This window comes from Thermodesulfobium narugense DSM 14796 (assembly GCF_000212395.1).
GTDB lineage: Bacteria > Thermodesulfobiota > Thermodesulfobiia > Thermodesulfobiales > Thermodesulfobiaceae > Thermodesulfobium > Thermodesulfobium narugense.
In genome coordinates this window covers 288357-332500 of the sequence record NC_015499.1, presented here as the reverse complement: position 1 = coordinate 332500, position 44144 = coordinate 288357, and the positions used below count along the sequence as shown (strand labels likewise).

At 35.5% G+C, this 44144-nt stretch carries 47 protein-coding genes and 1 tRNA gene; 15 read left to right on the top strand and 33 right to left on the bottom strand.

Translation table 11 applies throughout. From position 1 onward, the window contains the following. Positions 1-130: 130 nt before the first annotated feature. From THENA_RS01605 to THENA_RS01595, 3 genes are read right to left on the bottom strand one after another with little or no spacing between them, the layout of a single operon-like run. A complete protein-coding gene (locus THENA_RS01605) occupies positions 131-898 on the bottom strand; it encodes a nitrilase-related carbon-nitrogen hydrolase (RefSeq protein WP_013755694.1) in 768 nt (255 codons plus the stop codon). Continuing rightward, entirely contained in the window at positions 895-1521 is a 627-nt protein-coding gene (locus THENA_RS01600) for an N-glycosylase/DNA lyase (protein ID WP_013755693.1), read from the bottom strand. Before THENA_RS01600 ends, THENA_RS01605 begins: the two co-directional genes overlap by 4 nt. Continuing rightward, positions 1522-1935 (bottom strand): hypothetical protein, encoded by a 414-nt coding sequence (locus tag THENA_RS01595; RefSeq protein WP_013755692.1) that lies wholly within the window; start codon positions 1933-1935, stop codon positions 1522-1524. Positions 1936-2060: 125 nt separating this feature from the next. Here THENA_RS01595 and THENA_RS01590 point away from each other — a divergent pair, with 125 nt between their 5' ends. Together THENA_RS01590 and THENA_RS01585 are read left to right on the top strand one after the other, a co-directional pair. Then, on the top strand, positions 2061-2636 hold the full coding sequence (locus tag THENA_RS01590; RefSeq protein ID WP_013755691.1) for a macro domain-containing protein: 576 nt from the start codon (positions 2061-2063) through the stop codon (positions 2634-2636). A gap of 4 nt (positions 2637-2640) precedes the next feature. After that, positions 2641-4128: an aldehyde dehydrogenase family protein gene (locus THENA_RS01585; protein ID WP_013755690.1), complete on the top strand. Its 1488-nt coding sequence runs from the start codon at positions 2641-2643 to the stop codon at positions 4126-4128. Here THENA_RS01585 and THENA_RS01580 read toward each other — a convergent pair. Both THENA_RS01580 and gltX read right to left on the bottom strand, forming a co-directional pair. Beyond that, a complete protein-coding gene (locus tag THENA_RS01580) occupies positions 4125-5210 on the bottom strand; it encodes an AI-2E family transporter (protein ID WP_013755689.1) in 1086 nt (361 codons plus the stop codon). The two genes, THENA_RS01585 and THENA_RS01580, sit on opposite strands and share 4 nt — an antisense overlap. Before the next feature lie 9 nt (positions 5211-5219). Further along, on the bottom strand, positions 5220-6626 hold the full coding sequence (gene gltX / locus THENA_RS01575; RefSeq protein ID WP_013755688.1) for a glutamate--tRNA ligase: 1407 nt from the start codon (positions 6624-6626) through the stop codon (positions 5220-5222). Positions 6627-6786: 160 nt separating this feature from the next. Here gltX and THENA_RS01570 point away from each other — a divergent pair, with 160 nt between their 5' ends. The 3 genes from THENA_RS01570 (at position 6787) to THENA_RS01560 (ending at position 8518) form a co-directional block, all read left to right on the top strand. Beyond that, on the top strand, positions 6787-7392 hold the full coding sequence (locus tag THENA_RS01570; RefSeq protein WP_013755687.1) for a hypothetical protein: 606 nt from the start codon (positions 6787-6789) through the stop codon (positions 7390-7392). A 43-nt stretch (positions 7393-7435) separates the two neighbouring features. After that, on the top strand, positions 7436-7813 hold the full coding sequence (locus THENA_RS01565) for a hypothetical protein (RefSeq protein WP_013755686.1): 378 nt from the start codon (positions 7436-7438) through the stop codon (positions 7811-7813). A gap of 105 nt (positions 7814-7918) precedes the next feature. Next, entirely contained in the window at positions 7919-8518 is a 600-nt protein-coding gene (locus THENA_RS01560) for a hypothetical protein (protein ID WP_041437893.1), read from the top strand. Here THENA_RS01560 and THENA_RS01555 read toward each other — a convergent pair. The 5 genes from THENA_RS01555 to THENA_RS01535 form a co-directional block, all read right to left on the bottom strand. Further along, positions 8515-8916: a secondary thiamine-phosphate synthase enzyme YjbQ gene (locus tag THENA_RS01555; protein ID WP_013755684.1), complete on the bottom strand. Its 402-nt coding sequence runs from the start codon at positions 8914-8916 to the stop codon at positions 8515-8517. The two genes, THENA_RS01560 and THENA_RS01555, sit on opposite strands and share 4 nt — an antisense overlap. Before the next feature lie 69 nt (positions 8917-8985). Next, positions 8986-9384: a type IV pilin protein gene (locus THENA_RS10175; RefSeq protein WP_013755683.1), complete on the bottom strand. Its 399-nt coding sequence runs from the start codon at positions 9382-9384 to the stop codon at positions 8986-8988. A 148-nt stretch (positions 9385-9532) separates the two neighbouring features. After that, positions 9533-10777, bottom strand: coding sequence for a type II secretion system F family protein (locus THENA_RS01545; RefSeq protein ID WP_013755682.1), 1245 nt, complete (start codon positions 10775-10777; stop codon positions 9533-9535). Continuing rightward, positions 10777-11835, bottom strand: coding sequence for a type IV pilus twitching motility protein PilT (locus tag THENA_RS01540; protein ID WP_013755681.1), 1059 nt, complete (start codon positions 11833-11835; stop codon positions 10777-10779). The genes THENA_RS01545 and THENA_RS01540 overlap by 1 nt, the downstream gene beginning before the upstream one ends. A gap of 8 nt (positions 11836-11843) precedes the next feature. Continuing rightward, a complete protein-coding gene (locus THENA_RS01535; protein ID WP_013755680.1) occupies positions 11844-13568 on the bottom strand; it encodes a GspE/PulE family protein in 1725 nt (574 codons plus the stop codon). Between the two features lie 131 nt (positions 13569-13699). Between THENA_RS01535 and THENA_RS01530 the strand changes: the two genes are divergently transcribed. Next, complete coding sequence (locus tag THENA_RS01530; protein ID WP_013755679.1) at positions 13700-14980, top strand: amidohydrolase; 1281 nt, start codon at positions 13700-13702, stop codon at positions 14978-14980. Here the strand turns inward: THENA_RS01530 and THENA_RS09545 are convergent. The 5 genes from THENA_RS09545 to THENA_RS01510 all read right to left on the bottom strand — a co-directional run bounded on the left by THENA_RS09545 (position 14946) and on the right by THENA_RS01510 (position 20182). Continuing rightward, complete coding sequence (locus tag THENA_RS09545; protein ID WP_052296040.1) at positions 14946-16841, bottom strand: O-antigen ligase family protein; 1896 nt, start codon at positions 16839-16841, stop codon at positions 14946-14948. The two genes, THENA_RS01530 and THENA_RS09545, sit on opposite strands and share 35 nt — an antisense overlap. 46 nt (positions 16842-16887) lie before the next feature. Continuing rightward, on the bottom strand, positions 16888-18264 hold the full coding sequence (locus THENA_RS01525) for a mannose-1-phosphate guanylyltransferase/mannose-6-phosphate isomerase (RefSeq protein WP_013755677.1): 1377 nt from the start codon (positions 18262-18264) through the stop codon (positions 16888-16890). Then, a complete protein-coding gene (locus tag THENA_RS01520; protein WP_052296039.1) occupies positions 18261-18833 on the bottom strand; it encodes a flavodoxin family protein in 573 nt (190 codons plus the stop codon). Before THENA_RS01520 ends, THENA_RS01525 begins: the two co-directional genes overlap by 4 nt. Further along, the gene (locus THENA_RS01515) at positions 18826-19284 is read right to left on the bottom strand and encodes a C40 family peptidase (RefSeq protein WP_041437892.1); all 459 of its coding nucleotides are present in this window, start codon (positions 19282-19284) and stop codon (positions 18826-18828) included. Before THENA_RS01515 ends, THENA_RS01520 begins: the two co-directional genes overlap by 8 nt. Before the next feature lie 103 nt (positions 19285-19387). Next, positions 19388-20182, bottom strand: coding sequence for a hypothetical protein (locus THENA_RS01510; RefSeq protein WP_013755675.1), 795 nt, complete (start codon positions 20180-20182; stop codon positions 19388-19390). Positions 20183-20298: 116 nt separating this feature from the next. Here THENA_RS01510 and THENA_RS09540 point away from each other — a divergent pair, with 116 nt between their 5' ends. Beyond that, on the top strand, positions 20299-20763 hold the full coding sequence (locus tag THENA_RS09540; protein ID WP_013755674.1) for a nucleoside deaminase: 465 nt from the start codon (positions 20299-20301) through the stop codon (positions 20761-20763). A gap of 21 nt (positions 20764-20784) precedes the next feature. Here THENA_RS09540 and THENA_RS01500 read toward each other — a convergent pair whose 3' ends face one another. Further along, entirely contained in the window at positions 20785-22170 is a 1386-nt protein-coding gene (locus THENA_RS01500) for an ISNCY family transposase (RefSeq protein WP_154645285.1), read from the bottom strand. Positions 22171-22279: 109 nt separating this feature from the next. Between THENA_RS01500 and THENA_RS01495 the strand changes: the two genes are divergently transcribed. Beyond that, positions 22280-22356: transfer RNA gene (locus THENA_RS01495), tRNA-Lys, on the top strand. Positions 22357-22381: 25 nt separating this feature from the next. Here the strand turns inward: THENA_RS01495 and THENA_RS01490 are convergent. From THENA_RS01490 to THENA_RS01465, 6 genes are read right to left on the bottom strand one after another with little or no spacing between them, the layout of a single operon-like run. Continuing rightward, a complete protein-coding gene (locus THENA_RS01490) occupies positions 22382-23107 on the bottom strand; it encodes a dihydroorotate dehydrogenase electron transfer subunit (protein ID WP_013755673.1) in 726 nt (241 codons plus the stop codon). Positions 23108-23111: 4 nt separating this feature from the next. Next, positions 23112-23849 (bottom strand): WecB/TagA/CpsF family glycosyltransferase, encoded by a 738-nt coding sequence (locus THENA_RS01485; protein ID WP_052296037.1) that lies wholly within the window; start codon positions 23847-23849, stop codon positions 23112-23114. Further along, positions 23836-24795, bottom strand: coding sequence for a polysaccharide pyruvyl transferase family protein (locus THENA_RS01480; protein ID WP_013755671.1), 960 nt, complete (start codon positions 24793-24795; stop codon positions 23836-23838). Before THENA_RS01480 ends, THENA_RS01485 begins: the two co-directional genes overlap by 14 nt. Further along, complete coding sequence (gene panC, locus THENA_RS01475) at positions 24796-25635, bottom strand: pantoate--beta-alanine ligase (protein WP_013755670.1); 840 nt, start codon at positions 25633-25635, stop codon at positions 24796-24798. Then, positions 25635-26885, bottom strand: a complete 1251-nt coding sequence (locus tag THENA_RS01470; protein WP_013755669.1) for a SufB/SufD family protein — start codon at positions 26883-26885, stop codon at positions 25635-25637. The genes panC and THENA_RS01470 overlap by 1 nt, the downstream gene beginning before the upstream one ends. After that, positions 26876-27607 (bottom strand): ABC transporter ATP-binding protein, encoded by a 732-nt coding sequence (locus THENA_RS01465; RefSeq protein ID WP_041438207.1) that lies wholly within the window; start codon positions 27605-27607, stop codon positions 26876-26878. The genes THENA_RS01470 and THENA_RS01465 overlap by 10 nt, the downstream gene beginning before the upstream one ends. Before the next feature lie 183 nt (positions 27608-27790). Between THENA_RS01465 and nifV the strand changes: the two genes are divergently transcribed. Next, a complete protein-coding gene (nifV, locus tag THENA_RS01460; RefSeq protein WP_013755667.1) occupies positions 27791-28963 on the top strand; it encodes a homocitrate synthase in 1173 nt (390 codons plus the stop codon). 14 nt (positions 28964-28977) lie between these two features. Here nifV and THENA_RS01455 read toward each other — a convergent pair whose 3' ends face one another. The 7 genes from THENA_RS01455 to infC all read right to left on the bottom strand — a co-directional run bounded on the left by THENA_RS01455 (position 28978) and on the right by infC (position 34515). Beyond that, on the bottom strand, positions 28978-29946 hold the full coding sequence (locus THENA_RS01455; RefSeq protein WP_013755666.1) for a GDP-mannose 4,6-dehydratase: 969 nt from the start codon (positions 29944-29946) through the stop codon (positions 28978-28980). Positions 29947-30043: 97 nt separating this feature from the next. Next, positions 30044-31921 carry a carbon starvation CstA family protein gene (locus THENA_RS01450; RefSeq protein WP_013755665.1) on the bottom strand — a complete coding sequence of 626 codons (1878 nt, stop codon included), beginning with the start codon at positions 31919-31921 and terminating at the stop codon, positions 30044-30046. Positions 31922-32021: 100 nt separating this feature from the next. Next, positions 32022-32534 (bottom strand): hypothetical protein, encoded by a 513-nt coding sequence (locus THENA_RS01445; protein WP_013755664.1) that lies wholly within the window; start codon positions 32532-32534, stop codon positions 32022-32024. An 83-nt stretch (positions 32535-32617) separates the two neighbouring features. Continuing rightward, positions 32618-33379, bottom strand: a complete 762-nt coding sequence (locus THENA_RS01440) for a TrmH family RNA methyltransferase (protein WP_013755663.1) — start codon at positions 33377-33379, stop codon at positions 32618-32620. Positions 33380-33383: 4 nt separating this feature from the next. Beyond that, positions 33384-33731 (bottom strand): 50S ribosomal protein L20, encoded by a 348-nt coding sequence (gene rplT, locus THENA_RS01435; RefSeq protein ID WP_013755662.1) that lies wholly within the window; start codon positions 33729-33731, stop codon positions 33384-33386. A gap of 21 nt (positions 33732-33752) precedes the next feature. After that, the gene (gene rpmI, locus THENA_RS01430; RefSeq protein ID WP_013755661.1) at positions 33753-33959 is read right to left on the bottom strand and encodes a 50S ribosomal protein L35; all 207 of its coding nucleotides are present in this window, start codon (positions 33957-33959) and stop codon (positions 33753-33755) included. Then, a complete protein-coding gene (gene infC, locus THENA_RS01425; protein ID WP_013755660.1) occupies positions 33952-34515 on the bottom strand; it encodes a translation initiation factor IF-3 in 564 nt (187 codons plus the stop codon). The genes rpmI and infC overlap by 8 nt, the downstream gene beginning before the upstream one ends. Positions 34516-34652: 137 nt before the next feature. Here infC and THENA_RS01420 point away from each other — a divergent pair, with 137 nt between their 5' ends. The 6 genes from THENA_RS01420 to mfd are packed head-to-tail and all read left to right on the top strand — an operon-like array spanning position 34653 to position 40855. Further along, positions 34653-35072 carry a hypothetical protein gene (locus tag THENA_RS01420; protein ID WP_154645295.1) on the top strand — a complete coding sequence of 140 codons (420 nt, stop codon included), beginning with the start codon at positions 34653-34655 and terminating at the stop codon, positions 35070-35072. Then, a complete protein-coding gene (acpS, locus tag THENA_RS01415; RefSeq protein ID WP_013755658.1) occupies positions 35069-35422 on the top strand; it encodes a holo-ACP synthase in 354 nt (117 codons plus the stop codon). The genes THENA_RS01420 and acpS overlap by 4 nt, the downstream gene beginning before the upstream one ends. After that, positions 35419-35901 carry an N-acetyltransferase gene (locus THENA_RS01410; RefSeq protein WP_407635129.1) on the top strand — a complete coding sequence of 161 codons (483 nt, stop codon included), beginning with the start codon at positions 35419-35421 and terminating at the stop codon, positions 35899-35901. Before acpS ends, THENA_RS01410 begins: the two co-directional genes overlap by 4 nt. An 18-nt stretch (positions 35902-35919) precedes the next feature. Then, positions 35920-36906: a sodium:calcium antiporter gene (locus tag THENA_RS01405; protein WP_041437890.1), complete on the top strand. Its 987-nt coding sequence runs from the start codon at positions 35920-35922 to the stop codon at positions 36904-36906. Then, positions 36903-37481 carry an aminoacyl-tRNA hydrolase gene (gene pth, locus THENA_RS01400; protein WP_013755655.1) on the top strand — a complete coding sequence of 193 codons (579 nt, stop codon included), beginning with the start codon at positions 36903-36905 and terminating at the stop codon, positions 37479-37481. Before THENA_RS01405 ends, pth begins: the two co-directional genes overlap by 4 nt. A 38-nt stretch (positions 37482-37519) precedes the next feature. Next, positions 37520-40855, top strand: coding sequence for a transcription-repair coupling factor (gene mfd, locus THENA_RS01395; protein ID WP_013755654.1), 3336 nt, complete (start codon positions 37520-37522; stop codon positions 40853-40855). Positions 40856-40858: 3 nt separating this feature from the next. On the opposite strand, the gene THENA_RS01390 is transcribed toward mfd, so the two are convergent. Genes THENA_RS01390 through dnaG form a run of 4 tightly spaced genes read right to left on the bottom strand, consistent with a single transcriptional unit; the run spans position 40859 to position 44112 of the window. After that, on the bottom strand, positions 40859-41332 hold the full coding sequence (locus tag THENA_RS01390; protein WP_013755653.1) for a GNAT family N-acetyltransferase: 474 nt from the start codon (positions 41330-41332) through the stop codon (positions 40859-40861). A 13-nt stretch (positions 41333-41345) separates the two neighbouring features. Further along, complete coding sequence (locus tag THENA_RS01385; protein WP_013755652.1) at positions 41346-41939, bottom strand: peptidase M22 glycoprotease; 594 nt, start codon at positions 41937-41939, stop codon at positions 41346-41348. Positions 41940-41953: 14 nt separating this feature from the next. Continuing rightward, entirely contained in the window at positions 41954-42400 is a 447-nt protein-coding gene (tsaE, locus tag THENA_RS01380; protein WP_013755651.1) for a tRNA (adenosine(37)-N6)-threonylcarbamoyltransferase complex ATPase subunit type 1 TsaE, read from the bottom strand. Between the two features lie 29 nt (positions 42401-42429). Then, positions 42430-44112, bottom strand: coding sequence for a DNA primase (gene dnaG / locus THENA_RS01375; protein ID WP_013755650.1), 1683 nt, complete (start codon positions 44110-44112; stop codon positions 42430-42432). Positions 44113-44144 lie beyond the last annotated feature (32 nt).

Genomic DNA, 44144 nt, shown 5'->3' with positions numbered 1-44144 from the left:
TTATATAATAATACAAAATGCTAAAAAATCAAGAAAAAATTGATTATTTTTGATAATTAAGTAGATTTGTTGGAGTTGTTAAGATCCCTTTTATAAATCTGGAAAGATTTTTAAAAGCTTAATAATTACATTACTGCAAACTAAATATCCTTCTGTCACCTAAAACGTTGAAATCGTTTCTGTACTTTTCTACCGATGAAAGATCTATATCGGAAAAATAAAGGCCTTCTTTATCTTTGCACTCCAAGATAGTTGAACCATAAGGGTCAAAAACAAGAGAATTGCCAGGATACACGTTATTTTTATCAGAACCCACCCTATTTACACCAATAACAAAACACTGATTTTCAATTGATCTGGCTTTCAAAAGGGTTTTCCAGTGTTCTATCCTTGTTTTTGGCCACATAGCACTAACTATTGTAATCTTTGAGTTTGTGGAAATCTTTCTGAAAAGCTCTGGAAATCTTAAATCGTAGCATATTGCAAGTCCTACTCTTCCAATAAGGTTAGACTCTGCCACAACTACCTCTTTTCCTTCTGAAAAAATATCTCTTTCTCCCATAATTCCAATTAGGTGAATCTTCTTGTATCTGGCTATACAAGACCCTTCACTAAAATAAAAGCCACAATTATACAAATTGGCGTTTTCTTTTACTGGAAAAGTTCCGTATATGTCTATTTGATATTCTCTTGACATAAAGCATAGCTGATCAAAGTAATATGAAAGCCTATCACTCACCCTTTTAATAGAACTCTTATAATATCCAGAAAGGAAAGTTTCAGGAAAAACCAAAAGCTTTAATTCGTTCTTACTTGCTTCTAAGATAGCACGCTTTGTCTTTTCAAAATTTTGGTCAAAATCTTTTAATATGTCCATCTGGAAAAGTCCCACTTTCATTTTTCCACACATCCTTTTTCAATATACCATATATATAGATCCAAAACCCCAGGAGGCTTTCCAAACTCAGTAGCTATTTGTGAAAAGATTTTTTCGAAATTAATATAAGTCTTCTCAGTGAGTGCTCTTGGTATCTCATCAACGTAGCCATACTCTTTCATAACCTTTAATATGTGCCTGTCAAGAATTGCCAAATCAAATATCCCTACGTTTCTGAGAAAGTGGCTAGCTTCTTTCATACCAAAGCCCTTTACTTCTTTTACTAAAAATTTTCTTTTCTCAAAAGAACTAATTTTTGATTCCAAAAGACCTTTCAATCTCCCCAAAAGCCTTCTGTTTTCAACAATAAATCTATAACGCGGATTCCAGAATCTGTAACCTAATTCTTTTAGAGAAAGTCTTAATTCATCTTCATTCATATACAAAAAGCCTTCACCAATCTTGTCTTGAATGAACATGCCACCCTTAGCAGAATAGTTGGCAGTAAGAACACAAAAGCAAAGCTCTTGAAAGATTCTTTCCTCACTTCCCGAACTTATTTCTTTAAATTGAGAAATCCTTTGTTCCACCTGATCTTCACAAGAAGTTCCCTTTAGAAGATTTAATCTCTCTAAGAGTTTCAATTATCTATGATGATGTCTTGAAATCTCTCCTAATTCCAACAAAAAGCCCTCTTCTTTCATTTGTTCTATAGAACACTCGCCTTCCATCCCTTGTTCGCTGTATTCACATATTCTGTTCTCTATGTCTACGGTAAGCTTCCCATCACTAATAGCATCTGCATGATACCACCACATAAATATTGGTTTATTACTATACTTTGAAAAATATTCCTTTCCAACAAATGACACGATATATGGGGCCAAGATCAAAAATTTCTTATCAACTGACTTAATGCTGGCAGCCAGATCCCCTTCTATATCAATCTTATTTCTCCAGAGATACTCTCTTGCCTCAAGGCCTTTGTCAAGTTTAAGAACCATATCCTCTTCATCTTGTTTTATTACATTTTGCCATAAAGCAAAGAAATCGTTCATTATTTGCACCTCCAAAATATTTGAAATCCAGCAAGAACTAGTTATCATATTATACTATAATGTTTATATTGCTTTTTTTGATAACAAAAAGTTAATTTCACTTAAGATCTTCCTGGGAGGAAAGAATGCTTGACATCAATTTCGAAATAAAGGATAAAATTTTAGAAATCGTAAAAGGCGACATTACTTTGCGAAATACTGATGCAATAGTAAATGCAGCAAATAGATATCTGCAACATGGAGGAGGCGTAGCACTTGCAATTGTCAGAAGAGGAGGAGACATAATTCAGACAGAAAGTAATATGATAATTAGAAATCAAGGTCCTATCCCTACAGGAAAGGCAGTCTATACCAGTGCAGGAAACCTTAAATCAAAATACGTAATTCACGTTGTGGGACCCGACTATAACGAATACGCTCCTGACGCTGCAACAGAATTTTTGAAAATGTCCATAAACTCGTGCTTCGATCTTGCACTTAAACTAAGACTAAAGAGCATATCTCTTCCTGCAATATCTTCTGGCATATATGGTTTTCCAAAGGACAAGTGCGCTGATATCTTAATTCAGGAAACTTTTAGACATCTTGAGAAAAGGGATTCCTTAAAAAAAGTCGAGTTTGTACTGTTTGATGAAATTACTGCAGACATATTTGCAAACACTGCAAAAAAGTATTTTGAAATATATAAGAGCAAAAAATAAAATTATGGAAAACATTTTAAACCTATTAAAAAATAGTCCATTCTCTGATTTAATTAGCAAAAACTCAAACAGCGAGATAAACTTTTTAGTTAAAAGCTGGAAAACTCTTAATTCAAAACCTGAGAACAAGATCTCTATGATAAATAATAAAATCCTATACCGATTTAGGGGTCCCACACACTCTGAAGTCGAAGAGATTATAAATGCTGCCAGAGAGGGCTTTTTTGAAATATCAAACATAGAGTGTTACAAGAGATTTGAGATGTTAGCAAGATGCAAAAAGATAATCGAAGAAAACTTTGAACTTATTGCAAAAGTTATAGTAATGGATAGCTCAAAGCCTATAAATTTAGCAAAAGGAGAAATAAAATCTACCCTTGAAAGGTTTAGTTTCCTTGAGCTTGACCTAAATGCTTTAAAAGGAGAATACATACCCTCTGGCATATTTGCTGAGCTTAGAGACAGAAGCGTTATTACCTTGAGAGAACCATATGGCATAGCAGTTCTTATAAGTCCTTTCAATTTTCCATTTTTCCTTCATGCGTCCAAACTTATTGCAGCCTTAATCGCAGGAAACTCAACGATATCCATACCCAGCGAACATACTCCATTATCAGTGCTACTTCTCACAAAGATCTTCGAAATGGCAGGCTTTCCGAAGAATGTCCTTACCACAATAACCACCTCACAAACCCAAATAAAGGAAACAATAGTTAACAATCAGAACGTAGACCTCGTTTCTCTTACAGGATCGACCAAAACCGGTGAAAGCGTGATTAGAAATGCAGGAATAAAGAAGCTTCATCTTGAATTGGGGGGCAAAGCCTTCGGATTGGTTTTAAAGGATGCGATTCCCGAAAAGGCGGCAAAATGCTGGTTAAACGGAACTTTAAAAAATGCCGGGCAAAGGTGTGATGCGCTTAATGTAATGTTAATACCAAAAGAGTTAGAAGAATCTCTTCTGTCATCTATCTTAGATAAATTGAAAACAATAAAAAGAATTGACCCATTTAGGGAAGATTGTAGTCTTGGCCCTTTAATTTCTTTATCTAACGTGAACAGACTAAAGAAGATGATAAAGGAGGCAACTGATCTAGGCTCTGAAATAATCTTTTCCGATAGAGTGAAGGATTCTTATTTTCCTCCTCATGTAATTAAAGTTTATAACAAAGAAATAAAACTCATGACTGAAGAGATATTCGGACCACTTTTTGTTTATTATGTTTACAAAGATTTAGATGAAGCCATAAATATAATAAATTCTTGCAAATATGGCCTGGATCTTGCAATATTTGGAGAAGACGTAAACTCTATAATCAAGCTATCAAGAAAACTTAATGCCGGACAGATACACATAAATGACTATCCCAGACACGGAACAGGATACTATCCAGTTGGAGGCATAAAATCATCAGGCACTGGTAGCAAAGAAGGCATATTTTATACCGTTCAAGAAATGAGCTACACAAAGGCAATTATACTAAAAGATTAAGAATTCTTCTCTTGCTCAAGATGACCTGCCTTTTTAAGATAGTGCATAACTACAGCTTTTAAGACTCCGGTAGCAGGTATTGCAAGAATTAAGCCCTCAACGCCAAAAAGCTGTTCGCCTGAAACTAGTGCCAGAATTATAAGAATGGGGTGTACCTGAGCTTGCTTGCCCATTATCTTTGGACTCAAAACATAACTTTCAAACCAGTGTATACAAAGTATCACTATTACAACTTCAAGCGAGACAATCCATGACTGAGTAAGTCCAAGTAGTACTGCCGGTAAAGTAGTTGAAAGAGTGCCAAAAACGGGTATTACCGAAAGACATCCTGCAAGCACGCCTATTAATATAGCATATTGAATTTTCAGAACGACAAGTGCCAAAGTAGTTAGAGCACCATTGATTAAACAAATCAAAAATTGCCCTCTTACAATTCTTTTTAAGACAAAATCTATATCAGTAGAAAGCTCTATGATCTCTTGCCTTTTATCGGGAGGAAATAGTGTTAAAAGGCCATTTTTAATATTTTCAAAATCGATTATCCAGAAAGCCGCAACCATAAACACAATAAACACGTTTACACCAATTCTTACAGACTCCATAAAAAAGGTTTTCAGAACCTTAGCGCTTTCGCTAAAGGATAAAGAATATGGGTGAGTTTGAATATACTCCTGGGATAAAAAAATCCCGTTAAAACTAGACCTTATATCAATTGGAATAGAAAACGAATTTAAAAATTTCTGCAAGCTATCAAGATAGTTCTTAATGTTTTCAAAGTAGATAGGCAAGTGCCTTGCTATACTCCTTAGCTCATTGGAAAGACCGAAAATAAGAACTATTCCTATACTTCCCAAAAAAACAAATATTATAATATATGACAAAATAAGAGAAATTACTCTGTTTTTCTGAAAGCGCAGTATTGTTTTGAAAAGGGGCTCTATTAGATAGGCAAGTAAAAGGGAGATAAAAAAGAGTATCAATATACCCTTAAAAATCCACAGCACAAGCAAAAACAATATTATAAAGAGCGCTATTACAAAAACCTTTACCCTGGGGTATATCAGATATTCTTCAAGTTTCAATATAATCCTCTAAGACTCACTTAGAAATTTTGAAACCCTTTTTATAACTTTATCCCTACCAAGCGCATCTACTACTTCAAATAGTCCTGGGCCTACCTTCATTCCTGTTAATATAAGCCTAAGTGGATGAACGAGGTCTTTAAAAGAAAGATTCATAGAAACTGCCATCTCTCTTGATTTGTTTTCTAAATCTGTATGAGATTCATAGTTACTATTTACTAGCTCAAGAAATCTATTCAAAAGTAAAAGGGTTGACTTATTTGATTTTATATTTTCCACTTCTGGAGAGGTCAGTTCTGGATCTATAAAGAAATACTTAGTTGTATTCACCAGATCCTCTAAAGTCTTTGCTCTAACCTTGCCTAAATTTATGGCACGCAGAGTATAGTCGTCCTTTATTACATTTATCTTTGCCTTTTCATAAAATGGTTTAGCAAGGTCAAACAGCTTTGAGTCGTCCATGTTCTTTATATACTGAGAATTCATCCACTCCAACCTCTTTATGTCAAATACCGCAGGATTAGAATTAAGTTTCGCAAGACAAAACATAGAGATCAGTTCATCTCTGGAAAATATCTCCTGCCCCTCTTTCGGCGTCCACCCAAGGAGAGAGAGAAAGTTGAAAAGGGCGTCAGAGAGATATCCCATTTCTTTATACTCCAGCACACTTGCTGCACCGTGTCTTTTGGAAAGCTTCGTCTTATCCGGTCCCAAAAGAAGCGGTATATGAGCAAATTTTGGCAAATCTTTGCCAAAGGCCTTATAAATTATCATTTGTTTAAACGTATTTGTAAGGTGATCGTCTCCTCTTATTACGTGAGTAATGTTCATGTCTATGTCATCTACAACCACAGCAAAATTATAGGTAGGATAATTGTCTGATTTCATTATCACCATATCCCCACCTAGGCTATCGTTGGAACATGAAACTTCGCCCTTTACCGCATCACGCAAAAAAGACTTTCCCTCAGGGATTCTGATTCTGAGAGCAGGTTTAAGGCCCTTTGCCCTTAGTTCTCTTTTTTGTTCTTCGCTAAGATCCCTACATCTTCCGTCATATTTTGGGGGCCTGCCCATCTTCACCATCATTTCTCGTCTTTCCTTAAGCTCTTCTGGGGTACAAAAACACTCGTAAGCTACGCCCTTTTTAAGGAGTTCATTTGCCTTTTCTCTGTACAGATCTAATCTTTTTGACTGATAATATGGTCCCTCATCCCACTCTATCCCCAACCACTTTAAGCTTTCTAAGATGATTGCCTCGTATTCTTTAGATGACCTTTCTGTATCTGTGTCCTCAATCCTTAAGATAAATTTGCCGTCAAGGCGTCTTGCAAAAAGATAGTTAAAGAGCGCGGTGTGAGCTCCTCCAATGTGGAGCGCACCTGTAGGAGATGGAGCAAAACGAACTCTTACCATTAAGTTCTCCTTTCATAAACGCTGTGTATTGAAAGTGAAAAAATATATAAGTTTATTATAAGCGATATTTTAGTTTATTAGCAATTTTAAAAATTAAATGACAATTAATAGTTTTTTGTATAATGTTTAAGTTTAATAGAAATAATTTTAGGAGGGCGTGTTGAAAAAAGAAATATTACCATCTGTTGACAGCCAAAAAATACTAAGCTCTTTGAGATCAAAGTTTAGCGCTTTTTCCCTGAAAGACAATCTCAAGCTCAGCGAAGGGGCATTTGCATTTGTAATTCTTTTTTTCTTTACTTTCTATATTATTATTGTGCCCTTTGGATCAGGACTTGACCCATCCTGGCAGTTTGCAATGAACTATGCCTTCGAACACAGATTAATATTTGGGAAAGACATCATTTTTACATATGGTCCTTTAGGATTTCTGGCTACACCCGGTCCTATGTATCTGCCGCTAATCTTTGCTAACCCTATACTCCTACTTATAAACTCTTATATGATATTGTCATTTATATTTCTTGTTAAGCTATGCAGCCAGGAGCGCACGATAAAAAGATATTTAGGTTATCTTCTTACATATATCTTGATTTTGATCTTAAACGACCATAATTACGTAAGATCGCTTGACTTAGTTTTCATATTTACCAGCTTAAACCTTTCATTCCTTTTTTACCGCACTAAAAAGCCTGCTTACCTTCTGATGAGCGCTCCCATCCTAGTATTTAGCTTTCTTTACAAGTTTGGAGCCTTTGCAATGTAAGGAGTTTAAAGTATTTTTAGTTTCACTAATTCCTTTTTTCTGGTTGGTTGCTAAGTATTCGTTTTGCATTGAAGGACCTTGGTTTTCAGGTTTTTTTACAACTATCTTTTTAGGATTTGCAATCTTTACAATTATCGTTTCAGAAAATAAAGAAATTGTGCCATTTCTAAAAAGATTCACAATATCCTGGTTTACAATGCTTATTTTTTTGATATCATCCAATTCAATAATGCCAAATTACTACTCAAACCTTCTAGGGAATATAGCAAACAGCCTGGACTTCAAGTACTTCAACGTAGCAGATCTTACAGCGATGACACAAAACACAAAAGTTCAGACTGCAAAAAATCTTGAAATAGATACCCTGCCGGAAAAGATCGAGGGAATAATAAAAAGATCAACAGTAGATATATATCCATGAGAATCATCTCTGGTATTTGCTAACTATTTAAACTGGGATCCAAGACCTGTCTTCCAATCCTATACGGATTACACGCCCTGGCTTGACAGCAAAAATGATGACTTTTTGCGATCAAATAGAGCGCCAGAATATTACATCTGGTATAGAGCTGACAATAACCCTTTTTTTCAAAGCTTCAGGGGTGGAATGCTCTTAAATGATGACCCAAAAACTGTATTAGATATCCTTAGAAATTACTCTATGATAAAAAGAGAAAAGAAATTTACCCTTCTTAAAAGAAGCGCATCCCCATCAATCTCTGAACCCACAAGAATAGGGCAATCTGAGATAAGTTGGAACAGCTGGACAAGTGTTCCCATAAGCGGATCGAATAAAAGCATAGTGCTTGCAAAAATCTATATAAAGAAAAATATCTTTGGCACAATTAAGCGCATATTATATAAAGAAGAGCCAATCGAGATTGAGTATAAGGATAGAAAGGGTAATATTCACAAATTTCGCCTCCTTCCTGACAACGCTGTAGAAGGCGTCTGGATAAGTCCCCTGCCACTAAATGTTAATGAAAAAGATTACTTTATGAGCGCTGTGCCCATAGAGTCATTTAGGTTAACTAGCCAGGATCAGTTGCTGTACAGCAATAAAATTAAATTAGTTTGGGAAAAGATAGACGTATATAACGACAGGTTAATAAAATTAGCCGACTAAGAAGTTAGTTTTACTATATTTATATTTCTAACTCTGGGGCCATCTGCTTCCACAAAGAATATTCCCTGCCACCTACCTAGTTTAAGACTTCCATTTTCTACAGGAACTATTACAGATGAACCAATAAGAGTAGAGATGACGTGTGCGTCAGAATTTCCTTCAAGATGCCTAAACTTTATGCCCTCAGGAAGATGAAGTTTGAGAAAGCTTTCAATGTCAAGGGCCACATCAGGATCTGCTGCCTCGTTTATAGTAATTGCCGCAGTCGTGTGAGGCACGTAGCAAAGAAGCACCCCATTATATGCGCCATATGAATTTCTAAGCGCGCTTTCTACCAAAGAGGTAACGTCTATTAATTGAAGCTTCTTTGAGGTATTTATGCTTATTCTTTCGATCAACTTAACACACCCTATAGTCAGAAGAAAAATTTGTTTTAAAAAAGGCCGCCGAAGCGGCCTTTTGGAGTTTTACCAGTTTGAGCAGGATGTCCCCATAGCTCCATTACCAGTACAAGAAACAAGACCACTCGTAGAATCAGCAGTAATAGTGTAATTATAAGTAGCTCCACCTGCAGTAACAGAAATTCCATTTGCACCAACAGTAATTCCGCCTTGAGTCTGCACCATACCCGCAAGAGTACCTATATCTTTAGTATATGTTCCATATTGTGCATAGTAAAGCGCCTCTGCACTCCTTAATGAAGCCAGCGCACCCTTCGCATCAGCGTCAGCCGCGTTTTTCATAAAGTTTTGGTAAATTGGAAATGCCACTGCCGCAAGGATACCGATGATGACGATGACTACCAGAAGTTCTATCAACGTGAAACCCCTTTTATTTCTTAGGCTCTTTCTTGGAAAACTTTGCATATTACCCCTCCTTAGATTAGTTTCAAAGCCTATTTGATTATAGAACAAAGAAAAAACTTTATCAACTAAAAAGTTCTTTCACCTCCTTAAGATTTATTATATTAACCAAATTATCGACAAGAGTAAAGTAAATTCTTAAACCCCGAAATTACTTTGCAATTGCCTGATACAGGCTAAATATAGGCAGATACATTGCAATTACTATAAATCCCACAATGCCACCTATTATCACTATCATAGCAGGCTCGAGCATGCTTGAGAGAGCCTTCACTGTAGTTTCCACCTCGTCGTCGTAGTAATCGGCAGACTTGTCCAACATCTCATCCAGGTGCCCAGTTTCCTCGCCTATTGCTATCATCTCTACCAGTACCATAGGAAACTTATCGGTCTTCCTCATGGAGTCAGCAATTGTTTGACCCCTTTTAACCGCATCGTGCACAAATCTTATGCCCTTCTTTAATACAACGCTCATTAATACGTCTTCTATTATCTCAAGAGAAGTAAGTATTGGCACACCGCTTCTCGTCATAGAACCAAACGTCCTGGCAAATCTTGAGCACTCTATCTTCATGTAAAGTGGACCAAAAATAGGAAGCCTGAATACTACAAGATCAAACATCTCTCTACCTACAGGATTGCTAAGGAATCTGGCAAACAAAAAAACGCCAGCGATGATTATCAAAACTATCCAGATAAAGTTGTGTATCAAAAATTGGCTCGCATTTACCACTATTGTAGTCATAAGGGGTAATTTTGCACCCATTCCCGTAAGGAATCCTGCAAACATAGGAACAATAAACATTAGCAAAAATGCGCTGAGAGCCAAGGCAATGGTTAAGACAAATATAGGATAGCTCACAGCCTGCTTTACTTGGTTTCTAAGGGCCATCTCTTTTTCCAGATATGTTGCAACCCTTGCAAGTATTACGTCAAGAGAGCCAGACGTCTCGCCTGCTCTTACCAGACTGGTATAAAGTTTGTTAAAAACGTTGTTGTGTCTTTCAAGAGCCCTCGCAAGGCTCTCTCCTCCTTCTACTCTCTTCAGAACATCGTCAATAACTTCTTTGAAAACCTTTTTCCTTGTTTGCGACTTAAGGGTGTTTAGAGTTCTTGCAATAGGAACTCCTGCTGCCACCAGAGTAGCAAATTGTCTTGAAAATATAGCAAGATCCTTCTGGGTAACTCTGTTAAAAATTGGCAGAGTAAAGGATGAGCCTTTCTCAACTTTGTCCACCTTAACATCTTTAGACACATCCTTAATCTCTTTTATCTCAACTACAAGAAAGCCCTTATTTCTAAGATCGTTTTTTAAAACCAGTAGGGAAACAGCATCTGTTGTGCCTGTAACCAGCTTGCCTTTAGCGTCTCTCACTCTATAAAAGAAGTTAGGCATTATAACCTACCTACCAGACGCATGAACTCTTCCTTGTTCACAGCTACGGTAAAAGCATCCTCAAAGGATACCTTGCCTCGAAGAACTAGATCTTTAAGAGATGAGTCTAACTGCTGCATGCCGTATCTTCCGGAGGTCTGTATTACAGAATAAAGCTGGGACGTCTTGCCCTCTCTAATAAGGTTTCTTACAGCAGGAGTTGCAATCATTACCTCCGTTGCTACCACTCTACCACCGCCAATCTTTGGCAAAAGTGCCTGAGATACCACTCCTTGAAGGGCAGTGGAAAGCTGAGTCCTTATTTGCTGCTGCTGATTGGTTGGGAAGACATCTATAATTCTGTCTATAGTTTGTGGTGCATCGTTAGTGTGAAGGGTTGAGAACACCAAATGCCCTGTTTCAGCAGCTGTGATAGCTGCAGCAATAGTTTCGAGGTCCCTCATCTCGCCTACTAGTATTACGTCAGGGTCCTCTCTTAAGGATGCCCTAACAGCTCTAGCAAAAGACTTAGTGTCATTTCCAACCTCTCTTTGATCTACAATAGATTTCTTGTGAGAGTGAAGGTATTCAATAGGGTCTTCAATAGTAATAATATGACACTCCCTTGTTCTGTTTATTATGTTTACAAGAGAGGCAAGCGTGGTAGATTTCCCTGAGCCAGTAGGACCTGTTACAAGGACAAGCCCTCTTACCAGTTTTGCAAATTCAGCTATTATAGGTGGTAGTCCCAGAGTTTCTAGGCTTGGAATATCCCATGGAATAAGCCTTAGCGCTGCTCCCCATACTCCTCTTTGTTTAAACACGTTTACCCTGAATCTTCCAACTCCAGATATACCGTAGGAAAAGTCAATATCTAACTCTTCCTCTATTTTCTTTTTCTGGTAATCTGAAAGCATAGAGAAAATAAGCTCAAATGCGATCTTTGGAGTAATATTTCCATATTCTTCCAATCTTATTAGTTTTCCCTCTCTTCTTATTACAGGGGGTATTCCCACAGAGATGTGAATGTCACTCGCATTCATTTGAGTAGCCTTTTCAAGAAGTTCAGTTATCTCCATATTCCCTCCTACTCTTCCGTAAATATCTTCTTCACAATTTCCTGAGGTGTGGTAATCCCCTTAAATATAAGATCTACGCCATTCTCTCTCATTGTTCTCATGCCACCTTTAATAGCTGCGCTCTTTATCTCTTTAGAAGGTGCTCTAGACATAACAAGGGATCTTATTTCATCGTTTACCACTAAAAGCTCAGGCACCACAGTCCTTCCCTTATACCCCGTGCCAAAGCACGCGCTGCAACCTGTACCTTCAAAATATGTTACCTCTCCAACGGGACCAAAGCCAAAACCTCCAGGAGATATCCCTAAGGCTATTTTCATATCCTCTGGCATTGGGACCTCCCTTACGCATTCAGGACAGACCTTCCTTACAAGTCTTTGTGCCAAAATACAAAGAGTGCTGGATGCAAGCAAAAACGGCTCTACATCCATGTCCATAAGCCTTGGAAAAGCGCTAGCAGCGTCATTTGTGTGAAGGGTACTTAGAACTAAATGCCCTGTCATTGCAGCCCTTACAGCTATCTCAGCAGTCTCAGAATCCCTGATCTCGCCAACCATAATAATATCAGGATCCTGTCTTAAAAAGGATCTTAATAAAGTTGCAAATGTAAGGTTTATCTGAGGATTTACCTGAGACTGAGTTATACCAGGAATATAAAACTCCACCGGATCCTCAGCAGTCAATATGTTAACATCTTCTCTGTTAAGAAGGTTAAGAGCAGAATAAAGAGTAGTAGATTTCCCTGAGCCAGTAGGACCTGTTACGAATATCATGCCGTATGGTTTTTGCAATATAGACTTAAAGGTTCTAAGCTCTCTTTCAGGAAATCCCAATGCCTCCAGTTCCATTGCAACGGCTTTTTTGTCAAATATTCTGAGAACAACCTTTTCACCCTGTGTGCAGGGCATAATTGATACTCTCATATCGATATCTTTATTAGCAACTTCAAGATGCATCCTGCCGTCTTGAGGCCTTCTTCTTTCTGATATGTCTAGGGTCGAGAGTATCTTTATTCTTGAGACTATTGCAGGCCCAATTGACTTTGGAAATTCAGATATCTTTAGTAGAGATCCATCAATTCTATATCTTAAAACGATCTTGTCTTCGTAAGGCTCAATGTGAACGTCGGAAGCCCTCTTAAGGACTGCCTCCTCTACAATTGAATCAACCAAATCCACTACAGAATCGTCTTCAGTATAAACAAAAGCTTCCTTTTGAAGTTGTGGTTCGATATAATTGGGCGAATCTTGTGATTCTTTACCGAAGATTGTCTCTTCTTTTTTCTTGAAGTTTATCTCACCAGAAATATACTTGGAAAAATCACTTGAAAGTATCATAGCTGGCTCAACCTGTGTCTTGGTAATCAAACGAACGTCGTCAACAGTAGACAGATCCTGTGGATTTACCATACCAAGCAAAAGCTTGTCTCCTCTTAGTGCCAGGGGCAAAATTCTTCTTTGTTTAATAAAATCAGATGATAAAAGTTGCAGAGCTTTTTCGTCTAACGGTGTCTCTTCTATTCTTTTTATCTTAAAGCCATAGATATTCTCTAACTTCTGAACAACCTCCCTCGTCAAAAGTCCTTTATTTTCAAGAACATCAAGCAAGGGAGCATCAGAAATCTCCAGTTCATAAAGTACATCCGTTGCAGCTTCTTCAGTCAAAAGACCACTCTCAAAAAGTTTTCCCACTATTTTCGCTTCTTTAGGTCTTTTTGCACTCTCTACTGCCAAGGCCCACCACCAACTTAGAAGTATTTATTATTATATATTATCATATTCCTAAAACTTTTAAATAGGATTTATTTCCCTTATTTTATTGTAAAAATTATATAATATTATCTGATAAAATAACAGGAGGTAATATGAACGATTTACTAATAGAAAACGCATCAATACTGGATGTAAAATCAGGAAAAGTTTTAGAGGGGTCAAACATATATATTTCCAACGGCACAATAACCGGCATAAACGTTAACAAAGACTGTCCACAAAAAATAAACCTAAACGATAATCTAGTAATTCCAGGTCTAATAAACGCACACACTCACGCCGCAATGACTCTTCTTCGAAGCTATGCAGACGATCTGGCCTTAATAGACTGGCTTACCAATCACATATGGCCCAAGGAGGCACAAATCATAAATCCTGAAACAGTTTATATAGGAACTCTTATTGCCTGTTATGAAATGGCAAAAAATGGCATTACTACATTTGTAGACATGTACTTTTATGAGGATTTTGTGGCAAAGGCCGCTGAAGAAATCGGCCTTAGGGCTTTAATTGGAGAAGGAGTTCTAAGCGTTCCAACACCTCATGCCAAGGGAGAGACACAAGGAATAGAAAATACAAAAAAATTAATAGAAAAATACAAAGGTAGCGACTTGATATCGCCTATTGTAGCGCCACACGCCCCATACACCTGTTCAGACGAACTATTAAGGGAGTTAACGCAAATTGCTATAAGGGAAAACTGCCCCCTTCACATCCATCTATCAGAATCAGAAAAGGAATTTTTTGACATACAAAAGGAAAAAAATCTTACTCCTACAGGATATCTTGAAAAATTAGGGGTTTTTGAGGCAAAAACATTTGCTGCCCACGTAAACTATTTAACCGATAATGATATAACTATTTTAAAAGATTACAATGTAAGTGTGGTTCATTGTCCAGAAAGTAACGCAAAGCTAGCTAGTGGAATATGCCCTGTAGCAAAACTCATCCAATCTGGGGTAAACGTAGCTCTTGGCACGGATGGAGCAGCAAGCAACAACAACCTCGACATACTTGGGGAAATGGACTTTGCCCTAAAACTCCAAAAGATATCCAGCAAAAACCCTCAAACGCTAAAAGCCCTTGATGCTCTTCAGATGGCCACTTCAAAAGGCGCTGCTTCAATATTCAAAAACGATATTGGAAGCATTGAGGTGGGAAAATGGGCTGATTTTCTGGTAATTGACAGAGAAAACCCATCAATGCTGCCAGGACATCACCCTGTAAGTGATTTGGTTTACAGCGCCACGCCTGACTGCATATTAAGCGTTTGTGTTAACGGAAAATGGATTATAAAGAATAAAGAAGAGCAGTTTGACAAAGAAAAGATAATAAAACTTACGAAAGAGGTTTTGAAGAGGTATTTTCCATAAAAAACTCTTTAAAAACGTATATGACAGGACTTGCAGGATAGAGGTTTTCAATATCGCCCAAGAATGCTTTTGCATCAGAATACTGATGCATTTTAATGTTGTATCTTATCAAAGTAACCAATGTCAAAAGAGAATCCGGACTGGTCTTATAAAGAAGATTGGCATATTTGAAAGAGTTCCTACAATCTTCGTACGAACAGGATATATCTAGCAAGCCTATTATTGGCTCTTCGTAAAAGGGGTGAAACTCGAGAGATTTTAAAAAATATGCCTTAGCCTCAGGATAATTGCCTTTTAGCTTATTAGCTTCTCCCAAATAATAGTACAATACGGGATCGTTTGGAAACAGGCTCAGACCTAAACTTGAGGTTCTTTCCACAGAGTTAGCCATCTCTTCTATTAGATTCTTATCAGACTTTGGCAAACTTTTTGCAATAAGAAGATACTTGTCGTCAAGGCTAATATATGAATAATAATCGTATGGATAAAAAGATAAAGCAGATGTTCCCACCATAACCTTTTGAAAATTGTTATTTATTTTGTAAATTCCATTATCAATGTTGTAATAGACGCCCATATATAAAAAGATGCAAAAACATCCTACAGAAATAACCAAAGGGAAAATGTTTAACCTGATCTCTTTCCCCTTGAAAGATAAATGCATTAATCCTAGAGCTAGAAAAAGAAAGAAAAAAAGCGATACGCTCAATACAAAAAAATTAAAGAAAATATAAATTAGAGTTGCACAAAATCCAAAAAATGATATCAGGTTTAATTTGTTCTCAAAAACAGAAATACAATTTCCATAAAGCGCAAAAGCTACCAAAAGAGTAAATGAAACAAACAATGGCAGTCCACCAAGCGCTAAAAATTCAAGAAATTCGTTGTGAGGGACATCAACAAACGTCATATTTCTCGCACTCCAGTGAAAGAAGCTGTTTGACATATCAAAAAATCTAGACGAAATTGGATAATAATTTGCAAGTCCATAGCCCGTAAGAGGCTTTTTTAAAAACATATCAAATGATGCCTTCCACATCGTAATTCTCTGAGAAAGAGATTCGTCTTCTACTCGTCCAACCTGTCTACTAAATCCCATCCCATACCACCCAGGATTTGTATATGGGGTAGCAAAAAACAATACTATAGAAACAAGAACGCCAATAGCTAAAAGTGCACTAACCCCTTTAAATCTTAGAACTTCTTTCTTTAAAAAAAATAAGAGTGAAAAGAACAAGATAAAAAAACCAAAAATATTGGCCCTTGAATAAGTCAATAGTAGCTCAAAAAATGAAAGTTCGAAAATTACATAAAACAATGGAATAAATCTCTTATAAATATAAATAAAACAAATAGTCGAAAGACAAATAATAGATAAAAACACTGCATAATCATTTGGTTGTCCAAAAAAGGTAGAAAGTCTGCCAGGATAACCTTCAAGGTTTAGAAAATCGAAATTAGAATACTCACATAAACCGTACAAAAGAGGAATTATAGAGGACAGGATAATGCTGAGAAAAATTTTAAATAAATCCCGTTCTTTAAATTTCTGCTGAACAATAAGCCACACAAAACTGAGAAAAATTAGATAAAAGAGAAGCCCTGTAAGTCTTGCGCTTTGTCCTAAAATAGCATAAACCTTAGAGGGTGCTACAAAAACTGAAAGCAAAAGAGAAAGTAGAAAAAACAAAATCAGAAAAAGGGTTACAACAGAAACACCTTTGGCCTTTTTTATAGAATATATAGAAAAGATAATACAAAATAAAGAAATTAGAAACAATTTTGGGAAAGAAAAGGACTGGGTTATGTTCCATGGGTAAAAAATTACTACAGGATAAACAAAAATCATTAAAGATAGCAAAGATGCTATCTTACTTGAAGAAGATCTATTAAATTTGGGCTCAAAATTATAGATATTCGACGTCGTCTTCCTCTAAATATTCTCCTTGCCATATCTCCAATATTTGAGCGCTTATTTTACCTGGATTTGATATCTTGTGAGGAGTAGATTTTGGTATTAAGATGCTGTCTCCTCTGTGATAAAAGCCTTTCTTTCCATCCTTTTCTATCTCTACAGCTCCTGAAAGTATTATCCAGTTTTCAGACCTGTGATGATGCATCTGAAGTAGTATTTCCTTTTTTGGCAGAAGAAGTACTTGATAGATCAAAAAGTTATCTCCCCTGCTTATAAGGGTTTTTTGCCCCCAAAATCTGTAAACGGTCCTGTGAATCTGGCTCTCTTCTCTGCCCTGTTCCTTAAGAGCATCAAAAGCATCCTTTACGTATTGTGAACTGCCTCTTTTGCAAACCAAAATTGCATCGTCTGCATCCACAACTATTAAATCTTCCAGGTCTATTCCAACCATAAGTTTGCCCGTGCTGTACATAAAAGAATTTCTGCAATGGAGGGCAAGCACATCTCCTGTAGTAACATTTCCGTCTTTATTCTTCTTGGCCACGTCATAAAGTGAATCCCAGCTTCCCAGATCGCTCCACTCAAACCCAGATGGAATCACAGCACCTAAATTGGATTTTTCCATTACTGCCTTATCTACAGGAATTGAAGGCAAAGAAGAATAGATCTTTTCAGGATCTCTTTCAAACTTGTCGTCAAACAAACTTCTTACTTTCTCGTATGTCTCAAAATCGAGCCTTTTAACTTCTGAAAGGAACACTTCAGGTTTCCACATAAACATCCCTGAATTCCACAGGTAGTTCTCGTTCTGAATATACATTTTAGCTCTTTCTAAAGAAGGCTTTTCTTCAAACTTTGATATCCTAAATCCTTTTGAGCCATCTATTCTTTCTCCTTTCAAAATATAACCAAAACCAGTAGAAGCAAAAGATGGCTTTATACCAAAGGTTACTATATAACCCTTTTCAGCTAACTTCTCTGCATCTTTAGCAACTTCATAAAAAAGCTCTTCATTTAAGATCATATGATCAGCAGGAACGACCAAAATAGGATCTTTAACGCCTTGTTTTTCAAGATACAGAGTAAGATAAAGACAGGCCGCATAAGTGTTTCTTGGATAAGGTTCAAGCAAAATGTTATATTTTATCCTGGAATCACCATTAGAGCTAAGTTGCCACTCCAGATCCTCTTTATGGGCATCAATTCCAACAATCAAAATGTGATTGTCACATAGTGGAAGCAGTCTATCTATTGTATTTTGCAGCAGAGATTTGTCACCTGTGAGTGATATTAGCTGCTTTGGATATCTTTCCCTACTAAGGGGCCAAAGCCTACTTCCTACACCTCCAGCAAGCACAGCTACTTTCATCGTTCACTCTCCCCGAAAAATTCCATTGTTTTATAAATGTCATTGTCAATATTATAATTCAAAAAATCGCTGTGTCTTTCAATATTCATATAATAAAATGTCTTGTTTTCTGCTACATCTATTACGTTAAAAAGCCATTTTACAGAAAGAGCAGCACATTCGTAGCCCTTCACAAAGGATGTCCCGCCTATTAAGACCACAAGTCCTTTTCTTTTATTAACCTTAAATTTTTTCCCTAAAATGTTTTTTCTTGCCCAAAAGGGCTGGCACCTATCTATCGCCGACTTTAAGATCGAGGGCACTCCTCCGAAGAATACTGGGGAAAAGAATAAGAAAAACCTGTACTTTTCAATCTTTTCATAAATGTCATGCATATCATCTTTAATTACACATCTTCCGCTCATTGAACACTTTTCACAACCCCTGCAGGGGGAAATATTCATTTCTCTGAGAACAAATTTTACAACATCCTTTTCTCCCAAAAATGTCATAAATCTATCAATCAGAAAATCAGTATTTCCCCCTGCCTTTGGGCTACCGTTAAAAATCACAAAATTTTTCTCAATCAATATAAGTTCTTGCCCCTAAATACCTCTCAGCATAATATGGCTCGTCTAGGGAATCAATCATTATTCCGCCGTGATATGCAGCATGAATAAAGCGATTATCGCCAATATAGATGCCCACATGACTTGGGCCACTTTCATAAGTTTGGAAGAAAACCAAATCCCCCGGCTTAAGGTTTGATGTTGAAACTTTGCTACCATCATAATATTGAGAATCAGCATCTCTTGGAATGCTTATTCCGTTAACTCTAAAGACATACTGTACAAACCCAGAACAGTCAAAACCTGCCGGAGTTGTTCCTCCCCATCTGTAGGATACCCCTTTTAGATGTAAAGCAGTTCTGACAATCTCTTGCCTCAAATCTTGATTGTTTGCATAAGCATTTTGCGCAAACAAAACAAAAGTAATTGCAAAAATTGCCAAAAGCCAAAAACAAACCCATCTACCCTTCAACCATTCTTTCCTCCTTTCCTGGTCTAAAAACGTGAGCCGAAGGAGAAAATCCCCTGCTCTCTCCCCTTATTCTTTGTCCAGAAACTGCCTTTTAATTTAAGTGTTACAGGTTGTTTGCAAAATTATATGCGTTTTCAGCGTCAGATTTTGCACCGATTGACTTAAAGCCATCTCCTGCTTTAATTAAATCTTCTTTGTTCCCCTCGCTTAACGCAACGGAAAAGGCATAGTTATAAGCAGTCCATGCATCAGCCTTTGAACCTACGCTCTTAAAGCCATCTCCTGCCTTGATCGCCCCAGATGCAGACCTAAATTTCATAGCAAGCCCAAACGCATAATTGTAAGCATTCCAGGAGTCCTCTTTGTCTCCTAGAGCCCTGAAGCCGTCGCCCGCCAATACACACCCGTCCAATGACCTTTGCATCTTGGCAAAAGCAAATGCAATAGTGTAGGCCCTTTTTGCGTCAGAATCATTGCCCAACTTCCTAAAGCCGTCTCCTACTGCAACTAGTGCTTGAACGTTTCTTTGAGAAATAGCAAGACCCATGGCATAAGTGAAAGCGTTCCAAGCATCATCAGTATCTCCTGCCTCCAAAAAACTATTAGCAGCAGAAAGGGTTTTCTCAATGTTTCTCTGAATCATAGCAGCACCAAAGGAAGTTGCAAGACTAGATGCAGAGTTCTCATTAGAAGATAACTCTTTAGAAGAAGAACTATAAGATCCTGATGATGATGGTATTATTGTAGAGTTTGTCCCTTGGGCACTGCTTTGCTCTACAAGCGCTTCTTTAGATAAAAAAGGATTTTTTGCACTATCTAAGCTTTTTGCACCGGCAGAAACTGGAAAAAAGAATAAAAGGACAGTTAACACCGCTGCCAGTTTGGTGCAAATTTTCATCAAACTACCCCCTTTCAAGCGGGCGATTAAATTTATTAAATTTTATCTTCAAAAATAATCGAAGTTAGTATAACATATTTTTTAAAAAAATAACATATTTTTAAAGGGGATGCAAATTGACAAATAATATTATAAATATGCTATATTTCCTATCATTTTTATCCTTTAATGCTGGGGAATTACCAATCGGGGCTATAATTTGCAAGGAAGGAAATATTTTGTCTATGTCACAAAATTTCTGTGAAAGATCAAATTCTCCTATTGAGCACGCCGAGATATTGGCCATAAAAAAAGCTATTCAAAGATATAATAGATGGTACATACAAGGATCTACTATTTATTGTTCTCTTGAGCCCTGTTTAATGTGTGCTGGAGCAATAATAGAGTGTAAAATAAAAAACGTTATATTTTGTGTTAGTTCAAAAAATTCTACAAGGCAAATTCTTGAATCAAACGACATTTTTTGTATAGAAATGTTTGACGAAAGGTTTAGGAATTTAATAGAAAGATTCTTTAAAGAAATAAGAAATAAAAAAAAATTTATACACCACGTTCAAAATAAATATGTCAAGGGACACTGATTTTGTCACTACAAAAGTAAATTAATGAGACACTGATTTTGTCACCCCTCTTTCATCAACTAATGATGAATTGTCATTGCTATTTGAATTTGAATTAGAACTTGAATTAGAATTTGAATTAGGTCTTTTAAACTTGTTGATAACCATATGACGCCAGGGGTGGTCTGCAGCAGGTATATAAGGTTTTTTGGTTGAAGTGTTTTTAGAGCCATTCTTTACTTTTTCTTTAGGTGGTATGAGTAATTCTTGTAGTAAGTAATATTTATCAGCGTATAATGCGCTGAATGATCCATCTAGATGAGTTAGAACTTTTACTGTACTTTTAGGAGTTAAAGGTATTACCTTGCCATTAGAATCTACTAATTGATAAATATGACCCAGGTAAGATATATAAGAGCCGTGAGATGCCTTGCGTTCTTGATGCCATGATAGAATCTCTTCTAGTTTGTCTAATGAAGGGCAAGGGCTATAAGTTAACTTGGGGTTATCTGGAACAACAGCGAACCTTTGATTAAACCTTTTAATAAAGTCTGGTAGAAATTCATTTGCTGCTTCAATAGTAGATATACCTGCCATACGCAGTTCAATTGTTAGTCTCTTTTGTAATGTGCCCCAAAGACGTTCAATACGTCCTTTGGCCTGTGGAGAACGAGCGGGTATATGTCTAATCCCTAATTCTGAAATAGCTCTGCCAAACTGAGTTAAGGGAACAGTTTGCCCAGATAATTCTTCTGAAATTGATAACTTATCCTCTTTAGGTGAAAAGAAAATGGTATGACGATCACTGTATATGCTTTTAGGTATTCCAAAGTTCTGTGCTACTTGTTGAATAAGTTTTAAGTAACCAAAAAGACATTCATGAAGTTCAAAATGTAATCCCTGAACCTTACTAGTAGCATCATCAATAGAACCGTGCAAAGAAAGCATTGGTCCTCTATCTTCAAGCCATTCAAAAGGACTGGCGTCTATTTGAGAAAGTAGACCTTCCTGAGGTAAACGTTTACGTGACCTCTTAAGCTTAGATGACCTGTGCGTATGACTTAATGGAATATTATTTTTCTTTAAGATACGATTTACTGTCTTGGATGAAACATCTATGTTATAAAACTCTTCAAGTATTTCAGCTATTTGCTGACAACTGGCATTGTGAAGACTATCCTGAGCTAATTTAACAATCCTTTCTCTAGTTTCTTTAGGTATTCTCTGTTTTGATTCTCTGCCTCTATTTTTGTGAACCAGACCAGTAACGCCTTCTGTTTTCACCCTCTCCTTCAAACGAATAATTTGACGTTTACTTAAGCCTAAAACTTCAGCTGCCTGTCTATTAGTGATATTGCCTTCAATTGCTTGTTCAATTACAAAAACTCTGCGTGATTCCTTAACACTCAAAAATATCTCTCCCATCATAGTGACATTATTACTGTCTTCTTAAGGGGTGACAATATCACTGTCCGTTAACACACGTTCAAAATAAATATTGACATAACATTATAAAAAGTTTAGAATTACAATCTGTGAGCCGTTAGCTCAGCCAGGTAGAGCATCGGCCTTTTAAGCCGAGGGTCGAAGGTTCGAAGCCTTCACGGCTCACCATTTTTTATTCTACAAATTAGCGACTTTAAAATATAATCTCTTCTGCGTTAAAGACAGGCCCATCTTTGCAAACTCTTAAATAACCTCTAATGCTTTTCACTACACATCCCATACATGCTCCTGCACCACAGGCAAAAACTGATTCCAAACTGATCTGTGCCCCTCTGTGCTTTCTTTGAATAGCCTTAAGCATTAGGACAGGCCCACAAGCAAAAATAGAGTCATATGTCTTTTCTAATTTGAAATCAATCACAGTACCTTTATTTGCATATGAACCGTCATCAGTAAACACAAAAAGATTGCCAAAATTGGAAAATTTGTCTACACATATTACCCTATCCTTGTTCCTAAAACCCAAAACAACGTCTATCTCAATTCCTACTTTTTTAAGGTGCTTTGCCAGATAAAATATTGGTGCTATTCCCGTTCCCCCTGCATAAAGTAAAGCACTTTTAATCTTATCAAATTTAAAGCCATTGCCTAAGGGGCCTCGTATTTTTAAAAAATGGCCTTCATTCATTTTGCTTAAAATTTTCGTTCCCTTACCCTTAATTTCTATTAAAAAGCTTAATCTATCAGAATTTGAATCAAAAACGCTAAACGGCCTCATAAAAAATGGATCGTTTAAGTCATTTAACTTTAGCATAAAATACTGTCCTGGTAGGGGACTAAGGTTTTCCTCTACTTTCAAATCCATTAGAAAATGAAAATTGCTAATTTTTTCAGTTTTTATAACCTTTGCTTCAATCATCTTCTCATTCTCCAAAATTTTTTATTCTCCAAAAAAATGCAAGCAGAGCAAACTCTGGCAAAACAAGCATTCTTTTTAGCCTTGTGGGTTCGCTAAGAAGTCTATATAACCACTCAAGCCCAAGGTTTCTAAATATTTCTGGTGCTCTCTTTTTTTTGCCCGACAAAACATCAAAAGAACCTCCTACTCCTATGCCAATTATATCGCTCTTAGCTTTAAAAAGTTCGTTTAAGAAAATCTCCTGTTTTGGAAAGCCCATAGCAGACATTACAAATGTTGCGCCTGATAAAATGATTCTCTCTATAGATGGCTTAAAATCAGTAAAATATCCGTTTTCATAACCAACTACTTTTATTCCCATCTTAAGAAGTTTTTCACTTAGCGATTTAACTACTTCATCTGTGGAACCTATTAAATAAATTCCTTTATCATGTTTTTTACATATCTCCAAAAAATGTGGGATAAGATCTACCCCGCATATTCTTTTTGTATTTAAAAAAATAGCAATCCCTATCCCATCTGGGACAACAAGGTCTGCTCTATTAAATGTTTCAAGCATAATAGTTGAGCTATTATTTTTTTTCATTGAATACATAACCATTTCTGGATTAAGGGTTATAATTCTAAGACCTAAATTTTTAACAAGTCTCTCTTCAAAAAGATTTAATATCTCTTCAAGACTAATAATATCCACAGGAACTTTGTCAAATAAAAATTTTCGCATGGCATTAAACAAATTCAAAATTTTTAAATGCTAATTTTTCAAGTTCACTTATTTTTAAGGCGATCTGTTTTTCAACAAATTTTTTATTATTATAAAATTTTACAAGATTTTCAAAAGAAAGAGATTTGTAACAATATTCCTCTAAACCAATCTGTCTCATAAAGCCTCTAACCTTTGGATCGTAATCGATTGCAACAAAGGGAGTCAAAGACTTTGTGCAAAACACTGCGCTGTGAAATCTGGTAGCAACAAACACCTCACACTCTGCAACCGATCTAAACGTATTTATAAAATTACCATAAAAAATTTCATCAAACTTTATCGGCAAACTCTTTAAAAATCTCTCATCTTCTTTGTCAAAAGCTACGCCTCTTATTAAAAAGCCCTCACCCCTCAATCTTTCGGAAAAGATTACTAACTCTTGAACTGACCTTGAAGATTCTTCACAAGCCCTAAGGTTGATCCCAAAAATCTTTTCTTTTTTTGGCAGAACAAAATCTATAGTCAAAGTGATATCAGAAACTTCTTTAACAATATCGCTTTTCAATCTAAGTCTTTTTGCTAGAGAGATAGAAAGAGGCTCTCTTAGAGCCAAAACCTCAACGTTATTAAGTACCTTAACAAAAAATTTTGATCTGGTGTGCCCTATAGGACCCAACGATTGAGACAGCATGTAAACCTTCTTCTTTAACAAACTTGCAATAAAAATTATGCCTGTATAAAAGAGAAGGCTAGAAAAGCTAGTTTTGTCCTGAATAATGCCCCCACCGGGAAATATTATTCTATCTGCCAAAAGGATGTTCTTCAGAACATCCAATGTTTTTTCTTTCTCCACGTGGTTTAAAGCTGACTTTTTAGAATTCCAAAGTATCTTACCTGGATTTTTGTTTTTTAAGAGATATGCCTGGAGTATTGCATCATCTCCAACATTGCCAGCTCCAAAATATCCAATCAAAAAATCCATTTATGACTCAACTATAATATTGTCTATTAATCGAACTTTCCCGATCCAACCCGCCAAAAGAACCGCGACAGGGGGAGTTAGATCTGATTTTTCATTAAGATTTTCTATATTAACAGCCTGAAGATAATCTAGTTTTATTCCCTTTTCCTGAAGTCTAGCTTTTGAATCTTCAAGAATTTTTATATCATAATTTCCTGATTCTATCTTTTCTTTTATCCAAAAAAGTTCTTTACTAAGGTTCAAAGCAATCTTTCTTTCATCAGGAGTTAGATATGAATTTCTTGAACTTAATGCCAGATTATCGCTGTCTCTTACAATAGGTGATGGGACAATTTTAATAGGAAAGTCTAAGTCTTTTACCATTTTTCTCAAGATTACCAATTGTTGAAAGTCCTTTTCACCAAAGTGAGCAAAGTCTGGCTGTACAATATTAAAAAGTTTGGCAACCACTGTACAAACGCCTTTAAAGTGACCAGGTCTAAACAGGCCGCAAAGCTTGTCTTGAAGACCTTTTACCTCCACAAAACAAAGCTGCTCTTCTGGATACATCTCTTCAGGATTAGGACAAAAAACCGCGTCAACTCCTTCTCTATCAAGAAGTCTGAGATCTGATCCCAGATCTCTTGGATATCTATCCAGATCTTCGTTTGGGCCAAACTGTATTGGGTTAACAAAAATTGACACCACTACAATTCCTGACATCCCCCTTGCTCTTCTGACCAAAGATATGTGACCTTCATGCAAATATCCCATTGTCGGGACAAGAGAAACTGTCTTACCGGCAGACCTCTTTTCCTCTAAAAACTTTCTTAGTGACTTCTTGTCAAAAAAGACTCTCATTAAAGGGCATCCTTTGCAGTAGCGTTTATAATGTCTCTAATCTTATTATCAATAAATGCCGGAATATAAGGAATGTTTAGGTTCAAAAAGCCTGTAGTAATCAAAGAAACAGCATCGTCTTTCTCTATGCCTCTACTCATCAAATATTCTACTTGCTCTTGAGAAATTGGACCAATTGATGCCTCGTGGGAGAGATGCGCTTTCACGGAACCCTCTGATACTAGAGCTGGAATTGCGTACATTGTAGCCTCCTTTGAAAAAACTATCCCTCTACAATCAAGATGCGCCATGCAAAAATCTTTTGTCCTTGCTATCATGTCTCCTCTTGAATATATTATGCTTTTATCTGCCGCAATAGTCCTTGCTATAGATTCTGCACGAGTGTTTGGGGCATCAAGATACATCTTAGATCCAAGATCAATATATGAGTTTCCAAGGCCATATATCACGTTATTAAATTGGGCAGTAGCATTCTTTCCCGCAAGATATACATTTGGTGCCGATTGAATAGACTTTACAGGCTTTAAAAGGATATAATTGTTAACGTATCTAGCGTCTTCTTCAAGATATACCCCTGTTCTTGGTCTTACGTCAAAGTTATCTGCCCAGTTGTGTATCATCGTAAAGGTTAGACTTGCACCCTTTTTTACATAAAACTCACTAATCCCAAGATGAATTCCTTCGGCATCGTTTTTTGAAAGAGAGCACCCAGTAATGACGTTAAGAGATGCGCCTTCTTCTACTATTATGATATTATGAACGTTTTGGCTTATATTGTTTTCATCCACAAGCAAACACGCTTGCAAAGGATATTCAACATGCTGATTGGGAAATACCCTCATAAAATAGCCATGTGTAGGGTTAAGCGCAACTGCTGCAGTATATTTGTCCTGATCTGGCTTAACTACCCTCCAAAAATAATCTTCTATCCAATCAAACATTTCAATAGCATTATCAGTACTCATTATTTGGAGTTGACCTTTATATTTCTCGTTAAGGCTTTCATATATAACGCTGTGATTTAATTGGACAAAGGACCCACTTCTAGTCTCTTCCTTTATATCCATGCCGCTCATAATAGCAGCTTCCATAGTCTGTGCCTTTAAAGATGTCAGACTTTCAACCTTATCCCTTTTAACAAATTCTTTAAATCTTTCGAGATCTACATCAGGACCAAAAACAGCTTTTTTCTCCCTGGCTGCATTAGCCAGAGATTTTATTTCAGAAAGCCTTTTCTCACTTATTGGCATATCTGACACCCCTTATAGCCATTTCTTTTAATCTCGTTTAGCATATCTCTGGGATTGCCCGTACATATTATCCTTCCGTTTATAAAAATATATCCTTTGTCTGCATTTACAAAGTCCAAAATATAACCAGTATGCGTTATTATTAAGGCACTTCTTTTTGGACTTCTAACCTTATCTTTACCTAACAAATGATTAATTGCATGTCCTACAAGAGATATGTTTTCCATATCCACTCCTGATTCAGGTTCATCTATAAGTACAAATTCAGGCTTCTGGAGCATAAGTTGCAATATTTCAGATCTCTTCATTTCACCTCCAGAAAACCCATCGTTAATATATCTTTTTACGTGATCCTTAATTTTCAAACTCTCTAGTATTCTCTCAACTTCTTCATCAGATATGCCATTGTTCTTGCTAAGCAACTTTATTAACCTCTCAAGGCTAACTCCCTCTACCGTAGGAGGCCTTTGAAAGGAGAGACCTATGCCCAATTTCGCCCTCTCATAAATGTCTTTATTTGTAATGTCCTCCCCCTTAAAATAAATTTTGCCTTGTTCTACTTTATATTTTGGGAAACCCATTAAAGACATCATAAAAGACGTCTTACCTGCACCGTTTGGTCCAAAAAGGACATACACGTCTCCGTATCCCATAGAAAAATCTACACCCTTTAAGACCTGCTTTCCCTCTACAGATACCCACAAATCTACTACCTGCAGCATCTCTTGCATATGTTTAACTCCTTAAAAAGATTTTATATATGTCCAATTTTAACATAAAAAGAAGTCGAACCAAAAAGCAAGAGATGGATAAATATAGTGTAAAATTGTCTGACAATTTATAAAATTTTACAAAGAAATTTATTTAAACTACAATTTTATATGAAAAAAGTGGAGGTGATTAATTTGTACCCAACTCTTAAAGATTTTGTTGATAAGATTTTTATCGTGGATACTACTCTCAGAGATGGAGAACAGACAGCAGGGGTTGTCTTTGCTAATCAGGAAAAGATCCATATTGCAAAAATGTTAGACGAAATAGGCGTTAACCAAATAGAAGCCGGAATACCCGCTATGGGAGGCGCAGAGAAAGAAGCAATAAAATCTATAGTCAATTTGGGCTTAAAAGCCTCAATAATGGCATGGAATAGGGCTGTTATTGAAGATATAAAGAATTCAATCGATTGCGGAGTAGATGCTGTAGCTATTTCTATATCAACGTCAGATATACATATCAAACACAAATTGAAATCTTCAAGAGAAGACGTTTTAGATTCTATGTCTAAAGCTGTAGAATTTGCTAAGTCAAAAGGGCTTTATGTTTCTGCGAACGCAGAAGATGCCTCCAGATCAGAAATGGATTTTCTAATAAAGTTTGCAGAAAGGGCAAGGGAATGTGGCGCTGATAGGCTCAGATTTTGTGACACTTTAGGAATACTTGACCCTTTTGAAACCTTTTCAAAAATCAAGACAATCCGTGATAGCGTAGGGATTGACATAGAAATGCACACGCACAACGATTTTGGAATGGCTACTGCCAACGCTCTGGCAGGAGTAAGAGGCGGAGCAAGGTATGTGGGAGTAACTGTAAATGGTTTAGGAGAAAGGGCTGGCAATGCTGCTTTAGAAGAAGTTGTAATGGCTCTTAAAATAATACACAACATCGATCTGGGATTTAAAACAAAGAAATTTATAGAAATATGCGAGTATGTAGCTAATGCCTCGTCAAGACAAATCCCAATATGGAAGACAATTGTTGGTGCTAATATATTCGCTCATGAATCGGGCATACATGCCGATGGAGTACTAAAAAATCCAACGACTTATGAGGCATTCTCCCCCGATGAAGTTGGTCTTGTGAGGCAAATTATAATAGGCAAGCACTCAGGAAGCGCAGCCATAAAGAGCAAATTTAATCAATTTGGCATCGAACTTAGTAAAGAAGAAACGAAATTGATACTTGAAAACGTAAGAAATATGTCTATTCAGTTAAAGAGGCCACTTTTCGATAAAGAACTCATGTACATCTACAATGACGTCCAAAAGATTCTTAATAAAGGGGCAAATTTAGCAGTTTAGGTTTACTTTTGAGGCTAGGTTCTTACCTGGCCTCTTCTTTCCAGAAACCACTTTACAGTAAGTTCTATTCCCTCCTTTAAATTTACTGTTGGTTCCCACTTAAGAATCTCTTTTGCTCTATTAGAATCTAATAGACTTCTTCTAAGATCTCCAGGCCTTGCGTCAGCATAATTTGGCACAGATATGCTTTCAGATACTTCTATACCATATCTTTTCAACGCATCCACAATTAAAGAAAAAATTCTCTTTGTCTTGGTAGGTATACCTGTTGATATGTTAAAAGTTCCACATTTGTCCAATTCAAGTGCACGGTCGTTTGCAATTGCTACATCCTTTACAAAAACGTAATCTCTAACCATCCCTTCATTATCTTCTGGAAAAGTATTTATAGTAGATTTTCTCTTATTAATCAAGTTTTCAAGAAATATCGACACAACCCCGGCTTCGCCGTGAGGAACTTGCCTAGGACCATATACGTTAGAATACCTCAAAATCACGTATTTAAACCCAAATTTTTGAGACATAAGCTTAATATAATTTTCTGAAGTTAATTTAGATAGAGCATAGGGAGAGGTAGCAGAAGGTTCTGTGTCCTCATTTGCAATATCCTTTATTTCACCATATATTGCTCCACCAGTTGATGCAAACAAAAATTTTGCCTTTAATTTAGATGCACACTCAAGCATTCTTATAGTACCGAGTATATTTATTTTTGCATCGATGTAAGGATGAGTTACTGAATAAGGCACTGATATCTGAGCTGCTTGATGACAAATTACATCAGGTGAAAATTCTAAAATCTTTTTAGAAGTTTTCTTTGAACATATATCTCCCTGGAAAAATAAACTCTTTGAGTTGATATTATTAATATTCCCACTGGATAAATCATCAACTGATAAGACCTCATGTCCCTTTTCTATCCAGTAATCTACAATATTTGATCCAATAAATCCTGCTGCACCTGTAACAACAATCTTTGCCAAACTTTCCTCCTAAAAAATAAATTTATATTATTGTATAACAAAAAAATAGGAGCACATTAATCGTGCCCCTATTTTTATAAATTTATAGAAAAACTAATTATACTTTGCTCTTTGCTTCTTTCCCAGACAAAATATTTGACCAAATTCTTACAGAATCTAAAATCAGCCATATTCCCATAGCTAAAAGTAAAAGAGAGAGAAAGGCGTTTATTCCCATAGCAACGTTGCCTTTCATTGCAAGGGGCAAATATATGTGGCTAAAGTTAAGCCAACAGGCAGAAAATGTTACAACGGTCATAAATACGCCCGGCAAAAAGGTAACCATTGCATATGACAACTTGCCAGTTCTTCTTAATATCTCTGTAGTAGATATTATTAGAGCAAAGGTTGCAAGAAGCTGGTTGGTAGCACCAAAAATTGGCCATATAGTAGAAACACTACCAGAGTACAAAAGATATCCCCAGAAGAAAGAAACCAAGAATCCTGTAGATATTATGCCAAAATTCCAGTGCATATCCCTAAACTGCGGAACAAAATAACCAAAAAATTCTTGCAAAAGATATCTGCCGACTCTTGTCCCTGCATCAATAGCAGATAAAATAAACATCGCCTCAAACATTATTATAAAGTGATACCAATATGCCATCATGCCAGAAAGAAAGGGCACCTGCTCCGTTATATATGCTACGCCAGCAGCAAGAGAAACAGCACCGCCAGGTCTTCCAGCAAGATTTTCGTGAACCATTTGAGAGAGCACAGGTACCTGGTTAGCTACCATGCCCAATTTCTCAAATACAGCAGGAGGAGTATTGATTGCAAAATAATCTCCTTGTGGAAGAACGCAAGCTGCAATAAGAGCAAGAACGCCTACGAAACTTTCCATTAACATTGCACCATAACCTATAAATCTTGCGTCGGTTTCACAGCTTAGCATCTTTGGGGTAGTACCAGAACCTACCAGCGCATGAAAACCCGATATAGCACCACAGGCAATTGTAATAAAAAGGTATGGAAAAAGTGGTCCCGGAATAATGGGTCCGCCGCCTGCATCAAATTTAGTAAAAGCTGGCATTTGAAGATTAGGATGCACTATAAAAACACATATTGCAATTGCGACAGCTACGCCTATCTTCATGTAACTAGACAAGTAGTCTCTTGGGAGCAAAAGCATCCAAACGGGCAATACTGATGCTATAAAAGCATAAGTAGGCAAAATAATCTTTACAGTATTTTCACTAAGAGTAAGCGCCTTTCCAAGATCTGATTGTGGTGGTACCAAACCGCCAATCCATGTAACCACAAATAAGAGCGCCACGCCTATTAAAGTAGCCTCCAAGACTTTCCCTGGTCTAAAGACATACATCCAGAACGCCATTATAAAAGCAATTGGAATAGTTAGGCCTACAGTTATTACACCCCAGGAAGAGCTCTTCAGGGCGTTTACCACTGCTATTGAAAGACCAGCCATTGCAAGAACAAGAATTAAAAATGTAGCAAGAGATAAAACCTTCCCTGTAGGAGAAGAAATTTCCTGTCTTGCAATATCAGCAAGAGAACATGCCCCTCTTCTTGTAGACGCCACCAGCACGACAAAGTCGTGTACGGCACCAGCAAGAGCTGCTCCTATGACAAGCCAAAGAAGTCCCGGCATAAAGCCAAATTGGGCAGCCAATACGGGGCCAATAAGCGGTCCAGCGCCCGATATAGCAGCAAATTGATGACCAAACAAAACATATTTATTAGTTGGAACGAAATCTCTCCCATCATTGATTTTGCATGCAGGAGTTTCAGCACCAGAATCCAAACACATTACCTTTGCAGCAATAAAGGCACTATAATAACGATAGCCAATAGCCCAAACAGCAAATCCGAAAACCAAAAGCAACAACGCACTCGGAAAACTTAAAACTGACAATAAAGATAATAAAGCCACAATTAGAAGTAATACAATCCCAAAAATAGAAGTTGCTTTCACTTTTCAAACCCCCTTAAAGAATTTAGCAAAATCTCTCCCTCCTTTTTAATAACTAAAAAATAAAATAAACTTCCTTATTTTATCACATATTAATTAGTTTTTACTGAGATAAATCATAAGAAATTATTATAAAGCCAATTTTTTCATTGACATTCATTACAGGAGATACTACGAAAAGAATATTCTTTTCATTCAGAACAGTCATTTTCTGAAAACTTGAAAACTCTTCAGGATAAAATCTTGAAAAGTTAGAACCTTCATATTTTTTATTAGTAGATATCTGAATTGTATTACCACTTACAAAACTAATTTCTTTGAAGCCTTTATTTCTAACAATTTGATTAAAACACTCTTCTACTTGATAAATCCTATTTGACTGGATATTGTCTCTAACAAAAAAAGTTAATGGTATTGAGACATCTATCAAAAAGTTTTTGACATCATTAACAAACTTTTCTCTCAAATCATTTTTCACATTTTCAATGTTTGTTTGACAGTTCCTATCATAAGTTTCTTTAGTAAAGTTGACTATAAAAATCCAGTAAACGTTTGATACAATCAGGCTAGCAAGCAAAATAAAAATGAAGTAAACGTACCACTTGAATTTTTTCATATTCCCCTCCATCAATATTGATTGTAGAGCTTAATTAATTACAGAGCTTAAATTTTTAACTTATGATTTTTAATTTATAACTATTAATTAAATTTTTTAAAGTATAAAAAAGAAAGAACGATATTTACACACATAGCCACATTCAATGACTCCACGTTTTGAGTAGGTATATATACTCTTTTATAAGACTTGCTTTCAATTTCACTACTTATTCCTCTCCCTTCATTGCCAAAAACAAGCAAGCATCTCCCATCGTAATTGTGTAAAAAAAATGGCTCTTTTGCTCGTGGAGAAAAAGAAAATACCCTTAAACTTGTATCCATATCTCTAACAATATCGCTAAAGTTTCTCTTTCTAAAAGGAACCTTAAAAAAAGCCCCAGCAGAAGACCTTATAACCTTTGGGTTATAAATATTACACGAGTCTTCGGATAAAAATATGCCCCCGCAACCAAATGCAAGAGAACTTCTAAGTATGGTTCCGAGATTTCCGGGATCCTGAATCTTGTCAAGATAGACCCAGGGAAAAGGACCAAAGTCTTTTTCTTTAGGCAAATTTCCTACACTAATAATTCCTGTTGGGGTGCTCTCGCTCGAAAGTCTTTTAATAGCATCTTCTTTAACTACAAGAAATTTTAACCTTTCAAGAAATATCTCAAAAATTTTAACTTTAAAAAATTTTTTCTCCAGGATATCAACATCCTTTATAAGGACATAATCTGGGATATAATTTGCTAAAAGCGCTTCTTCAAGCGCATGAACTCCCTCAAAAAAAATAAATTGCCCAGACTTTTTCATTCTGAGCAATTCTTTTATCTTAGACTTTGAAGCAAAGTCTACGTTCACAAACTTACATTTCCTTAACTTTCATAACTACTTTCTTAAATTGTTCAGGATAAGATAGTGCCATTTGGGCTAGCACTTTTCTGTCAATATCAAGACCCGATTTCTTTAATGCGTTCATAAACTTGCTGTATGAAAGGCCATATTCTCTGACAGCTGCGTTGATCCTTACAATCCACAGACTCCTAAATTCTCTCTTTTTTCTCCTTCTGTCTACAAAAGCATATTTTAGGGCATGTAACAAATGCTGATTAGCAGTTCTATATAGTTTATGCAAAGAACCCCTAAAGCCCTTGGTCATTTTCAAAACTTTCTTGTGACGTCTACGAGTCACAAAACCACCTTTAACGCGCATACCTTTCCTCCTAAATAAAACTTAGTTTACACTGTGATATGGAAGTTGAGACATCAATCTTGGCAAATCAGAACTCGAAACTACCAATGTCTTTGCAAGCCTTCTTTTTCTCTTTGGGCTCTTATGAAAAAGGAGGTGACTCCTATTTTGCTGTCTTCTTATTATTTTGCCAGAACCCGTTACCCTAAATCTCTTTGCTGCTGCCCTACAAGTTTTCATCTTAGGCATCCTTCAACCCTCCTTTTTGTTCTGTTTTCTGCTTTATTTTAGCTGGGCCGATTATTGCAACAAGATGTTTCTCGCTTTCGACCTCAGGGAGTTTTTCCATAACAGCGTTTTTAAGTAGAGCGAAAAATCTGTTAACAAGGTCTATGCCCTGATTCATGTGGATCATTTCCCGTCCTCTAAAGATAACGCTCAATTTAACCTTATTGCCCTCGTCAATGAAGTCTTGCGCAGCTTTTGCTTTTGTAAGAAGATCGTTTCCACCTATAGCAGGCCTTAAGCGAACTTCTTTGACAACAGTCTGTCTCTGATGTTTTCTTTGGGATTTTTCTTTTTTTGACTGCTCAAATCTAAATTTCCCGTAATCCATTATCCTTGCCACTGGGGGGCTTCCATGAGGAGCAATTAGGACTAGATCACTACCTTTTGCTCTTGCCAGCCTAAGAGCCTCTTCTGTAGACTGAACACCTAGCTGCTGCCCATCCACATCTATCAATCTAACACTTGGATAGATCTGGATCTCCTCATTAACGGCATATTCTTTACTTATAACGTTCACCTCCGAATTTAAATATAAGACAATAATTTTAACCTAAATTATAAACAAAAGCAACTCAAATTAAAATATATTTGATTATACGAGAAAATAAAAAAAATAACAACAATTAATTCTTATAATCTATAATAATATAAACTATGAATTACAAAATTTCACATATGTTTATAAACGCTATTGAGGACTATCTTTTGCTATATTCTATGTTATGCCCACTTGATAGTTCGAGTTTCTTTATAATAGAATTTGCCATTGCATATATAGAAAAAAATTTACCAGGTTTAGAAATAAAGGAATTAAGAACGCTCTGGAAAAAAAGCAATGAGAAAATTGAGTTCAAAGATTTTCTTTTAAAGAATTCAAAATTTTTACAAATGTTAGATTCTGAAGATGAAAGCTGTGAAATTATAAATAAACTAAGAAATTTTTTCAAAACTGCAAAAAAGGAAGTTATTATCTATGTACCCCAAATTACTGAAAAACTCTTTCCTTATATAAACCTTAATGAAAGAGAGCTCCTTGATCCCAAAAGAATAAGAAATACAAAGGAGAAAGATTGATAGGAATCGATATAGTTAGTAACAAAAGAATAGAAAGAGCGTTAAATAAATATAAGTCTAAATTCCTAGAAAAAATATTTACAAAAAGCGAGATAGAATATTGCCTAAGTAAAAAAACTTATATAGAATGTCTTTCTGCAAGGTTTGCAGCAAAAGAAGCTTGCATAAAAGCCATTTATCAACACTGTTTTACAAGATTGGAGATGAAACAAATAGAAATAATTGGCAAAAGGGATGAAGGAGTAACTGTAAAAATACATGCCAATGATATAGAATTATCTAGTTTAGAAATATTAGTTTCTATATCTCACGAAAAAGATTATTCGGTAGCAGTTGCCCTTATTACATAAAACAATTAATTTTTAGGAGGACAAAAATTATTATTAGAAAAGCCAGGATCGACGACGCAAAAAAGATAAAGACATTAATAGAAGGCTTTGCAAAACAAAATCTTATGCTCATAAGGCCTCTTTCGGACATTTATGAATGCATAAGAGACTTTTGCGTGTTAGAAATTGATGGGAAAATCTGCGGTTGCGGCGCACTTCACATCTTTTGGGAAGATATTGCAGAAATAAGAAGTTTGTGTGTAAATAGTGAATATCAGAGAAAGGGGTTAGGAAAAGAAATTGTAAATTTTTTGATTGAAGAAGCACGGCAACTTAAGCTAAAAAAGGTGTTTGCTTTAACGTATCAAGTAGTCTTTTTTAAATCAATAGGTTTTGAAATAGTAGATAAGTCACATCTTCCGCAAAAAATATGGTCTGAATGTGTAAAGTGCCCAAAGTTTCCTGATTGTGATGAAGTTGCGATGATTAGAAAAATATAAAAAAGATTCTAAATTTCGATGATGGAGTTTTTGACTTTAATTTTATCTTTACTTGCTATATTAGCATTTTGTGAACTATTTACAAACGCTGTAGAATGGCTCGGAAAAAATTTAAATTTTGGGCATTCTGTAGTTGGAAGCGTGTTTAGCGCTGTTTCAACTGCTCTTCCAGAAACAATTGTCCCAATAATAGCTCTCATAACCCTACCTTCACATGCTTCAAAAGAGGAAATTGGTATTGGAGCAATCTTAGGTGCTCCTCTTATGCTTTCAACTCTAACCTTTTCTCTCCTGGCAATACCTGCTTTTTTTAGAAAAGATAATAAAAATCTCAACTTTAAAAAGGATGCAATACTCTTAGATATAAAATTTTTCATATTTAACTTCTCTATAGCTCTCTTTATATCAGTTTTTGCAATTACATTAAAGTATTTTTTTGCAATATTTTTTCTGATATCATACCTATTTTATATATATATGGTTTTCAAAAAGGACGAGGGGTTTGAAGAAGAAGACTTGCACCCACTTTTGTTTTTTAAATCAAAAGAACCTGGTAACCTTCTTGTATTTTTACAACTGGGAATTGGCTTGTGTGGAATTTTATTATCATCTTATTTTTTTGTAACAAGCATTGAATCTATATCAAAAATTATTGGGCTCAGTCCTTTTATAGTTTCAGTAATACTCTCTCCCATAGCTACTGAGCTGCCAGAAAAGTTTAACTCAATTTCTTGGATAATTAAAGGGAAAGATCATCTGGCAATTTCAAACATTACAGGAGCAATGGTATTTCAATCCTCCTTTCCTATAATGGTAGGTCTAATCTTAAGCAAGTGGCAGTTGGATGAAAAGGCTTTCACTTTGTGTTTCATAACAATCTTTTCTTCATTATACTTGTATTCTCTTATCAAAAGGGGAAGTATAAATCCAAAATTATTGTTTTTAAACTTTATTTTATACGTTATCTATATTTTGATATCTTTAAATTCTGGAGCTAGATTGTGAGTTTAATCAGATTGTCAACGAAACAAGAGTTATATTTAATAGTAGGACTTGGAAACATAGGCAAAGAATATGCTCTAACCAGACATAACGTTGGCTTTTTGTTTTTGGATTTTTTATCCGAAAATCTTGGTTTCAAATTTTCAGGATTTGAAGCAAAAATCAACAGTTTAATATTTCTCAAACCTGATACATATATGAACAGATCTGGAATTGCAGTAAAAAGAGTTTCAGACTTTTATAAAATTGCTCACAAAAATATAATAGTCATATACGACGATTTAGACTTAGACTTTAAAACAATTAGATTTAGGCCAAAAGGTAGCTCAGCAGGTCATAAAGGAATGGAATCAATTATAGAAGAGCTTGGGACTCAACTGATCCCAAGGATAAAGATTGGCATAGGAAGAAAAGATGGTGTAAAACCAAAAGATTGGGTTCTTTCAAATTTTGACGATGCTGAGCTTTCATACCTTCCCAAAATTTTTGAAAGTGCAGCAATGTGTCTTGAAATATTTCTTGAAAGAGGAGAAAATGAAGCTCTTATGAAGTGTGGAAAAGTTAAGATCGTCTCTTAACAATTATAAAAAAAGATATTAGAAAGAGGATAGGCTAATTGAAATTTTTAGATGAATTCTTTAACAGCGTTCTTGAAAAATGCACAACAAACTACAAAAACAAAATAATCAACATACAATTTGAAACATCTTTGTTTCTGGTACATTACTTTGCACAAAAAAATAAAAAGGCTCTCTTTGTATATAAAAACGAGAAAGTCTCTCACGATGCCTATAATTTGCTTAAAAGAAGTTCAAAAATTGATTCAGAAGAAGGATTTAATTTTTTATTGTATCCAGCATGGGATATCCTTTTTGGCGAAAGACTCTCCCCATCTTTTAGAATAATCTCCCAAAGAATAATCGCACAAAAGAAAGATGCCCCGTTGATAAGTTCTGTAAAGGCTATACTTTCCCCCAAAGAAGATAATTTCCAACGCTTTTTTCTGAAAAAAAATATAGAAATTGATAGAGAAGAACTAATAAACTTACTAAGCAAGAACTATACAAGAAAGAGCCTATGTGAATTGCCCGGAGATTTTGCAGTAAGAGGAATGCTTTTAGACGTTTTCCCATTCTACTCAGAAGATCCAATCAGATTAATCTTCAGCGATAATACTATCAGCGCAATAAAATATTTCAACCCAGAAGATCAAAGGACTATCAAAGAAGTTGATAGCTTCAATTTAATTGTTATAGAAGCACTAAAATTTTTACCAGATGAAAAAGAAAAGATCAGAAAGTTTTTCAATGCCCTATCAAAGGAAGAAAGAGATATTATTTCAGAAGAAATAAAGAATATAGAAAATGACATCAACTTTTCTGGCATTGAGAATTATCTATACTTTAAAAATGACCTACAATTCATTTTAGATGACTTTGACACCATCTTTTTCGTTGATAAAGATCAAGTTCAATCAGAAGCAACAAGACTTCTACAGGAGATTGAAAAATTAAGAAGCTTTCAGATTGAAAACAAAATATATGTCAAGATGCCATCCTTTGTTTACAAGTTAATAGGGAATCCTGAAAATTTGGCTACAAAGGATTTTAATTTGGACGAGCGCTTCAAAATAATTGATTTTAACACAGAGCTAATTAAACCTCTTTCAAAAGAGGTTAAAACAGCTCCTCTTTTACCAAGAGGACGACCTGAAGACGTAAAAAACACTCTTAATTGGTACTTAAATGCCAATTACACAGTAGAAATATCTATGAATCATATACCTGACTACTTAAAAGACTTGGAAAACACTCAATTAATATTTTCAGAGAGAAATTATCCAGCAGGCATAGAGATATTAGGTATAAACAAAGAAATAACAAAAAAATACAGCATCAAAGAAAATTTAATAATCTTTACCTCACAAGAGTTTTCTACAAAGCAAACAAAAGAAAAAATAACAAGACATAAAAATATATCTAGCCTCCAGGAACTTCAGTACAACGATCTGGTAGTGCACACAGATCACGGAATAGGAAGATTTATCGGATTAAAGCTCATGAACTTTACCAAGATTCAAAGAGAATACGCGCAAATCCTATACAAGGATGGCGACATCCTATACATCCCTGTTGAAGAATTTACCAGACTATCAAAATATATTGGTCCAGACGATGCAGAACTTTCCAGTTTAAGGTCGAACGATTGGACTTCAAAGAAAAAAAGAGCCAAAGATTTTGCAGAAAAAATAGCTCATGAAATAGTTTTTATAGAAGCTTCAAGACGAAACGTTCAAAGACCAATATATTCAAATAGCAAAAACCCTACAATAGAAGAATTAGAGCTGAAAGAGAGTTTTGGCTATGAGGAAACCCCAGATCAAGAAAGAGCTATTGAGGATGTTTTTATAGATATGTCAAAGCCATACCCAATGGATAGATTAATAGTAGCTGATGCTGGCTTCGGAAAAACAGAAATAGCAATAAGAGCAGCATATAGGGCAGTGTTAGCATCAAGACAAGTTGCGTTACTTGCTCCTACCACACTATTAGCCGATCAACACTATAGAACTTTCAAAAATAGATTTGACCCCCTTGGGGTAAGAGTAGAAGTTTTGTCAAGGATTTCCAGATCAGGAAACAAAAATAAAATCCTAGAAGATTTGAAAGAGAATAAAATAGATATCATTATTGGAACACACTCGCTATTGTCAAAAGGTATAAAATTTAAAAATTTGGGTTTATTAATTATAGATGAAGAACAAAAGTTTGGCGTCATGCAAAAAGAACAATTCAAGAAGTTAAGAACAGAACTGGATGTGTTGTCTTTATCTGCAACGCCTATACCCAGAACTTTAAATATGGCATTAAGCGGCCTAAGGGATATATCAACCATCTTTACCCCACCAAAAAACAGAATGCCAATTCGAACAATAGTCTCACCCTTTAAAGACACAATTGTTAGAGAAGCCATATTAAGAGAGCTTGACAGAGGGGGTCAAATTTTTGTCGTCGATGCAAGAATTTCTAATTTAAATAATTTGAAAGAGAAGATAGAAAGTATAGTAGGAAATGTTAGTTGTGCAGTATTACATGGTCAAAAAAGCCCTCAAGAGATATCAACAACCTTAGAAAGATTTTTAAACAAAGAAATAGACCTTCTCATATCAACAGCAATATTAGAATCTGGCTTAGATATCCCAGAGGTAAATACCATAATTATAAACAACGCAGATCTATTTGGACTTTCTGAGCTTTATCAACTAAGAGGCAGGGTAGGTAGGAGTTTCAAACAAGGTTATGCATACTTTTTATACAGTTCTGACAAAAAGATTACAGAAGACGCAAAAAGAAGATTACAAACCATCCAAATGAACTCTGCACTAGTTAGCGGTTTTAATATTAGTCTGAAAGACATGGAAATAAGAGGAACTGGAAACGTATTGGGAACAGAACAACACGGGCACATGGAAAATATTGGAGTTGAACTATTCACAGAGATGATAGCAGAAGAGCTTGCAAGAATAAAAGGGACAGCCAAGGAATTTACTAGGGTAAGAGCTGAAATTGAACTCTATATAGACAAAAATTATATAAACGAAGAGGGATTAAGAATTGATCTTTACAAAAGGCTTCAAAGGGTTGACAGTGAAGAAGAACTTTTTTCATTGCAAGAAGAAATTGAAGACAGATTTGGAAAAATGCCAAAAGAACTATCAAATCTTTTCTTGCTGACGTTAATAAAACTAAAAGCCACAAAAATTGGAATAAAGGAATTAAGTATCTTAAAAGACAGCATAAAAATAGCTCCAAATACTACCAACTTTCTTGAAAAAATTAAAAAGAATGGCTTCTTTGTCAAATCTACAAAAGAAGAAATAGTAGTTAGGCCGACCAGCCCAATTGATTCATTGGGCTTTGCTATTTCAATACTTTCATCGCTCTCAAGTTAATTCTTAAGCTTCTCTCTTCATTATCCAGGCGTCTTTGTTTTCTCCATAATAATTCTTTCTCTTATATACTATCCTAAAGCCCAGTTTAGTATAAAAAAGACAAGCAGCTGTATTCGTAGTTTCTACTTCAAGCCATATCTCTTTTCCTTTAAGATAAAACTTGTCATAAGCAAATTTGAAGAGTCTCTTTCCCAAACCGAAATTTCTAAAATCTCTCTTCACATATATATAAGCAAGATGAATCTCGTCATATAACTTGAAGAATGAAATAAAACCAACCACCAGATCTTCATAAATCGCTACAAAAAAACATTTTAAAGGATCAAATAAATCTTTTTTTAGAAACTCTATATTCGAATAAAAGGATGGCAGTTCTCTGCCAAATTCCATTAAGCTTTCGCAATGAGAGAGAGTTGCAGGAATAATATCAACTTTCGAAAAGTCTACTTTAAAAGAATCTGTATTTTTTATATCCATAGTAACTCAAATTCTATCGACTGAAGACCTTAACATTGAGATCAATCCCATATTCAGGCTCAAAGCTATACACATCTTCTTCTCTAAAAACATTGAAATTTATTTTTATGTCTTTGAAAGAAACGCTCTTAAAATTTTTAAAAGGGTTATTTCCTATAAAAAGACCACACAGATCGTTTAACTTTTCCTCTGCAACTAGATTATATCCACAAAGACCTTTAGTTGAAACAACTTTCGCCAGATAGTAGCTGTTTTTTTTAGAAAAAAGAGCTATGTTTTGAATTTCTTTTGAAGAATCTGTGCCATATAAAAAAATCTCAAAAATATTCGCCGAAAAAAGTTTTGTCCTAAGGCATAGGCATAAAGTTTTGGCAAATAATATAACTGTTCTCAGAGCGGTAAAAGAGCCGGGTCCTCTTGATACATAAATTGAATCAATATCGTTTAGATTAAAGCCATACAAATCCAAAAACTGTTTAAATTTTAGATGGAGTTGATCTGATAAGTGCCCCTTAAAACTGTAATCTTTAATGTTTTCCCCATTATCTAGTAAGAAATAGGTTTCATCGTTAATGTGCGCTATAAAGAACTTATTTTTTCTATTCATAATATTCATTAAGATTACTTTTTAGTATAGCTTTGATAAAATTCACGTGCTTTCTCCCCACAAATAATAACTTCTCTATGATCTTCAAAAACAACAAACTTTAAAATATTAGATTTTTCGAATATTGGCAGGTCAAATTTTGGCCATTCAACGATCACTATAGCATCTTCAACCTCTTCGAGTTCCATAAAAAGATCATAATCAGGTTTTTCTAATCTATAAAAATCAAGATGGTAAATCTGAGTATCTTTAAAATTATACTTGTTTAAAAGAGTAAAACTTGGGCTAAAAGCATCCTTTGTTATCCCTCGCACAAAGGTGGTCTTACCAGATCCAAGCTCCCCCTCCAAAAGCAAGATATCTTTTTTCTCAAGGCAAGATCCAATCTTAGAACCAAACTCAATCATCTCTTGTTCGTCCTTAATCGATACTTTAAAGGTTTCGCCTTCACACTTTAGCATACAACTAATCTTTTAACACATTTAAGTTATCAATCGTTAATTCTTGCAATTTTTGAAGATAACTCCTTTTCTTTTTTTGCTAATTCCAAAAATTCGACCATAGCATCCTTATCTTTGGACAAGTTTTCTTTTAGTAGCAACATATTTTTTCTTGTCCATGCCAGTTGCAATATCTCTTCCCACTGATCGTCTGGAATAATTGGTACATCTTCTAGTATAATTTGGCTTACTTTTGCCTTTGTTTTATCAGAAAGGTCAAGAATATTTTCATCTATATCAAAGCTGTCCATATTAAAAATCTCTTCTGCAGCTTGTAAAAACTCTTCATCGTTAAAGAGCATAGAATAATCAAAAGACTTAAGCAAAAAGTAGAAATCAGGTCTTTCAATAATAGTTCTCAAAATGTGTCTATCAAAATAGTTAACCAAATTGTAAAAAATTTTTTCCCCTGACATCTTTCTTTTAGACATTCTTTCTGAATCGGACAAAATTCTTGATTCAGGAACGTGCAATTTTTCACTGACCTTTTTTACAAAATCTTCAATCTCTTCTGCTCCAAGATTTTGCAGTTCTCTAATAGCTAACCTATACTTTTGCCTTTTTGATTCTATTGTGTTAGAAGGATCAGAAAATATAAGATTAATTCTAAAATCAACCCCGCTGATATAATTTTGCAATATTCTTTCCATTACGCTTTTGTCATATTTTGTTAAAACATCATGTGGATCCAGCCCTTCTGGAAGGCTTGCAACAGATAAATTACAGCTAAACTGGTCTGTCATATTCAAAAGTCTGTTAGTAGCAATTCTTCCCGCATCATCAGAATCGTACATAATTATCAATCTTTCCACTAGTTTATCAATTCTCTTGAAACTAGATGGATTAAGGGTAGTGCCCAAAGATGCAACTGTATTTCTAAAGCCTTTTTGATGCATCATCAAAGCATCTAAATAGCCCTCTACAAGAATAACTCTTTGCGAACTCTTTATGTGCTCAAATGCCTTATCAATTAAGAAAAGGGTGTTCTTTTTTCTGAAGACAAGCGTATCAGGATAATTTAGATATTTTGGGGAATCAAGATCGTTTTTAATAAGCCTCCCACCAAATGCAACTATCTCGCTCTCTACATTTTTTATAGGAAATGAAACTCTTCCAGAAAGCCTTAAAACGCCTTCCTTAAAGTTTAAAAAGATTGCAGATTTATAAATTATATCCTCAGAAAAAGAAAGTTTTTTTAATCTTTCAACTAATTCGCTTGCATCTTCTGGAACAAAGCCGATTTCATATTCTTTCAAAAAATCATCAGAAAAGCCTCGTGAGCGCATATATTCTAAAGCATTTTTCCCCGATTCTTTCCACAAACTTTCTCGGAAAAATAGCCCTGCCTCTCTTAGAACTCTTAAAACTTGATCCTTTGAAGAACTTTCAAATTCAGATGAAACCTCAACTCCACAAATTGAAGCCGCTTTTTTAAATGCTTCAACAAAGGTAAGGTTTTCAAGCTTCATAAGGAAGGTAAAAACGTCTCCACCAACTTTGCATCCGAAACAATAAAAAAGCCCCTTTTCTGGATTAACGTAAAAGGATGGAGTTTTCTCATTGTGAAAAGGGCAAAGCCCAACCAAACTGTTACCTCTTTGTCTTAAGTGAACGTAGTGTCCAATAACGTCAGTAATAGAAATTTGCTTTTTAATATAATCAAAATCAGTCATATCAATCTATTTTCTTGTTTTTAAAATTAAAT

Excerpts from the sequence above, each read along its gene's own strand:
- THENA_RS01605 (WP_013755694.1), bottom strand. The coding sequence starts at position 898 with ATGAAAGTGGGACTTTTCCAGATGGACATATTAAAAGATTTTGACCAA.
- THENA_RS01595 (WP_013755692.1), bottom strand. The coding sequence starts at position 1,935 with ATGAACGATTTCTTTGCTTTATGGCAAAATGTAATAAAACAAGATGAA.
- THENA_RS01590 (WP_013755691.1), top strand. The coding sequence starts at position 2,061 with ATGCTTGACATCAATTTCGAAATAAAGGATAAAATTTTAGAAATCGTA.
- THENA_RS01585 (WP_013755690.1), top strand. The coding sequence starts at position 2,641 with ATGGAAAACATTTTAAACCTATTAAAAAATAGTCCATTCTCTGATTTA.
- gltX (WP_013755688.1), bottom strand. The coding sequence starts at position 6,626 with ATGGTAAGAGTTCGTTTTGCTCCATCTCCTACAGGTGCGCTCCACATT.
- THENA_RS10175 (WP_013755683.1), bottom strand. The coding sequence starts at position 9,384 with ATGCAAAGTTTTCCAAGAAAGAGCCTAAGAAATAAAAGGGGTTTCACG.
- THENA_RS01545 (WP_013755682.1), bottom strand. The coding sequence starts at position 10,777 with ATGCCTAACTTCTTTTATAGAGTGAGAGACGCTAAAGGCAAGCTGGTT.
- THENA_RS01540 (WP_013755681.1), bottom strand. The coding sequence starts at position 11,835 with ATGGAGATAACTGAACTTCTTGAAAAGGCTACTCAAATGAATGCGAGT.
- THENA_RS01530 (WP_013755679.1), top strand. The coding sequence starts at position 13,700 with ATGAACGATTTACTAATAGAAAACGCATCAATACTGGATGTAAAATCA.
- THENA_RS01525 (WP_013755677.1), bottom strand. The coding sequence starts at position 18,264 with ATGAAAGTAGCTGTGCTTGCTGGAGGTGTAGGAAGTAGGCTTTGGCCC.
- THENA_RS01510 (WP_013755675.1), bottom strand. The coding sequence starts at position 20,182 with ATGAAAATTTGCACCAAACTGGCAGCGGTGTTAACTGTCCTTTTATTC.
- THENA_RS01500 (WP_154645285.1), bottom strand. The coding sequence starts at position 22,170 with ATGATGGGAGAGATATTTTTGAGTGTTAAGGAATCACGCAGAGTTTTT.
- THENA_RS01490 (WP_013755673.1), bottom strand. The coding sequence starts at position 23,107 with ATGATTGAAGCAAAGGTTATAAAAACTGAAAAAATTAGCAATTTTCAT.
- THENA_RS01480 (WP_013755671.1), bottom strand. The coding sequence starts at position 24,795 with ATGGATTTTTTGATTGGATATTTTGGAGCTGGCAATGTTGGAGATGAT.
- panC (WP_013755670.1), bottom strand. The coding sequence starts at position 25,635 with ATGAGAGTCTTTTTTGACAAGAAGTCACTAAGAAAGTTTTTAGAGGAA.
- THENA_RS01470 (WP_013755669.1), bottom strand. The coding sequence starts at position 26,885 with ATGCCAATAAGTGAGAAAAGGCTTTCTGAAATAAAATCTCTGGCTAAT.
- THENA_RS01465 (WP_041438207.1), bottom strand. The coding sequence starts at position 27,607 with ATGCTGCAGGTAGTAGATTTGTGGGTATCTGTAGAGGGAAAGCAGGTC.
- THENA_RS01445 (WP_013755664.1), bottom strand. The coding sequence starts at position 32,534 with ATGAAAAAATTCAAGTGGTACGTTTACTTCATTTTTATTTTGCTTGCT.
- rplT (WP_013755662.1), bottom strand. The coding sequence starts at position 33,731 with ATGCGCGTTAAAGGTGGTTTTGTGACTCGTAGACGTCACAAGAAAGTT.
- rpmI (WP_013755661.1), bottom strand. The coding sequence starts at position 33,959 with ATGCCTAAGATGAAAACTTGTAGGGCAGCAGCAAAGAGATTTAGGGTA.
- THENA_RS01420 (WP_154645295.1), top strand. The coding sequence starts at position 34,653 with ATGAATTACAAAATTTCACATATGTTTATAAACGCTATTGAGGACTAT.
- THENA_RS01405 (WP_041437890.1), top strand. The coding sequence starts at position 35,920 with ATGATGGAGTTTTTGACTTTAATTTTATCTTTACTTGCTATATTAGCA.
- THENA_RS01390 (WP_013755653.1), bottom strand. The coding sequence starts at position 41,332 with ATGGATATAAAAAATACAGATTCTTTTAAAGTAGACTTTTCGAAAGTT.
- THENA_RS01385 (WP_013755652.1), bottom strand. The coding sequence starts at position 41,939 with ATGAATAGAAAAAATAAGTTCTTTATAGCGCACATTAACGATGAAACC.
- tsaE (WP_013755651.1), bottom strand. The coding sequence starts at position 42,400 with ATGCTAAAGTGTGAAGGCGAAACCTTTAAAGTATCGATTAAGGACGAA.
- dnaG (WP_013755650.1), bottom strand. The coding sequence starts at position 44,112 with ATGACTGATTTTGATTATATTAAAAAGCAAATTTCTATTACTGACGTT.